At 46.3% G+C, this 55611-nt stretch carries 46 protein-coding genes and 2 pseudogenes; 26 read left to right on the top strand and 22 right to left on the bottom strand.

Annotated features, from left to right (window positions below):
* Nucleotides 1–129 precede the first annotated feature (129 nt).
* The 4 genes from QMA35_RS08545 to QMA35_RS08530 all read left to right on the top strand — a co-directional run bounded on the left by QMA35_RS08545 (nt 130) and on the right by QMA35_RS08530 (nt 4088).
* Nucleotides 130–378: a hypothetical protein gene (locus QMA35_RS08545; protein WP_281646726.1), complete on the top strand. Its 249-nt coding sequence runs from the start codon at nt 130–132 to the stop codon at nt 376–378.
* A 43-nt stretch (nt 379–421) separates the two neighbouring features.
* Nucleotides 422–547, top strand: coding sequence for a hypothetical protein (locus QMA35_RS08540; RefSeq protein ID WP_281646725.1), 126 nt, complete (start codon nt 422–424; stop codon nt 545–547).
* A gap of 213 nt (nt 548–760) precedes the next feature.
* Complete coding sequence (locus QMA35_RS08535; protein ID WP_281646724.1) at nt 761–2155, top strand: PP2C family protein-serine/threonine phosphatase; 1395 nt, start codon at nt 761–763, stop codon at nt 2153–2155.
* Nucleotides 2156–2627: 472 nt separating this feature from the next.
* Complete coding sequence (locus QMA35_RS08530; protein ID WP_281646723.1) at nt 2628–4088, top strand: hypothetical protein; 1461 nt, start codon at nt 2628–2630, stop codon at nt 4086–4088.
* 336 nt (nt 4089–4424) lie between these two features.
* Here QMA35_RS08530 and QMA35_RS08525 read toward each other — a convergent pair whose 3' ends face one another.
* Nucleotides 4425–5144: a DNA-3-methyladenine glycosylase I gene (locus QMA35_RS08525; protein ID WP_281646722.1), complete on the bottom strand. Its 720-nt coding sequence runs from the start codon at nt 5142–5144 to the stop codon at nt 4425–4427.
* Between the two features lie 215 nt (nt 5145–5359).
* Here QMA35_RS08525 and QMA35_RS08520 point away from each other — a divergent pair, with 215 nt between their 5' ends.
* Nucleotides 5360–7597 carry a protein kinase gene (locus QMA35_RS08520; protein ID WP_281646721.1) on the top strand — a complete coding sequence of 746 codons (2238 nt, stop codon included), beginning with the start codon at nt 5360–5362 and terminating at the stop codon, nt 7595–7597.
* Nucleotides 7598–7785: 188 nt separating this feature from the next.
* Here QMA35_RS08520 and rbsD read toward each other — a convergent pair whose 3' ends face one another.
* The gene (gene rbsD, locus QMA35_RS08515; RefSeq protein WP_281646720.1) at nt 7786–8187 is read right to left on the bottom strand and encodes a D-ribose pyranase; all 402 of its coding nucleotides are present in this window, start codon (nt 8185–8187) and stop codon (nt 7786–7788) included.
* Between the two features lie 374 nt (nt 8188–8561).
* Between rbsD and QMA35_RS08510 the strand changes: the two genes are divergently transcribed.
* On the top strand, nt 8562–10064 hold the full coding sequence (locus QMA35_RS08510) for an NAD(P)/FAD-dependent oxidoreductase (protein WP_281646719.1): 1503 nt from the start codon (nt 8562–8564) through the stop codon (nt 10062–10064).
* A gap of 27 nt (nt 10065–10091) precedes the next feature.
* Here the strand turns inward: QMA35_RS08510 and QMA35_RS08505 are convergent, their stop codons facing one another.
* Both QMA35_RS08505 and QMA35_RS08500 read right to left on the bottom strand, forming a co-directional pair.
* On the bottom strand, nt 10092–11096 hold the full coding sequence (locus tag QMA35_RS08505) for a hypothetical protein (protein ID WP_281646718.1): 1005 nt from the start codon (nt 11094–11096) through the stop codon (nt 10092–10094).
* A gap of 124 nt (nt 11097–11220) precedes the next feature.
* Nucleotides 11221–11385 (bottom strand): annotated as a pseudogene (locus QMA35_RS08500) (transposase domain-containing protein); the annotation flags it as partial.
* Between the two features lie 163 nt (nt 11386–11548).
* Here QMA35_RS08500 and QMA35_RS08495 point away from each other — a divergent pair.
* Together QMA35_RS08495 and QMA35_RS08490 are read left to right on the top strand one after the other, a co-directional pair.
* The gene (locus tag QMA35_RS08495) at nt 11549–12421 is read left to right on the top strand and encodes a crotonase/enoyl-CoA hydratase family protein (protein WP_281646717.1); all 873 of its coding nucleotides are present in this window, start codon (nt 11549–11551) and stop codon (nt 12419–12421) included.
* 123 nt (nt 12422–12544) lie between these two features.
* Nucleotides 12545–13885: a hypothetical protein gene (locus QMA35_RS08490; protein WP_281646716.1), complete on the top strand. Its 1341-nt coding sequence runs from the start codon at nt 12545–12547 to the stop codon at nt 13883–13885.
* Between the two features lie 9 nt (nt 13886–13894).
* Here QMA35_RS08490 and speB read toward each other — a convergent pair whose 3' ends face one another.
* The gene (speB, locus tag QMA35_RS08485) at nt 13895–14812 is read right to left on the bottom strand and encodes an agmatinase (protein WP_281646715.1); all 918 of its coding nucleotides are present in this window, start codon (nt 14810–14812) and stop codon (nt 13895–13897) included.
* A 272-nt stretch (nt 14813–15084) separates the two neighbouring features.
* Here speB and QMA35_RS08480 point away from each other — a divergent pair, with 272 nt between their 5' ends.
* On the top strand, nt 15085–16269 hold the full coding sequence (locus QMA35_RS08480) for a CaiB/BaiF CoA-transferase family protein (protein ID WP_281646714.1): 1185 nt from the start codon (nt 15085–15087) through the stop codon (nt 16267–16269).
* 63 nt (nt 16270–16332) lie between these two features.
* On the opposite strand, the gene QMA35_RS08475 is transcribed toward QMA35_RS08480, so the two are convergent.
* The gene (locus tag QMA35_RS08475; RefSeq protein WP_281646713.1) at nt 16333–17385 is read right to left on the bottom strand and encodes an NAD(P)-dependent alcohol dehydrogenase; all 1053 of its coding nucleotides are present in this window, start codon (nt 17383–17385) and stop codon (nt 16333–16335) included.
* A 137-nt stretch (nt 17386–17522) separates the two neighbouring features.
* On the opposite strand from QMA35_RS08475, the gene QMA35_RS08470 reads away from it, so the two are divergent.
* The 6 genes and pseudogenes from QMA35_RS08470 to QMA35_RS08445 all read left to right on the top strand — a co-directional run bounded on the left by QMA35_RS08470 (nt 17523) and on the right by QMA35_RS08445 (nt 21040).
* Entirely contained in the window at nt 17523–18677 is a 1155-nt protein-coding gene (locus tag QMA35_RS08470) for an acyl-CoA dehydrogenase family protein (protein WP_281646712.1), read from the top strand.
* Nucleotides 18678–18697: 20 nt separating this feature from the next.
* A complete protein-coding gene (locus QMA35_RS08465) occupies nt 18698–19474 on the top strand; it encodes an enoyl-CoA hydratase (RefSeq protein ID WP_281646711.1) in 777 nt (258 codons plus the stop codon).
* Between the two features lie 104 nt (nt 19475–19578).
* Nucleotides 19579–19908 (top strand): hypothetical protein, encoded by a 330-nt coding sequence (locus tag QMA35_RS08460; RefSeq protein ID WP_281646710.1) that lies wholly within the window; start codon nt 19579–19581, stop codon nt 19906–19908.
* 104 nt (nt 19909–20012) lie between these two features.
* The gene (locus tag QMA35_RS08455; protein ID WP_281646709.1) at nt 20013–20231 is read left to right on the top strand and encodes a RimK/LysX family protein; all 219 of its coding nucleotides are present in this window, start codon (nt 20013–20015) and stop codon (nt 20229–20231) included.
* A 7-nt stretch (nt 20232–20238) separates the two neighbouring features.
* Nucleotides 20239–20748, top strand: a pseudogene (locus QMA35_RS08450) (sugar-transfer associated ATP-grasp domain-containing protein); the annotation flags it as partial.
* Between the two features lie 88 nt (nt 20749–20836).
* Nucleotides 20837–21040, top strand: a complete 204-nt coding sequence (locus QMA35_RS08445; RefSeq protein WP_281646708.1) for a hypothetical protein — start codon at nt 20837–20839, stop codon at nt 21038–21040.
* A 252-nt stretch (nt 21041–21292) separates the two neighbouring features.
* On the opposite strand, the gene QMA35_RS08440 is transcribed toward QMA35_RS08445, so the two are convergent.
* Nucleotides 21293–21766 (bottom strand): Rap1a/Tai family immunity protein, encoded by a 474-nt coding sequence (locus QMA35_RS08440; RefSeq protein WP_281646707.1) that lies wholly within the window; start codon nt 21764–21766, stop codon nt 21293–21295.
* 267 nt (nt 21767–22033) lie between these two features.
* Between QMA35_RS08440 and glpX the strand changes: the two genes are divergently transcribed.
* A complete protein-coding gene (glpX, locus tag QMA35_RS08435) occupies nt 22034–23044 on the top strand; it encodes a class II fructose-bisphosphatase (protein ID WP_281646706.1) in 1011 nt (336 codons plus the stop codon).
* A gap of 59 nt (nt 23045–23103) precedes the next feature.
* The gene (locus QMA35_RS08430) at nt 23104–23475 is read left to right on the top strand and encodes a hypothetical protein (protein WP_281646705.1); all 372 of its coding nucleotides are present in this window, start codon (nt 23104–23106) and stop codon (nt 23473–23475) included.
* Nucleotides 23476–23623: 148 nt separating this feature from the next.
* Here the strand turns inward: QMA35_RS08430 and QMA35_RS08425 are convergent, their stop codons facing one another.
* Together QMA35_RS08425 and cls are read right to left on the bottom strand one after the other, a co-directional pair.
* Nucleotides 23624–23866: a hypothetical protein gene (locus QMA35_RS08425; protein WP_281646704.1), complete on the bottom strand. Its 243-nt coding sequence runs from the start codon at nt 23864–23866 to the stop codon at nt 23624–23626.
* A gap of 252 nt (nt 23867–24118) precedes the next feature.
* Nucleotides 24119–25612, bottom strand: coding sequence for a cardiolipin synthase (cls, locus tag QMA35_RS08420; protein WP_281646703.1), 1494 nt, complete (start codon nt 25610–25612; stop codon nt 24119–24121).
* Nucleotides 25613–25789: 177 nt separating this feature from the next.
* On the opposite strand from cls, the gene QMA35_RS08415 reads away from it, so the two are divergent.
* On the top strand, nt 25790–28189 hold the full coding sequence (locus QMA35_RS08415) for a hybrid sensor histidine kinase/response regulator (RefSeq protein ID WP_281646702.1): 2400 nt from the start codon (nt 25790–25792) through the stop codon (nt 28187–28189).
* 85 nt (nt 28190–28274) lie between these two features.
* Here the strand turns inward: QMA35_RS08415 and QMA35_RS08410 are convergent, their stop codons facing one another.
* Nucleotides 28275–29009, bottom strand: a complete 735-nt coding sequence (locus QMA35_RS08410; protein WP_281646701.1) for a sulfite exporter TauE/SafE family protein — start codon at nt 29007–29009, stop codon at nt 28275–28277.
* A gap of 113 nt (nt 29010–29122) precedes the next feature.
* On the opposite strand from QMA35_RS08410, the gene QMA35_RS08405 reads away from it, so the two are divergent.
* The gene (locus tag QMA35_RS08405; protein ID WP_281646700.1) at nt 29123–30160 is read left to right on the top strand and encodes a hypothetical protein; all 1038 of its coding nucleotides are present in this window, start codon (nt 29123–29125) and stop codon (nt 30158–30160) included.
* A 220-nt stretch (nt 30161–30380) separates the two neighbouring features.
* Here QMA35_RS08405 and QMA35_RS08400 read toward each other — a convergent pair whose 3' ends face one another.
* The 9 genes from QMA35_RS08400 to QMA35_RS08360 form a co-directional block, all read right to left on the bottom strand.
* The gene (locus QMA35_RS08400; RefSeq protein ID WP_281646699.1) at nt 30381–30677 is read right to left on the bottom strand and encodes a DUF2496 domain-containing protein; all 297 of its coding nucleotides are present in this window, start codon (nt 30675–30677) and stop codon (nt 30381–30383) included.
* A gap of 645 nt (nt 30678–31322) precedes the next feature.
* Complete coding sequence (locus QMA35_RS08395) at nt 31323–31526, bottom strand: cold-shock protein (RefSeq protein ID WP_281646698.1); 204 nt, start codon at nt 31524–31526, stop codon at nt 31323–31325.
* Between the two features lie 267 nt (nt 31527–31793).
* Entirely contained in the window at nt 31794–32981 is a 1188-nt protein-coding gene (locus QMA35_RS08390; RefSeq protein ID WP_281646697.1) for an acetate kinase, read from the bottom strand.
* Nucleotides 32982–33206: 225 nt separating this feature from the next.
* Nucleotides 33207–34094 carry an ABC transporter permease subunit gene (locus QMA35_RS08385; RefSeq protein ID WP_281646696.1) on the bottom strand — a complete coding sequence of 296 codons (888 nt, stop codon included), beginning with the start codon at nt 34092–34094 and terminating at the stop codon, nt 33207–33209.
* Between the two features lie 270 nt (nt 34095–34364).
* The gene (oppF, locus tag QMA35_RS08380) at nt 34365–35354 is read right to left on the bottom strand and encodes a murein tripeptide/oligopeptide ABC transporter ATP binding protein OppF (RefSeq protein ID WP_281646695.1); all 990 of its coding nucleotides are present in this window, start codon (nt 35352–35354) and stop codon (nt 34365–34367) included.
* Nucleotides 35354–36331: an ABC transporter ATP-binding protein gene (locus QMA35_RS08375; protein ID WP_281646694.1), complete on the bottom strand. Its 978-nt coding sequence runs from the start codon at nt 36329–36331 to the stop codon at nt 35354–35356. Before QMA35_RS08375 ends, oppF begins: the two co-directional genes overlap by 1 nt.
* A 28-nt stretch (nt 36332–36359) precedes the next feature.
* Nucleotides 36360–37289 (bottom strand): oligopeptide ABC transporter permease OppC, encoded by a 930-nt coding sequence (gene oppC, locus QMA35_RS08370; protein WP_281646693.1) that lies wholly within the window; start codon nt 37287–37289, stop codon nt 36360–36362.
* Nucleotides 37290–37301: 12 nt separating this feature from the next.
* The gene (gene oppB, locus QMA35_RS08365; protein ID WP_281646692.1) at nt 37302–38225 is read right to left on the bottom strand and encodes an oligopeptide ABC transporter permease OppB; all 924 of its coding nucleotides are present in this window, start codon (nt 38223–38225) and stop codon (nt 37302–37304) included.
* A gap of 84 nt (nt 38226–38309) precedes the next feature.
* Nucleotides 38310–39938, bottom strand: a complete 1629-nt coding sequence (locus tag QMA35_RS08360) for a peptide ABC transporter substrate-binding protein (protein ID WP_281646691.1) — start codon at nt 39936–39938, stop codon at nt 38310–38312.
* 426 nt (nt 39939–40364) lie between these two features.
* Here QMA35_RS08360 and QMA35_RS08355 point away from each other — a divergent pair, with 426 nt between their 5' ends.
* Nucleotides 40365–40949 carry a DNA-3-methyladenine glycosylase I gene (locus tag QMA35_RS08355; protein ID WP_281646690.1) on the top strand — a complete coding sequence of 195 codons (585 nt, stop codon included), beginning with the start codon at nt 40365–40367 and terminating at the stop codon, nt 40947–40949.
* Between the two features lie 248 nt (nt 40950–41197).
* Here the strand turns inward: QMA35_RS08355 and QMA35_RS08350 are convergent, their stop codons facing one another.
* Nucleotides 41198–41917, bottom strand: a complete 720-nt coding sequence (locus QMA35_RS08350; RefSeq protein ID WP_281646689.1) for a hypothetical protein — start codon at nt 41915–41917, stop codon at nt 41198–41200.
* Nucleotides 41918–42127: 210 nt separating this feature from the next.
* On the opposite strand from QMA35_RS08350, the gene QMA35_RS08345 reads away from it, so the two are divergent.
* The gene (locus QMA35_RS08345) at nt 42128–44950 is read left to right on the top strand and encodes an ATP-binding protein (RefSeq protein WP_281646688.1); all 2823 of its coding nucleotides are present in this window, start codon (nt 42128–42130) and stop codon (nt 44948–44950) included.
* Here QMA35_RS08345 and QMA35_RS08340 read toward each other — a convergent pair.
* The gene (locus tag QMA35_RS08340) at nt 44904–47327 is read right to left on the bottom strand and encodes a response regulator (RefSeq protein ID WP_281646687.1); all 2424 of its coding nucleotides are present in this window, start codon (nt 47325–47327) and stop codon (nt 44904–44906) included. The two genes, QMA35_RS08345 and QMA35_RS08340, sit on opposite strands and share 47 nt — an antisense overlap.
* The gene (locus QMA35_RS08335; protein WP_281646686.1) at nt 47302–48012 is read right to left on the bottom strand and encodes a response regulator transcription factor; all 711 of its coding nucleotides are present in this window, start codon (nt 48010–48012) and stop codon (nt 47302–47304) included. Before QMA35_RS08335 ends, QMA35_RS08340 begins: the two co-directional genes overlap by 26 nt.
* 359 nt (nt 48013–48371) lie before the next feature.
* Between QMA35_RS08335 and QMA35_RS08330 the strand changes: the two genes are divergently transcribed.
* The 5 genes from QMA35_RS08330 to QMA35_RS08310 all read left to right on the top strand — a co-directional run.
* Nucleotides 48372–48719: a hypothetical protein gene (locus QMA35_RS08330; protein ID WP_281646685.1), complete on the top strand. Its 348-nt coding sequence runs from the start codon at nt 48372–48374 to the stop codon at nt 48717–48719.
* Nucleotides 48720–48903: 184 nt separating this feature from the next.
* The gene (locus QMA35_RS08325) at nt 48904–49911 is read left to right on the top strand and encodes an AraC family transcriptional regulator (protein WP_281646684.1); all 1008 of its coding nucleotides are present in this window, start codon (nt 48904–48906) and stop codon (nt 49909–49911) included.
* A gap of 146 nt (nt 49912–50057) precedes the next feature.
* On the top strand, nt 50058–52217 hold the full coding sequence (locus QMA35_RS08320) for a type I secretion system permease/ATPase (protein ID WP_281646683.1): 2160 nt from the start codon (nt 50058–50060) through the stop codon (nt 52215–52217).
* Nucleotides 52218–52243: 26 nt separating this feature from the next.
* Nucleotides 52244–53584: an HlyD family type I secretion periplasmic adaptor subunit gene (locus QMA35_RS08315; RefSeq protein WP_281646682.1), complete on the top strand. Its 1341-nt coding sequence runs from the start codon at nt 52244–52246 to the stop codon at nt 53582–53584.
* A gap of 42 nt (nt 53585–53626) precedes the next feature.
* Nucleotides 53627–55611: DUF5801 repeats-in-toxin domain-containing protein (locus QMA35_RS08310; protein ID WP_281646681.1), on the top strand; the 1985-nt coding region annotated here is incomplete at its 3' end.

Here is a 55611-nt window from a genome sequence, read left to right as displayed (position 1 = left end):
CAAACGTTGGATTAATGGTTTTTTCAAAGGCGTAGCAACGAAATATTTATCGCGCTATCTGGGCTGGAAACGATTTTTAAAGACACATATCTTCTCGGAAGAGAGTTTGTTAGATCAGGAAGCATCCCATTGGCTCAACCCACATTTATTGTGAACAGAGCCCAAATTGGCAGTGTGACAACATTTTGCGGTGGGCTGATTGGTTTTATGGTGTTCCAGGAGCCATACACACTGCAGACTCTGCTGGCCTCTCTCCTGATTCTGGCTGGAGTTATGGTTTACAGCCGCATGAAGATGCACGCAGCACATTCTCATCACAACCAAACAAAAGCCGCGGTACAACCTGTATCACTGGCGGCTATCTCACCCACGAAATAACGTTGTTCCATAACCGCTGGTATCAACCAGAAAGGAAATCATCATGGATATCTTTACAGCCCTTGAATCACGGCGTGCAGTAAAGCACTTCGATACCAGTACAAAGCTGACTGATACCGAGTTTGAGAAAGCATCGAAAAGAAAATTAACTTTAATTTCTGAGGGTTGAATTCCCCGTAGCTTGCGGTGGGGCAGTTCATTGACTCCGAGCAGGTCTGCCTGGCATCCAAAATCAAATCATTAAGAATATGATCTGGAAGAAACACCTTATAGCAACTTTGGTCTAATAGATGAATTTTGAAACATTTTTTAATCTATATAACATCAACAAGCAAATAAATAAGGTGAAGGTTTAAATAACCATCTTCAGGGAAGGAATACGATGAGAAACTTATTATGTTGTGTTCGTCCCCGAACGCAAGAAGCCACGCGCCAATCAACTTCAGCCAGTCTTGCCAGTGCAGGTCTGGAATCAAATTTTTCTGGTTACACCGTAACAACTCGCGCCGTTTCGAAAGAATTTACCGTTAATTGTGATACGTCAGGATGCTCTGCACTCTTGCCAGGAAAGGCGCTCAGTGTTGTCAAGCGCGAAGATACTCTTGTGAGCCCTGATCGCACTGTTTCGAAAACCAAAGTGAGACACTTTTTGGCCAACGACAAACTCATCTGGAATAACTCTGAATGTCGGTGTACGGCAGATTACAGGCTTGAGCTGGACATGGGTACCATTAATACCTCACTCGAGAAGGAAAAGAAACGCGCCAAAGAGCAGCAAAAAGTTCACTTTGAAGCAATCAACCAAGGGGGTACGGCGCCTTCTTATATGGATTTAGGCGAGTACAAACATGTGAATAATATCATTAAAGAAGTAGATTTAGCTGGCTTACAATGGAATCAACAAGACGATAAATATCATTCTTACACACAAAATTCTTACCCAACAGATTCAACCCAAACAGGAGTGGTTACTGTCAAAATGAATGGAAAGGGGCATGATACCTCTTCATTCACTTCTGTGAAGATTGATGGCAAGGATAATCAAATCATTGGCGTATACGATGGGCATGGGCAGAATTATGGACTTGAGTATTCCGAAAAAATTGCCGAAAAGCTACCTCTGGAGCTTGAAAAAAGGCTTCAAGAGTTTTCCAAGACTATGAATCCCGTTGCAGCTAAGGTCAATGCTTTAAAAACAGGTTGTACCGCAGTGGACCAGGAAGCCGGTTATATGCTGGGGACCGGTACAACCGCATGCGTAGCCGTTGTTGAAGGCCAATCAGTTACACTTCTCAATGTGGGTGATTCACGCGCCGTTGCTATTCGTTGCAAGGGTTCAGGGTTCGAAGCTGAGCAGCTGACAACCGATCAAAAAATACTCGATAATCAGTTTTCAAAATCTACGGACAAACGCAGAGGCAAAGAAGTTATCAGTCAAGCGTATCGTACAAACAAAAGCGGCCTTGCTCGTAAATTTGGTGACCCTTGGACACCGGGCCTCTCTGCACGGCCCAAAGTGACGCAAACAGCCATGGGTACGGATGATTACCTGGTGATAGCCTGTGATGGAATATACGATTACTTACTGCCTGAACAAATGGCGGAACTCATTGCCCGTCTGAATGAAAGAGGTTGTACAGACCCCAATGATATTGCTGCGAAGATAGTGGCCTTTGTTCGCCAAGCACAAGACTCGTGTAAAAAAGCAGAGGTTCAGTATGGTCGTGATGATTTGACGGTGTCTGTTACTCAGATTAAGCCTCAAGAAGGTCGTTAAGAATCTTGAAATATAACCCAAAGTGAGATTTTTAGAGGAATGGCAGGCAAATTGAAAACAGGCAGCCACATCGGACGTAACCGCATGATTTTAAACGGTCATTATTCGATCATTTGAAGCAAGGAAGTAAAATAGCCATCACTGCTTTCTCTTCAGGCGTAAGTTCACCAATTCACGGCAGGTTAGATTTAGTCATTCATGGGTGAGGCTTTGTTCAGCTTCAAAGTTGAACAGAGCCTTACCAAGCGGGGGGATATAACTTCTTTATACATAATTATTGGGTCGCTTACTCCAGCCAGACCCATGGCTGTCTTTTGAGTTTTCGTGCTTAACTGAAAGGGATCTGTCTGCTCTCGTCAAGGAGGACGTGACCATGCACCCCCTCATGAAATTGCATAACCTTCTCTTTCTATTGTGTTTTTCTTTACTGTCTTTATCGAGTCAAGCCGCTCATTATCACGGTGAAGTGTCAATGTATCCACCCTGGCAGGGAGGAAAAAACCTTGGGCATCTCACATTTGATGTCACAACGAAAAACGCCAAAGCCCGTGAACACTTTATCACCGGCATGAAGCTTGTTCATACGTATGAATTCCCTGAGGCCACCTGGAGTTTTCGTGAGGCCCAAAAACTGGACCCCACATTCGCAATGGCGTATTGGGGAGAAATTATGGCCAGCCATATGTTTGTCTGGTATGCCAAAGAGCCAGAACAGGCCCGCGATGCTTACAACAGGATGATGAACAATATCAACCTGAGTAGTTTGAGCGGTATAGAACAAGGCCTGATCGCCGCTGCACGGATTCTGGTGGAAGGGAATGGGGTAGGGCTTATGCCCTATGAGAAAGGCTCCCGACTACAACAATTTCGTGATGTTCTTGGAGTCCTTCAGGGACAGTATCCAGACAGTCTTGAGCTTAAAGTCCTTTACGGTTATGCCATTTTGGGCTCTCGACGGGGTGTCAGGGATTTTGAAACCAACAGCCGAGCCAGAAGATATTTCAACATGGTGTTGAAAGAAAACCCCCAACATCCCGGAGCATTACATTATCTTATTCATGCTTCAGAGAATACTGTACAGGGAGATTGGGCACGTAAAGCGGCCGACTCCTTTGGAGATATAGCCTCAGCATCCATACATGCTCTCCATATGCCTTCCCATTACTATTACACCAAAGGGAACTGGCCGAAGGTTATCGAGATCAACCAAAATGCATGGGAAGCATCTAAACAAAGAGTCAAAGATACAGGTCTTAGCCAAGACAACCTGGAGTTCCACGGTTTCGGCTGGATTACTTATGGCATGCTGCAGCAAGGTCGTCACGGGGATGCTTATAAAGTCCTGAAAAGTTTGCAGCGGCTTTATACAGAAAGACCCACAGGAACCAAACTGAAATATCTGCAGTTTGCTCGAGCCGGCTTTCTTGTGGACTGCCCGGTTAATACAGCCGAGTTTCTGAAAGTCAGGGCAAATGACTTTCCTGGCACTGATGGAGATATGGGTGCACGGGCGGCCAATATCTTTGCCAACGTTTACAGCTCCTGGCGCAGTGGGGAGTATCAGGATATGGCAGGGCCGGCTGAGGAGTACCGTAATCTATTAACAGAAGATCCAAGCAGTATGGGGCCACCCTCCCGGGATGCAGTTAAAATCATGGGCCGACTGGTCGATGCTTTAATGGCTCTGGCGGATAAAGATCAAAACGCTGCAGAAGAACATCTGGTTGCTGCCAGCCAAATGGAAGACAGCATGGTCCATGAACACGGCATCCCATTAGTCGTTAAACCTGCCAATGAGATGTACGGTGACTTTTTACTCATGCAGGGCAGAGCTGATGATGCTGTTATTTATTACCGGCGATCATTGGAGTATCAGCCTGGCCGCCTGACATCTATGGAAGGGTTGAAAGAAGCAGGAGATACTGACTTGTAAGAGCGTTCATCTTCTACAGTTCATCTGAGAGAGGCAGGCCAGTTAAATCCCACCTCTCTCAGCTTTCCATTTCTTCTGCAGTCTGACGATAGAAACCTGGAGAGTGATCTGTCTATTTCCGAGAGTCTATGGTTCCGAGAGTCTCTATGGTTGCATTGCAGAATTTTGAAAGGCAACAAGTATTCCGGCAATGCTGCGTTCGATACCTCATTGAGAACGCCCCCTAATCTCTCACCATGTTTATCCGTTCTTTTGATGAGGCTCTGATGTAGAGCTAAGCGAGCTTCTGAAGGTCAGGACTTCTATTCAAGCCTGACCTGTAATAATCAATATTAACTATGCAGGTTCTGCTGATACGGTATTTTCCCCGGCGCTAAAAGCAATTAAACGACTTAACTCGCTCAGACTACGACCACTTTCCTGTTGAAGGTCATTAAAGAAGTTTTGAATGGCTTTCAGGCTGCGCTGGCTGGTCAGCCCGCCTTCAATAATTTCCCGTTCACGCAGGAACGCCTCAACATCACGACTGAGCAGGAAGGTATCTTTACCAAGAAAACGCAGAGCGTACGGTCCCACATTGCCGCCTAACCGTGAGCCATGCTTTTTCAGGAACTGCCACAGGCCAATAATATTTTCTTCCGGCCAATCTGCAATGAATTGTGGGAAACTGCCTTCACTATTTCTCACGTCCTGAATCATCATGGCATTCTCGCGAATGCTCCACACCTTTTTCAGGTTGCGGATAATAGCCGGATCGGTGGCTTTTCGTTCCAGCATTTCATCGGGCATCATCAGCAGCTTGTCGACATCAAATCCCCAGAATAGTTCTTCAAAGGCGGGCCACTTATTGTCCACAACCCGCCAGACAAAACCAGACTGAAAAACCTTGCGGGTGAACTCGGCAAGAAAGCGATCTTCTGGTACATCGGCAAGATTTGGATTGGGCCGGTGTGAGGCAATTAATGCTTCCAGATTGTCATCTCCTCCCTTACGGGTAGAAGCAAGCTGGAAAATATTGCGGTAGCTGACAGATGGGCTGGTGCTGACAGTTGGCATATTGTGCGTCTGAATTGCGGGGGACTTGAAGATAACTATATCTGAATCGGCAGTCGTGACCTATAGCTCGCGGTATTCTGCTGAGCCGGTTAACTCTGGTTCGAAGTAGCAGTTAAAGGCTCCTTCAGGTGGAAAAAGGCACGATAGCAGGAACTTTTCCCCTCATTCTCCCTCTAAATAGTTGCTCATTGATAAGGATTGTCAGGAGAAACGAGATGAGTTATTGGGGATTTTACTCAAGTGTAAGCTGGGCATACGACGAATTTTCTTCGAAAATTCAAGGGTTCGGCCGAACTTTGATGAAGCTACCTCTTTCTGCTTTTGGGCGAAAAGTCACTTCTTATATTCTACCTGATCAAAAAGTCGTATCGCGGCCTTCTCAACCTGCCCGTATGGGGAAAAGCTTGCCTGCTAAGTCCGTTGTTCGTGAGCAGCTTACCAGGCCAGCCCTCAGAAGATATGCTGTTGAACTCAAAACTGTGCCCTGGAAGACAAATGAGCCTTCGCCTGTCCGAACGGCCCCTAAGAGTCAGGGGTCTGTGTATTCCGGATCAGAACGCCCTTGTTTCCCAAAATCTGAAAGAAAGCGGAAAACTGATCTTCACGGGAAAGTGCGGGAGAACCTCCGGAAGGAGTCCGTGCTGGCTGGGCGCCCGCATTCGGCAAAAGATGCAAAAACGTTTATTGAAGTGAGGCGCAATTCTAAAGACTGCTCAGCCATATCCAAACCACGGGAAGAGTCTGTACTTTCCCGCCGAGTTCCAAATCACAAATTGACTGACTCAGTGGATAAAGAATCTGGGGAACATCAGCCTGAAGTCAGTTTATCTGCAGATTCGAAGCTGTTGGAAAATCCTAATCGTGCTTGCTTTTTGATGAGGCGAAAAGAAAAGAAGGGAATGTCTCTGTATGAAAAGACACACAACAATCTAAAAACAGATCTGGCGGCCGGGAGTTCTCAGCACCTGTCCCGAAGTGTGACCGATATTTATGCAGAAAGATGTACCAGAGTTCGAAGTGGAAAATACTCACGTGAAGGGATAAAACCGAGGCATGGGATTGTAGTGACTTTACCAGTTTGTACTACGCCAGCAGTCGATGAGGCGAAGAATAATAAGACTGTTGATTGTGTCGAGCCTCTGGAAATCGATAGAAGGGAACAATACATAAAACAGCGACGGGCTAAATCTCAATCACGCTCTGGTGAAAATAAACAGAGAGAGTCTAAAAAACCGTTTCTTTCATGCTCTGGCTCACGCATTCAAGCACGGAATGTAGAAGACATCATTGCTGAAAGAAAAAAAGAAGGTGGATTACGCCCTGCATTACCAATAAATTCCAGTATTTCCGCTGGAAGGGTTGGAACAATAGTTCCTGAAATAAATAAAGCGGTAAATCATTCGTGTGTTTCCCCCCCGTTAGAGAATTGCCCTTCAAATGTATTTACCCTTGAAAAAGGATTAGCACGTTCGGCCATCGGGAAAGTAGTGAAACACCCACGTCATTCGCGGGGTTCAGGTAAAAGCAAAGGGCAACCCTATTCTCTTTCTCATCGTCCAAAGCATTGTCTGATCAAACAAGCCTCAGACATCCCTGAAGATCTGGTACCAACCTCTTCAGAAAACGAGGTGTTTCCTAAGTCTGTTACAGCAGATAAGGAATTATTTTTTGAAGAGAAAGATGAACTTGGGTCTGGTGTTTTTGGTGCGGTCTATAAGGCTACACGAAGTGGAAAGAATTGCGCATTAAAGGTGTGTATAAGCAGCAAGGGCAAAAAAGTAGGCCGTACGAGTCAAAGAGGGAGACAGAAATGCTTGCAGAGGGAAGCCGATATTTATACCCGGCTGAAGCACAAGAGTATTATCGCCTGCCACAAGGTATATCATGACCCTGAAACAAAGCAATGCGATGGATTGCTTCTGGATCTGGCAGCCGGTGACCTGCAGAATAAACTAAACAGTCCATGTAATGTTGGAAGGAAGCAAGCTCTTAAGGGTGTTCTTGATCTTTTAACCGCTCTCTCGTACATGCATTCTCAGGGTGTTGTCCATTTTGACCTGCGCCCCGACAATATTCTTAGTATGCGAAATGGTGACTTAAAAGTATCTGATTTTGGTGCTGCTCAGGACTTGCCAGCGGAGAAAATGCGGCCTGTTCCAAATCTGATTGGAATGCATAAGTATACTGCTCCAGAGTTAAAAACACCGAAAGATTACGCATTGGAAGGCAAGGGTGGCGTACGAGGATATTATGATAATCGGGTTGATGTTTTTTCCTTTGGTATGATCGTTAAAAAAATGGCATTTTTCTTTTTCAATCTCACGAAAGAAGATAAAGAGCTGCTGAAAAAATTGATTCAAGATGCAACTGAAAACGATGCTAATAAACGCCCATATGCTGCTAATTTGTTAGAGCAGTATGGTCCAAAGTTAAGAGCTCGCCTGAGAGCTTAACAAGGCACGGGTAAGTGACTCTGCGATGTATTCAAACACCAACGATGCATCTGTTTTCAATTTGAGAAAATGCTGAAAAGCCACCCATGAACCAGGAGGCGTTCTCAATTAAGCATATGACTCAGTGGCGCTGAAAGCGCCCGCTGAGCTATCTAAAAAGCGCCCGCTGAGCTATCTAAAAAGTGTCGTTAAAAGACGACGCCAGACTTCAGAATAATATTGGCGTAAGGAGTGAATTCTCCTGTACGTACCACTGCACGGGATTCATCCGCCTGGCTTTTCAGAGCTTCATGGGATACTTCTGTTACCGGAATATCATAAGGTGCCAGAGCTTCCATTGTGGCCGCATGCATCTCCGGGCTGACTTGGGACATAGCGGAAGCAATGATCGCTTCTTCTACCTGCATTTCACTGAGAATAACTTTCAGGGTATCAATAAATCCGGGAATACCTTCCGTCAGAGCCAGATCAATGCGTTTGGCCTCGGCCGCAATGGGAAGGCCTGCGTCGCCAATGGTTAACATTTGGCCATGGCCGATTTCAGCAACAACTTTAGAAAGCTCTGGATTGAGAAGTCTGCCTTTTTTCATTGGGTGATCCTGAAATTTACGAAATCTTGATAATTACCAAGCACTGTACAGTTAACGCATTGGTGTTTATTTGACCGGTATCACATAGAGAGTTTATCCCTTGGCAGGGACAATGTGTTGAGAAATTGATTGGGAGTTGTACCCCGACAATGCTTTAAAGCATAGTTGAAGTTAGTCACACCCTGATCCAAGATGATGGGCTATAGCTTCGATTGGCAGTGTTTGTTCAAGCAGCTTTTCTGCCTGCTGCATTTTTGTTACACCACGTCTTTTCTTATTGTTGTGTCCGAAAATCACAAATTTAAGCCTGCTTCTCCTATAGATCAAATCTGCTTAAGGATTTAGTCTGTAGCCAGACTAAGCGGGACTCTGAAATGGTAGAAAATAATAATAAAAGAACGCCTTCGGTTGTGGTTATCGGTGCTGGGATGACCGGTATTCTTGCCACAATCAAGCTTCGGGAAGCGGGTATCACCGATATCACCATTCTGGAAAAGAAAGCCAAGGTGGGCGGTACCTGGCGAGAAAACACTTATCCGGGCGTAGCCTGTGATGTGCCTGCCCATATGTACACTTACTCTTTTGAACAGAATCCAAACTGGAGTAATTACTTTGCCCGTGGCCCTGAGATTCAAAAATACTTTGAGGGTATTGCAGATAAATACGCTGTGACCGGTAAAGTGCGTTTTAATGAAGCTGTTACTGGTGCCCGTTATGACAATGGCAAATGGACGGTGGAAACCAGTCAGGGGAATACCTTTATTGCAGACTTTGTTATTTCTGCCACCGGCATTCTCCACCATCCTTCAAAGCCTGATATTGAAGGGCTGGATAGCTTTCAGGGGGATATGTTTCATACTGCCGAGTGGGATCACAGTGTTGAAATCGGTAAAGGCAAACGTGTTGGTGTTATTGGAACAGGCTCTACTGCTGCGCAATTTATTCCTGAACTGGTGAAAACTGGAGCTGACGTTAGCGTGTTTATGCGAACGCCCCAGTGGTTGTTGCCAATGAGTGACTTCACTATCCCGGAGTGGGCTAAAGCCATGATGCGGCGGTTCCCGTTCATTCCCAATCTGTTTCGCAATACCGGCAAGTTCACTCTGGAACACTTTTTTACCAAAGCTGTGACCGGGCATAAACCCCCCAAGTTTATCCTGGAGACAGCCTGCAAATTGAATTTGCGCTTTAGTATTAAAGATTCGGTGTTACGGGAAAAGCTGCGACCCAATTATCAGGTCGGTTGTAAACGGGTTGTGATTAATACCACCTATTACAAAGCGATTCAGAAATCGAATTCTCATCTGATTACAGAAAGCATAGAGCGTATTACCGAGAAAGGTATTGTTACTCGTGATGGTAAACTTCATGAGCTGGATGTACTGGTTCTGTCTACAGGGTTCAAGCCTCTGAATTTTATGCGGCCCATGAACCTTGTTGGAAAGAATGGTTTGCACATTGATGATGCCTGGGGCGAAAAAATACAGGCCTATCGTTCTGTGCTTTTGCCGGACTTTCCCAACTTCTTCCTGATGCTTGGGCCTTATACGCCCATTGGTAACTTCTCAGTGATTGCCATGAGCGAAGTACAAATGAATTATGTGCTTAAGCTGATTGAACGTTGGCGCAACCGTGAGTTTGATGAGCTGGAACCCTGTCAGAAAGCTATTGAGCGATTTAATGGGTATGTGAAAGATGGTGTGAAGAACACCAGCTGGGTGGGAGGCTGTAACAGCTGGTATCTCGATGGAGATGGCGACCCGATTCTCTGGCCTTACACGTGGAAACAGTGGGTTAAAGAAATGGCTGAACCTGATATGAATGATCTTATGACACTGAAAACCCCTGAAAGTCAGCATTCTATTGAGGTAGCTTGAAGCGGTAGCGGGTGAGGGGAAGTCATCTCATGACAAAGCAGAGACGGCGTCAATCTTAGCCGCTACCAAATACCTTTTTTGGTCGATTAACAGTTCACACCACCAATCGTGGGTTTTTATCATTTCTTGCTCATCGCATTCGAATAGGGTTTTTCCTTCGTGGTCTTTTACTTTGAAATAGCCTTTTGGATTACCGCTGCTTCTGGGTGATTCAAGGTCAATAAAGGAACCTGGGAAGTTGTGCCCCTTTTGAAAAGCACTGCTCGGAAGCGAACGTTTCATGATTTCAAACATTTTGGGAAGAGGGACTGAAACAAGATATTTGTTCTCTGGCTTGATGTATTTCTGCATAACTCTGGCACTGAAACCATGTAATTTTAATGAAAGATGTGGATGTCTGTGGGTTGGGTGCTTGCACAAGTATTCAGGTAAACGGGATATACCGGCATTGATTTGTAGAGGAGCTTGAGCCGGGCTTCGAACACTCACTAGCATTTCAATATCTTTAGAGCGTGACAAGTGATCAGAGTTAATTGCACCTGTTTTGCAGGCATAGGCGATCCAGTGCTCACCAAGCTCACTGCTCTCTTTAAATGAACTAAGCGTATTTTCAAAGACGGTAATACTGTCTTTCAACTCAATAAGGAAATCTATTCCATAGTGGAAGCTTGGTGGTATTACGAGTTTTACACCTTCATCTTGGAAATAATAACTGCCCTTTCGTCTCTTGTGTTTTCTCATATAGTAAAGATTTTTTCTTATAAGCTCCTGCTTTTTCGCAATGTTCTTCCACTGCTCAATATTTTGGGTAGTGACTCTTTGCATAACTAGATGCAGATTGTCACTTTCTCTGGAAACGAAAAGATCTTGAGATATCTTCAATACTTCTTTCTCACAGCTATCCAACTGACAAACTTTTTTACTACGAAAATGGCAAGCGGATCTAAGGTTATAAGGAGTCGCCCTGTGGTTTTTACAGCTCGTAGGTTTGAGGGTTTGTTGTTGAACTGGCTGACAGCTTGAACAATCCATTGTTGCCCCCCCTAAACTGAAAAACAGGATGTTAAGCGATGCTCTCAAGTCTTCATATGACAGGTTTGTTACCTCTACTGACACTTGAAACATAAGTAACCGATCATTCCAGCCCGTTATCGCTTTAACGCTGCAGATCTGATCGTAAAGGCTCAGCAGCAAACTTTTCTTTCCACAGTCTTGGTGTCAGCTCTTCAACACGGTTGGCCGGGTGTTGGCTGACACGCTGAAGCACATTGATGAGCCAAGTGTAAGCGGGGACATCTTGTAAGCGACAGGTCATCAACAATCGGTTTACTGTGTTTGGCTCATCTTTCTCCATACAGGGGCCAGAACCAGGCTTGTTTCATTTTTCCTGATGATGACCGGCCTGCTTTTTGAAAAATGATGGCAAGGTAATTGAAGATAGCAGAGTATAAAGTTCTATCTTTTGACAACCTAATGAGCCTGTTATGGACTTTGAAACCCTGATTTATGAAGCCAGTGATCGTATTGCAACCATTACCCTTAACCGGCCCAAATGCTTCAATGCTATCAATGATCGTATGCCTACCGAGATTCGTCTTGCGGTAGAAAGGGCTGAAGCTGATCCCAATGTTCATGTGATTGTTCTGCAGGGCGCGGGCAAAGGCTTCTGTGGCGGTTATGATCTGGCTCATTATGCTGAGCGGGAGGGGGAAGTTTCCGGCAGTCAGGAAATGCCCTGGGACCCTACCGAAGATTACGCCTTAATGTCCCGTAATACTCAAGACTTTATGTCTCTCTGGCGTGCTCGTAAACCAACTATCTGTAAAGTGCACGGTGCAGCAGTAGCCGGTGGCAGTGATATAGCCCTGTGCTGTGATCTGATTGTGATGGAAGAAAATGCCCGTATTGGCTATCCGCCAGCTCGGGTTTGGGGTGTTCCTACAACCATGATGTGGGTCTACCGGTTGGGCATGGAGAAAGCCAAACGCATGCTGTTTACCGGTGATCTGGTGTCCGGCAAAGAAGCCGAAGATATGGGGTTGGTTTTAAAAGCTGTTCCTGCAGATAAGCTGGATGCGGAAGTACAGAAGCTGGCTGATCGTATGAAAGGTGTACCCCGCAATCAGCTGATGATGTGCAAGATGACAGTGAATCAGGCTTACGAAAGTATGGGGCTGAACCAGACTCAGATGTTTGCCAACCTGTTTGATGGCGTGGCCCGTCACTCTCCTGAAGGGCTGTGGTTTCGTCAGCGCACACAGGAGGTTGGTTTTAAGCAGGCTGTGGAAGAACGTGATTCCGGAGCGAATATTGCTGAAGGTGTGAGCAAACACTTGCCCTTTCCCGATATAGAGTAGACTTAGAGAATTCTCTATTTCTGGATAGTTCATGGAAGAACTATGATTTTAGCGACTTTACCAACAAGGCTGTTTTTCTTCTTTCTTTTTCTAACGAGTTGTTTGCCCCTCAAGGCCGCCTCTATGAGGGACTATTCTGCCAGCCAGAAAACAATTACAAATGTGTATCCTGGTTTGTTTGAGCTGATGACGCCAGAAACTGAAGAGGCGTTTGTACGTTTTATCGGTTACCTCGAAGGTATAGGAGATAAGGATCAGCTGGAGCAGGAATTTCTTGCAAGATTACTCGATCGGCTCAAACGACAATCTGAAACGGATTTACCCTGGTTTACTTCCCATAATGCGGGGCACAGTTTGCGGGTTTTGCAAAAAATGCAAAGGATTATGTTTGAAAGCCCGGATTTCCTGTCAAGAATTTACCAGCGATACGACCTGCAAAAGCACCCTAAAAAGCATGACATCGCTATGCTTTTGGGGAGTTTTGTCGCTTTGGTTCACGATATTGGATACAGCGAATTCGTTAATATAAAAAACACCCCGAAACATGTGCATGCACAGTTGGGGGCGGAGGTTGTTGATACACATTTTTTACAACCTTTAAAACAGCTTCTTCCCATGGCTCTTTCGACTGAGAAGCGTGTGCTTACTGCTGTTTTTGATGCGGTTTCCTATCACAATGCGGATGATTCAAGGTTCACAAGTCGCGGCTTTAAGAAACGCTTGATCTCATTGGTCAAGCGCCAGCGTGAATTCTATGGATTATCCAAAACCTACCACCCCGCTTCGATAAAAGAAGAGCCATTTCTGGTACTTCTGCGTTTTGCCGATAATCTGGATTTTTCCAGAAATCGCTTGTTTGCTCATCAGCAATCAGAGCTTTACCTCCACCTTCTCGATAGTCTCAGTGTTATTAAACATAATGTTTCGTACAGAGGGAGTGATGAGTGGGCTGCGTTCTTGCGGGAACACTATCTGGATCAGATGAAACAGCCAGTCATTGATCACAGGTTTTCGGAAAGTGAAGAATTTCGTATTTTGAAACACGACTTGGAGAGTGGAGAAGAGCCAGTGTATCCCGGTGGAAAACTATCACTGATGGCAACGGCTTTACTTTCCGCCTTGCCTGGAGATTTTTCCCATGTTTATTCAAATTATATTGTTGATGATGTTCGCTACCAGCGTAGAGCAGATGGTAATTATGTGGCGGTCAGGTTCGCCTCGGATTCGTTTGATGCCGCACCTTTGGTTAAAAATTACCAGTTAAAGCGCATGGCAGAATCATTAACATCATGCAGTATGGCTCCTTCCAGGCTGGTTGATCGTGTTTTTATAAATTCCATCTCTGAATCCGGGGAAAAAGAAACCTTCCCCCTATCGGCCTATACATGGATGCACAGGCCTGATGGAGGAAGTATTACCAAGGATCCATTCCTTACTGAGCGTTTGATTGGGCCTAAGTGGTAAAGTTCTTCATCAGGCCCTTTCAACGCTTGCCAGTAAATGCAGAATGTCCAACGCCAGAGTTGCGCCAGCCAGAGATGTAATATCGGCATGGTCATAAGCCGGGGCTACCTCCATCACATCGGCAGCAACAATATTCAAGCCTGACAATCCATGCAGGATCTGTAGAGCTGTTGAAGTACTTAACCCCCCAATAACCGGCGTGCCAGTTCCTGGCGCAAAAGCCGGATCGAGACAATCAATATCAAAACTCAGGTAAACCGGTTTGTCGCCAACCCGTTGTTTAATCTGGTGGATAATCTCATCTGGTGAATGGTTATTACACCATCTGGCATCCAGTACTTGCAGGTTGTGATTATCTACATCGTACTCAGTCCGGATTCCCACCTGGACACTGTGGCCGGGGTCATAAATACCTTCTTTGGCAGCGGTATAAAACATGCTGCCGTGATTGTATTTGGCATCGCTTTCTTCGGTATCGGTATGAGCGTCAAAGTGAATCAGGGCAACTTCACCGTGAGCCTGGTAAGCAGCTCTAAGCAATGGCAGAGTCAGGAAATGATCGCCGCCAAAGGTCAGCAGCTTTTTACCAGCAGAAAAAATCCGATTGGCTTCCTGAGAAACCTGCGCCAGCATTTTTTCGCTGTCACCCTCTTCATAAACAATATCGCCATAATCGATAATATTCAGATGATCACGGATGGTGAAACCCCAGGGCCAGCGCTGTTCTTCCCAGCGCAGTTGGCTGGACGCCTGACGTATGCCATTCGGTCCAAAACGTGCGCCGGAACGACCGGTGGTTGCCAGATCGTAGGGGATTCCCATAACCACAGCATCGACATCTTCATTTAAATCTCTGGAAAGGGGGAGGCCAAGGTAAGTAAATATATTGGCAAAAGCCGTGCTATCGGCCCCAAAAAGGTCAGACATAACGTTCCTATAAACCTTAAATACAACAGATTCAGGAATGCACCGTAGAATTCTTATTCGGGTGCTCTCGCGGCCAGATCCTGTACTGGCAACGGACGTCAGGTTTAACGTCGTGATGTTTGCGACTCAAATACCTTATCACAGCAACAGAACCTGTGGATGATTAACCGTACTGCCAATTGTGGTGGCAGATTACGTTATTACCCATATTCTGAAGCCAGCTTACACTGCTGCCATAGTTCTCAGTATTCACAATAATAAGGAGTCTGAATATGGCGCGCCCGTTGGATGGTTTAAAGGTTCTCGATTTTTCCACACTGTTGCCCGGGCCTTATGCCACTCAGTTGCTGGCAGATATGGGCGCCGAAGTTCTGCGTATTGAAGCGTTTGGTCGGGCAGACCTTGCACGCAATATGCCTCCGTTTGTGAAGAAGGGGGTCTCTGCTATTCACGCCACCCTGAACCGAAATAAGAAAAGTCTTGGGCTTAACCTTAAAAAGCCTGAAGCGGTGGCGATTGTTCGTCAGCTGGTGGAAGAGTATGACGTTGTTATTGAACAGTTCCGTCCAGGGGTTATGCAGCGTTTTGGCCTGGGTTATGAAGAACTCAAGCAAATTAATCCAAAACTGATTTACTGCTCAATTACCGGTTATGGGCAAACTGGTCCGTTGAAAGACAGAGCTGGCCACGATATTAACTATCTCGCTCTTTCCGGGCTGGCTTCTTACAGCGGCAGAAAAGAAACCGGCCCGGTACTGGCGGGAACTCAGTTAGCCGATATTGCTGGTGGTTCTCATCATGCGGTTATGGGAATTATGGCAGCGGTGATTCAACGGCAAGCAACAGGAGAGGGGCAGTTTATTGATATCAGTATGACTGATTGTGCTTTTGCCCTGAATGCAATGTCTGGTGCTGCAGGCCTGGCTTCATCATCTTCCCCTAAAGCCGGTGAAGAAATGCTCAATGGCGGAATCTTCTACGATTATTACCAGACCAGTGATAACCGCTGGCTTTCTGTTGGTAGCCTGGAACCTCAGTTTGCTATGGGGTTGTTCAAAGCTCTCGGCCATCCTGAGTGGGCTGCCCGTGCTATAGATATGTCTCCTGTTACGCAGGCGGAGTTAAAGCTTGATATCCAGAATGTTCTATCCACACGAACCCTTGCGGAATGGCAGGTTGTTTTCGATGAAATCGATGTGTGCGTAGAACCTGTCCTGGATCTGCAGGAAGCCGTTAACCATGCCCATGTAAGAGAGCGTGAACTGGTGGCGGAGGTTGCGGTTGGTAATGACCTGACTGTGCGCCAGATTGCTAATCCAATTAAATTTTCAGGCAGCGATGCTGAATATCGCCATGCCGGTGGCAAGGTTGGTGCGGACAATCGCTCTGTGCTGCAAAAGCTTGGTTACGGCGAAAGTGATATCGACAAACTGATTGCTGATGGTGCCTGTGGATAGAAACGCGCTGAATTTTTGAATACAGCCCGTTGGGAAAGTCTATTCCTGACGGGCTGTTTTTATTCAGTGACTGAGTACAACCCTGTACCGGGCTTTACCTTCTTTAAGATGCGCAATAGCTTCATTAACCTGATCAAACTTAAAATGTTCAACAACAGGTTCAATGTTATGGCGGGCAGCAAATTCCAGCATGGTTTTTATTGTTGCCGGGCTGCCAACAGGAGAGCCAGAAATAGAGCGCTGGCCACCTATCAGTGGGAATGCAGCAATATCCAGTGCTTCCAGAGTCGCGCCAACGAAATGCAAACGACCTTTGGGCGCGAGAGTATTGATATAAGCATTCCAGTCCAGCTTTACATTGACAGTCGAGATAATCAGATCAAAGTATCCCGCAGCTTCAGACAGAGCCTCTTTGCTTCTCGAGTTCAGGGTTTTGTGGGCTCCCATTTCCAGAGCTTCAGCCTGTTTAGCTTCACTGGATGTAAACGCTGTGACTTCACAACCCCAGGCATTCAGGAACTGCAAAGCCAAATGCCCCAATCCTCCAATACCAATGACAGCAACTTTGGCTGTAGATGGAATATCAAACTGAACCAGAGGATTGAAAACTGTAATCCCGCCACAAAATAATGGCCCGGCTGTTTTGGGGTTTAAACCTTCGGGCAGGGCAACAACAGCAGAGGCATCGGCACGCACTTTATCCGCAAATCCTCCGTGTCTGCCAGCAATGGTTGGTTGAGCTTTGCTGCATAGATTGTGATCACCAGACATGCAGGAATGGCAGATGTGGCAATAGTCGGAATGCCAGCCCAGGCCAACGTTTTGTCCGGTTTTCAGATCACTGACGTTCGCTCCGGTGGCTGTGATTTTTCCGATAACCTCATGGCCGGCAACAAAGGGGTATTGAGTTATCCCCCACTCGTTGTTCAACATGCTCAGGTCACTGTGGCAGATACCGCAGGACTCAACGGCAAGTTCAACTTCGCCGTCACCTAAGGGGCCAGGGTCATATTCAAAAGCTTCGAGTTTGCCGCCAGGCTGGCTGGCAGTGTAGGCTTTGATCACGGTTATTATTCCTGTGCTGTTCAGGATAGGCAGAGTTTGATCATCAATCATGGACCGTTTTCCGATGCAATCAAGCTCTTTTTCCTGCCAATAGAAATGATCCCTGCCAACATTGGATCATCAACATTCTTGACCTATGATGGGAAAGTCTTAACAGCCCCAATAACACTAAGAAGGTCAGGGTTGCCATGAACTTTGAATTAACCCCCGAACAAGTCGCCTTTCAGGACGCCGCCAGAGATTTTGCACGTCAGGAGCTGGCACCTAACGCAGCGCGCTGGGACTTGGAAAGCCACTTTCCTGTTGATGTGCTGAAGCGTGCCGGCAAGCTGGGCTTTCTTTCTATTTATACCCCGGAAAGCTCTGGAGGAATGGGTCTTGGTCGCCTTGATGCCAGTCTGATATTTGAAGAATTGTCTGCCGGTTGTACAACCACCGCCGCCTTTATGACTATCCATAATATGGCAACCTGGATGGTGGCATCTTTTGGCAGTGATGCGGTACGTGATGACTGGTGTCCACAACTGGTGACTGGCGAGAAGTTGGCATCTTATTGCTTAACAGAACCTGGTGCAGGTAGTGATGCAGCGTCCCTGAAAACCACAGCTGTTCGTGATGGCAGTGATTATGTTTTGAATGGCAGCAAATGTTTTATCTCCGGTGCGGGCAGCACTGATGTTCTTGTTGCTATGGTGCGTACCGGTGATTCTGGGCCAAAAGGAATTTCTGCATTGGTCATTCCCGCTGATCTTGAAGGTATCAGCTACGGCCGCAAAGAAGACAAGATGGGTTGGAATGCTCAGCCAACCCGTACCATTACTTTCGAGAATGTTCGCGTGCCGGTCGCCAACCGTTTAGGTGAAGAGGGAGAAGGTTTCCTCTTTGCCATGAAAGGGCTGGACGGTGGCCGTATCAATATTGCCACCTGTTCTTTGGGCACTGCCCGCGCAGCTCTGGAGCAGGCCAGAACTTATCTTGGTGAGCGCAGGCAGTTTGGTAAGGCAATTGGTGAGTTTCAGGCTCTGCAATTCAAGCTGGCGGATATGGCAACTAACCTTGTAGCTGCACGCCAGATGGTGCATCTGGCAGCAGCTAAACTGGATGCCAAAGACAATCAGGCAACAACTTACTGCGCTATGGCTAAACGCTTTGCTACAGATGCCTGTTTTGATGTTTGCAACGATGCTCTGCAACTTCATGGAGGTTATGGTTATATCAAGGAGTATCCGCTGGAGCGCCATGTGCGGGACAGCCGGGTTCACCAAATTCTGGAAGGCACTAACGAAATTATGCGGGTTATTATTGGCCGCCGCCTTCTGGCAGATGATGTTTTTCAGTTCTAATGGCTAAGGATAATAACAATATGAGTGATGCATTGATTCTGGAAAAGCGTGGTTCTTTGGCCACAGTTACGCTGAATAACCCTCCTGCAAACACCTGGACGATAGACAGCCTCAATCAGTTGGAAAAGATTGTTAATGATCTGAATGCCGACAGAGAAATTGTCAGCCTTGTTATTGTCAGTGACTCCCCGAAGTTTTTCTCTGCCGGTGCGGATTTGAAACAGTTTGCCGCTGGAGATAAAGACCAGGCCGCAGAAGTGGCTCAGGCTTTTGGTCGGGCTTTTGAAGCTCTTACTGATTTTCGCGGTGTTTCCATCGCAGCTATTAACGGCTATTCCATGGGTGGCGGTCTGGAAGTTGCTCTGGCCTGCGACCTGCGAATTGCCAGTGAACAGGCTGTGATGGCTTTGCCGGAAGCCTCAGTTGGTTTGCTGCCTTGTGCTGGTGGCACCCAGAATCTCACCCTTCTGGTGGGTGAAGGCTGGGCTAAACGCATGATTCTCTGCGGTGAGCGGGTGAATGCCGAGCAGGCGCTGAAAATTGGTTTGGTGGAAGAAGTTGTTGCTAGTGATGATTTGCGTGCCCGGGCTCTGGAGCTTGCAGAAATGGCAGGTAAGCAAAGTCCCGACAGTATTGCAGCCTGCAAACAGTTGGTACAGATGGGACGAAGTCTGCCGGTACGTCAGGTGCTGCCAGCTGAGCGGGAGCTGTTTCTGGCGCTTTTCGATGGCGGTAACCAAACAGAAGGTGTGAATGCTTTCCTCGAAAAAAGAAAACCCGAGTGGAATTATGAGTAACAGCTGTGAGTTGTCCTAACTCTTCTTGTGCCGGTCAGCTTCTCTGACCGGCTTTTGCTTTCATAACTATTCCTTCTCAAAAACTGACACCCGTTTCGGCTGCTATGCAGTTTTTTGTATCAGCAATCAGTGATGAAGATCTCAATGCTATTCGCAGGAAAGAAGCACCTATTAAAAAGGGAATACATTGGGAAGAAGTAAGGTCAGCATTCTGCGAGTGTCAGGTAGCTCTGCGCAGCCGTCAAAAAGATAGGGTTCTTCCTCTGGCTGTTTATGGTCGCTTGATTCTGGCGTTATACCGATATGACTGCGAGAAAAACAACGAAAATATCAAACGACTGTTTCCGTTTCATTGTATTGGTAATACCTGGTTTGTTGTTGATAACTTGTTTCACCCAGATAAGGGTTACTCTGGCCGAATACCTCAGCCGTAAAGGTGTGAGATGCCTGATTCAGAAGGATTCTCTGAATAGCACGGCTGAGTTTAAGCGAGATGAGTCAACTGTTCAGGTAAAAACGGAATCTGTACCGCAGGGTTTTGATTAAACGTAAACGTAAACGTAAACGTAAAGGTGAAGAGTCACAACGCAGACTGGTGGTTATGCTGACTGTGCAAACAGGGAAGCTCGAAAGAACCAGCGAGTTTACTCTGGCAGACCGAGAGAACTTCGAGTACCCGGCTCTTATTGGTAGAAATTTTCTGACCGATATGGCGCTTGTCGATGTCGGTTATGGACATCTGGCTACTGGCCCGTAATTCATCAGATATTCGTACCATCGTATTTCAGGGATATCCGGTTATGGCGATGATGCGCATGGCGACCCGTGCTTCAGATGGGAAAGCAAATCTTCACCAAGGGGCTGTTGGAGTTGGACTTGATCTTGCTACCGGGAAAAGTCTGAAAGCCGTTCAGTTTGATAAGCCAGTCACTAATCACCCTGATACTGGGCACTTTTTTAATTATTTGAAAGTGCCCCACTGGCGGCGCCTGTTGGAACTTTCTTCGGCCTGTTTTGATATAACCGGGTTGGGTTGTTTGGGGGTAGACATTGTTCTTGATCGTCTTCACGGGCCTCTGATTCTGGAGCTTAATGCACGACCGGGATTGGCTATTCAGATCGCCAACGGGCAAGGGCTTTTACCCCGACTAAAAACCATTGAAGGATTGCCGCACCCCCATGTTTCAGCTGTTGAGAGGGTTGACTACTCTCAGGCTACATTCAGCGAGTTTGAGCATATGCCAGAGGAAACAATGATTCCGGAACTGGCATAGACGGCTGATAGTTCACGGCAGTATGCTTGATTGGGAACGCCCCATAGGTCGTGAACTGCTTTCCAGGGTGGGAAAGATAAGAGCCACCATGAAAAGAATTAAAACATTACTTTTTCTCTCTATGAGTTTGTTTCTCTCTATGAGTTTGTTTCTCACTGGGTTTCTTGCAAGCTGCGCCACTCGGGACTTTGAAGTTTCTGATCTTGCAAAAAGTGATATTGATCTCGTTGCAGATGCCTTTATTACCGCGGAAGAGTCACTGCTGAAGTCATTAATGATCATGGTGGTTTAGCCGGGATGATTCGGCAATTCTGGAATGGCCAGAGAGAGTTTTTTCTTCCCGACTCATTGGATGAACAGAAGCTCTACAACAGCGCCAGGAATATTGAAATTGTTTTCTGGCGGTTACGTAGCAGGCTGCAGGCTGAAAGATAATGGAACGCCGTATCTTGTTGCCCATGGTTCTGGGGATGAGGTGAACTTCGCTTTCACCCGGATCTTCGCCAAGCTCACTGCCAATTTAGGTACGAACTGTGAACAGACCCTAACAGGGGTACCTGACAGCTAAAGCTTCAAGAACAATTTTGGCCGGGACTTCTTCTTTGGTTTCCGGGACTTTGTTTGCGTATTTCACTGTCACTTCAATCGCGTATTCTGTGCTGACATTTTTTGGTATACAAAACTGTTTCAGAGGTGTTGTACGCTCCATATCTCGCATGGCAGAAATAGTGGCCGAAGTATAAGCGTAACAACGCTGCCAGTTTTTGGAGAGTCTCTGCAGCATGTCGCTTTGATTAATACGCTGATAGTCACCACAGGCAACTATATAATCGCTGGTATCGACCAGAGGATTGAAATTCTGGTTCTCAACGCTTTTGGAGGCTTGTTGTACATCGCCGTAAGCTGGGGGCATAGCTGATGCTGATATTGTCCAGATAAATGATATTCCAACCAACAATGTATTTATCAACGTCAATGTATTTATCAACTTCAAGCCGAACCGGTTACGCAGGTTCATGGGTTTGACCACTCCTTAAGATGTTTTAGTTATATTGATGCCTTATATGCTCTCTTTTTCCCGTATACGTATCAATACGTATGCGAGGTGTGTATGTAAAGGTTTTGTATGATTTAACATTGCATCAGCTGCGATTTGTATAAATTGTTTGTTTTTTCGTCGTTGATAAAGTCAGCCAGACACTGGTTTGGTGTTCAATGGCTTTCTGAATTGGGTTCTTTGCTATACAGTCAGGCCGGATTTTTTACTCTGCTGATGGACCAAACCATGAAGCGTGAACTGGCGATCGAATTTTCCCGGGTAACAGAGGCAGCTGCACTGGCTGCTTACAAATGGCTGGGGCGCGGTGATAAAAACAAAGCTGATGAGGCCGCTGTGCATACCATGCGCACTTTGCTGAACCAGATAGAAATTGACGGTGAAATCGTTATAGGTGAAGGGGAGATTGATGATGCCCCCATGCTTTATATCGGTGAGAAGGTTGGCAAAAAGAGCGGTGTTGCCGTTGATATTGCCGTAGACCCTATTGAAGGCACTCGAATGACTGCCATGGGGCAACCTAATGCGATTGCTGTAATGGCTGTTGCCCGTAAGGGTGGTTTCCTGAAAGCTCCTGATATGTATATGGAAAAGCTGGTAGTTGGCCCTGAAGCCCGTGGGGTTATTGATATTGATCGCCCGTTGGAAGATAACCTGCGCGCTATTGCCGGAGCACTGGGAAAAGGCCTTGATAAGCTGACAGTGATCACTCTGGCTAAACCCCGTCACGATGATGTTATCAAGCAGATGCAGGATTTGGGTGTGCGTGTGTTTGCTATTCCTGATGGTGATGTAGCGGCTTCCATTCTTACCTGTATGCCCGACAGTGAAGTAGACGCCATGTACTGTATTGGGGGCGCTCCGGAAGGGGTTGTGTCTGCTGCTGTTATTCGTGCTTTGAACGGTGAGCTGCAGGGTCGTCTGGTACTCAGGAATGATGCCAAAGGTAATACCCCTGAGAATGTTGCAGCGGGTAAGCTGGAACTGGAGCGCTGCCGTGAAATGGGTATTGAACCTGGCATTAAGCTTCCTATGGAACGTCTTGTGTCTACTGATGAGGTGATTTTCTCGGCCACAGGAATCACCAAAGGTGACCTTCTTCATGGTGTATCTCGTCAGGGGAATATCGCGACAACAGAAACCCTGCTGATTCGTGGTAAGTCCCGCACTATTCGCCGTATTCAATCCACCCATTATCTGGAACGCAAAGATCCGGAAATCTGCGCTCATATTCTGTAACTGTGCAGTTTTTCTTTTGGTGACTAAAGTTCTCCCTCGATTCTGGGGAGAGCTTTTGCGTGAAACAGACGACAATAAGTCAGTGGAGTGAGATATACGCAGCCGAACGTCAGGCTTTAACTCCTGTTCCTTCTTCCCTTCGTAAGGGCCGTTTCTGGCCACTTTTTGCTGTGTTTTGTAACAGCATGATCAATCCTGCCACCCTTGTTACATCGGGTCTTATGCTGAATGCCGGGTTGTCTGTTCATTGTAATGGCAACAGTGTTGGCGTTTTTTCCAGATGTGGTGCACCGCTATGTAGATATTTTATCTGTATTCTACCACTGACTTTGCTTGCTCTCTGGATGCCTGCGCACTGGCTGGCAACTATCTGGGTCACTGTTCTAGCGTTCGTGATGTTTTGTCTGCTGGAGCGCCTAAGCTGTAAGTGATAATGGACGAACGGGGGTGGAAACATGGGACGTAAAGGAAGGTGGGCTATTGCGTTTATTGTGTCCTGCCTGTTTCTGATAGGTGTTCCTGCTCTGTTGATGTTGTCCTGGAGCTGGAAAATTAACGCGATGGATCAATGGCCGGAGCTTATCCGAATTGGACTGATGGTTTTGTGTCCGATTCTTCCTCTCGTGTTTTGGTATTCAAAGCAGTAAACCAGACTTTTCTCTGGTCTGGCACAATTTTACTTTCCAGCCCTGCTTTTCCTTCTGGCACGATAGAAAACTGAGGTGGTGTTGTCTTTTTATGTATCTTTAGATCGGATACCGCCGTTCTGTTTTTTTCGGCACCCATTGTATCATGACAATGGGTGATAACAGCAGCATCCATAGCAGAGTACCCAGCTGGCACTGGTTCATGAGCATGAAATAGATGGCAAGCCCGGTAAGACTCAGGGCGATAATCATCGACGATGGTTGGTGGCTGCGGGTCAGCAGGAAAATACAAATTTCTGTATCACTTATAAGTGATGCTGAGGAATATACCATGGGACAAAGATAGAGAGGTTGCCCAGCTATAAAAGTAGGCATGGTTGTTTGTGAAAATAACTGAGGTGTGCCCACTTTGCATGTTCGGACACACCTATAACAGAGGGCTGAAAAGTTGTGCGATATTCTCAGCCATCCTGGTAGTGAAAGGTCGCTTCTTCCAGCTTCTGGCATCGACGGAGTGAGAACGACTGATATAGTCCTCCATCAGCGTAGCAATATGCTGTCCAAAACTCTGGTCATAGATAATCAAAGTCAGTTCAAAATTTAACCATACACTACGCATATCAAGATTCACCGTACCAAAGAGAGCGGTTTCACGGTCTACAAGAACGCACTTGGTATGCAGCAATCCCGCTGTGAAGTGCATGATATTAACACCGGCGATCAGCAGGTCGTCATAATAAGAATGGCTGGCAAAATGTACCATTCTAGAGTCGTTCTTTTCAGGTACGACCAGAATCACTTTTACTCCCCTGATGGCAGCAGAACACAGGGCTGTAACCAAAGCTTCGTCGGGAACAAAGTACGGTGTTGTGATAATCAGCTCTTTCTGACTTTCATAAGCTGCGGCCAGAAGTACCTGATGAATCAGCTTCCTGTCTATACCTGGGCCGGAGGGCACAACATGCATGGATGCTTGATTATCAGGTATTTGTGAAGCTGTTGCCGCAGAGGGCTGGTACTGGAAAGGTTGCCGACATATTTGCAGATCTTCTCCAGTTTCCATGGCCCAGTCATAAAGAAATACTGCCCCTGTCGCATGAGCTGCAGGGCCCTGAATGCGAACCATCGCATCAATCCACTGTCCAACGCCGGCATTCTGTTTGAAGAGGGCAGGATCTGCCAGATTAAAGCTTCCAGTCCAGGCTATATCATCATCAATAATCATCATCTTGCGATGATTGCGAAGGTCAATGCGTTCCAGCAGCATACGCAATGGACCAACATGAAGAGACGAGCGAATTCTGATTCCTGCCGCTTTCAGGCGTAAGGCTTCTTCACTGCGCAGAAACTGACTGCTACCCACTGCATCCAGAAGGATTTTACAAGATACTCCCCGGTAAGCGGCATCTTCCAAAGCATCCAGAACGTCATCAATCTGTCCACCGGCTTCACAGATGTAAAATTCCAAGTGAATGGTTTCCTGAGCCTGCTGAATATCATGAATCAGAGCTTGAAAAATAGTATCGGTTTCGTGATAAAGAGACAGGCTGTTACCCGGCAGGGCTGGTATCCGGGTTGTGTGCTCAGTGAGGTTGTAGACTCTGTTGTGCTTTGGTTTTTCCAGAATATTTCGAGGTTCAGGGAAAAGCACCTGTTTCAGATGATTAAACCATTCGTTATAGGTTGGGGCATAAGTTTCAGCTCGACGTAAACGCTTGCTGCCAAGACGACGGGTGCCGAACATTAGGAAAAGAACAATACCAGCAACAGGAAGAACAAAAAGCAGCAATAACCAGGACAGAGAAACACCCACCGGACGGCGTTTCATTATGATCACAAGCACGAATACGGTGATCAGGACTATGTAACCAAAGCCAGCAAAACTGCTTAGCAATGCAAGTGAAGTTGGTTCTGAATTCATAAATAACTGGAGGTAGTTTTCCAGATTAACTGCGTGGCAAAGGTTACATGCAGGGCGAATGAAAAGACAGCTTTCAGGCAGAGCTGACAATTGCTTGCCAAGCTGGTTATCAGGTATTGCTCAAGGTTGGAGGATTGCCCACAATAGAGCCAATAAAAAACACCTGATAACACTAAAATGAAAACTGCTTTGGCACGAGTGTCTGGAAGTCTCTCAGTCTTATTACTGGTGCTGGGTTGCATACTATCCCCCCTGAGTTTTTCTGCTGTCTTTGAAGTTAGAGACAACCAGCCCTATGAAGCTCTTGGAACAAGTCTTGACATTTTCCGCACCAGCGATAGCACTCTTGGTATAGATGAAGTTTCCAGTCCTCACACAACGGCGTTTTCGAAAGTTCAGGTTGAACAAATAAACCTCGCTTATACCGATGAAACTATTTGGCTGCGGATACGATTGCATAACCGCGATAGTGAGAAAATTCGCTTGTTTCTTAAATCCGGATTCTCGCGCATCGACTCTATGACTCTGTATGCCCCGGATGGTTCCGGAGGCTGGAATATTTTAAAGGGAGGGGACCGGGTGCCCTGGAGTGAGTGGCCGGTACAGAGCCGGTTGTTAACTTTCCCCCTGAATATGGAGCCTCTGGAAGAAAAAACCTGGTATTTGAAGGTGAACAGCACCAGCACCATGCAGATTCTTTTGGGGGTAATTGGGGATACGGCCCTGGTGGAAAATACCGAACAGGTTTTTTTCTCAGATGGTGTTTTTTATGGTTTGTGCCTTGCGGTCATCTTTGTTTCATTGATGATGTCGCTGGTCTTCCGTGAAGGCCTGTATGTGTTCTTTTTAATACATGTTGTGGCTGGAACCCTTACAGTCATGTCTCTCGACGGTTCCGGGTTTCCTATATGGTCTCCATGGCTTGATTTTCAGGAATTTTCAGTCGTCTACTTTGAATGTCTGGATGCAGCATTTTTAACCCTTTTTGCCCGGCGTTATCTGCGTTTAAGAGAATTCCTTCCCAGGGTCGATGTTATTAACCGAGTCTTTATCGGTTATATGTTGGTGCTTATCCCTATCGCCTCCTTTTTACCCTACTACTTCAGTTCGTTTATGGCGGTGATTCCCATTTCTTTTATGATCCTTGGGATTTTCATGCAAAGCCTGTTTCGGGCCTTACAGGGGGACAGACCCGCAATTGTGTTCTCACTTGGTTGGTCGCTCTGCTTTACCATCTGCATATTTGTAGTGGTGTCGAATCTGGGGTTGACGCATAACTATGTGAACTCCGTTTACAGCTTGAAAATGGCATTCGTGACGGAATACTTTGTGCTGCTGGCCGGTTTGGGATTCAGGCTTTATTTACTTCGAAGAGGGCAAGAGCTAGGAGAAAGGCAAGCCCTCACTGAGCGGGCTGAAAATCAGGCTAAGGGCGAAATTCTGGCTCGTATCAGTCATGAAATCCGTACGCCGCTCAATGGCATTCTTGGTATTACTGATCTTTTAAAGCGTACTTCACTGGATCAGCAACAGACGCGTTATGTAGGAACTGTCTCAGAGGCAGGCAGGTCACTGTTGACCATGATTAATGATGTACTCGACCACGCTCGTATAGATTCCGGGCATATCAGCTTGGAACATATTCCCTTTTCATTGCCAGATCTTCTTGATCGTGTTGTAGATATGTTTCAGGTGGAAGCGGAACGCAAGGGGCTGCGTCTTCATTTCGAACTGGATTCTGACCTTCCGGATCAGGTCATTGGTGATCCAACACGGTTTCGGCAGGTTGTCGTGAATCTTCTCGGAAATGCCTGCAAGTTTACCGAACAGGGAGCTGTTTACTTTCGTATTCGTAAAGACTGGGCTGATGACAACTTCATCAGGTTGCGAGTCGAAGTAGAAGATACCGGGATAGGTATCAGCTCAGAGTTAAGAGGTGTGTTGTTCAATTCGTTTACCCAAGGCGCAGATGATATCAGTCGTAAATTTGGTGGCTCAGGCTTGGGGCTAACTATTTCCCGGCAACTGGTTGAATTGATGGGGGGAAGCATTGATTTCAAAAGCGTGCCGGGCAAGGGCAGCCGTTTCTGGTTTCAGATTTCGTTCATGCCTGTAAATTCTGTGTCAGATGAGGGTGATTTTAATTTTGATATCTCTGACTATCGATTCTACGGCAACAAAGTTCTGGTGGCAGAAGATAATGATACCAATTGGGTGGTCGTTTCCGCCTATCTTATGGACCTTGGTGTCGAACCTGTTCGCGCTGAAGATGGAGTGAAAGCTGTAGAGCTTTATCGGCGCGAGCATTTTGACCTTGTTTTTCTGGATTGTGCTATGCCAGGGCTCAGTGGTTTTGAAGTCGCTGCTGAAATGAAGGCGATCGAATCTGGAGAAGGGCGGGAGCTAATCCCCATTATCGCTCTGACTGCACATGTTTCAGAAACAGTCAGAACTCAGTGCTTAATGTCGGGAATGGATGACTACCTCGGAAAGCCATTCTCCAGGGAAGAAATCGCACTGGTTTTAAAACGTTATATTCTTCCTGTACCGGAAGATATAGGGGGCGTTCTCAATTAGGTCTCGAACTCAGCATTGCCGGAATGCTTGTTGCCTTTCAAAATGCTGCAACGCAGCCATAGAGGCTTTCAGCGCCACTGAGCCCCTAGAAACTGTTGAAAATAGCCATTGAGCCACTGACAAGACAAAGAATGAGGGCAAGAGGGCGAAGGGCGTCTGGGCGCATAATTTTGACTATATGTCGGGATACCCATAATCCGCATAATAATCCGGGCATCACCATTGCGGCCAGACTAACGTGGATAGCACTGAATCGCCCGTAAACGAAAAGAATTCCCAACGAGATCGCACTGCAGACTACGTTGACGCAAGAAAGGTTAGCTCTTACGGACGCGCCTTTTTCATTCTGCAGAACCAGTGCCATGGGAGGGCCACCGATTGATGCTGCTGTTGCTGTCACGCCAGAAGCAAAACCTGCCAGCAACATATTGACTTTGGTGGCCCTGATGGACAGTTTGGTTACGCTGAGGATGACACTGGTAATAACCATGGAACCCAGCATAAGGCTCAAGTTTTCCCGTGTCGCGATACCCAATAGCGCAGCCCCCAAAAACGTGCCGGGTATTCGTCCGATTATGAGTGAGGATATAATTGTTTTGCTTATGGCTGAACGTTCCTTTCTGATCATAAGAATGCCAAGGGGGATGAGCGTTATAATCAGTGGGGCAGGAATGAAATCAGGGGTGATCGTGTAGAGAAATGGCGCAGTGACAATTGCGAATCCAAAGCCCATGGTTCCCTGAATGATCGCGCCGGTAAAAGATAAAGCAAGAATAAGACAGATTGTTCCAACGTTGAAAATCTCGGGACTCCATTCCATGCAACAGTTGCTCTACATTTCTAACGTTGAAAACAACGGTCATTATATTGCTCTTCCGATTTTTATATTATTTCGCCTTTCCGAAGGCTGGCTGTTAAAAACAAGAGGTAGTGGTGAAAATAACAACAATAATGACAGTAGTGATGGTGGGACTTTTAACTGGATGTGCGACAAATAGCGATCATCTGCCATTAACAAAAAGAATTGTTGGCGAGGAAGCCGTTTCTTCTGGACCTGAAGAGGTCAGCGTACAGTTCCTTGGTGTGGGTGGTTTTTTGATGCGTTACCAGGATGTGTCAGTTCTCACCGGCCCATCATTTTCTAATCCCGGGTTTCTTGGTTTTCCTCCAGCGCCTTATCAGCCGATCTCTCCTGACGAAGCGCGTATAGACAAACTCATGCCTGATGCTTCAGATGCTTCCATGATGCTGATTGGTCATGCTCATTATGATCACCTGCTGGATGTTCCCCATGTGATGAATAACCAGGCGAAAAATGCGCGTGTTTATGGTTCTAAAACCATGAAGCATACAATTGTTTCGGAAGTTTCTGCAGATCGTATCGAGATCGTGAATGGTAAGGCTGCAACTGCTGGTGCTCATCCCGGTGAGTGGCTTTATGATGATGAAAATAAAGTGCGGGTTATGGCTATTGAGTCGGAACACTCACCGCATTTTATGGGAATAAAATTTTTGCAGGGAACTTATAACGAGGATCTTCCGGCTCTGCCTTGGGATGCTCACGCCTGGTTGGAAGGCCAGACCTATGCCTGGCTGGTGGATTTCCTGAATGATGATGGTCGCCCGGTTTATCGAGTGCATTTTCAGGATGCCGCCTGTAATGCCAGCATGGGAATACCTCCTCAGTTGAATGATGGCAAGCGGGTCGATTTGTCCCTCCAGACTGTAGGCGCTTATCAGGAAGTGGATGATTACCCAGAAGCATTAGTTGAAATTATGCAGCCAAGGGTCAGCGTATTGGGGCACTGGGAAGACTTCTTTGGCAATAATCCGGAAGGCCCTCACAAGCCAGTTATGTTTGCGGATATTGATGCTTATATTGAACGCTTGGAGTTGGCTCAACCTGATGATGCTACCTGGATTATGCCCGAGCCCTTAGCGGTTATGAATTTTCCGGTAAAAGATCTATAAGATAAGAAAGAAAACAAAAAGAGTTGGGAGGCCGAAGATACCAAGACCGTTTAGCCCCAAAAAGCCGGTAGTTGAGAATGATGATTGGAAAGACTGCTGGCAGTAGGGCTGGAACTATCAGGGCTGGCCATTGAAAACTTCTTCCGGGAACGGGGGCTCATTTAACCATGAGGCTGGATCGTATTTAATTCTATGGGTCAAGATAGGGAAGCCTGAGAAATCAGGCTTCCTGACGAAAGTTTTTTTTGGAACCCGGTGCGCTGAGGATACTACTCAGCCGGTTTCTCCAGAACAGGCGATCGTTGGATTCCAGCTTGTTCAGAGTATCCTGTATAACCAGCAAGCAGGCTTCCAGAACCGTTTCATTCGGAAAGTTCAGGTTCTCCATCTGACGAATCATATCAACAGCCAGTTTTACGTGCTCAGGAGCATCATCCATTGACATAGCGTTCTTCTCATATCCGTTGTTGGGCTGAGAGGGTATGTCGGCACCGTTCTGATCAGGCTTTAGATCCAATTTAAAGAAACTCCATTCATGGCCGCTAGAGTCTGTTGATTTCAACAGATTGAATGTACGTTTTATGCCCTGTCAAGAGCGACATTGTTGGTGAATCATCGTATATCGACAAAAAACAATAACTGTCATGATCAGGGAATATTTACTTTTCACATTACCACGGACGGTAGTGCTCAGATACTGTACATCACCCTATGAAAAATACTGAATCCGTTCAGAGCTAGCGACTGCTGGTGCTGGTTTTGGGCACTCTGACGTGCCTTGGCCCTCTGGCCATTGATTCGTATAGACATTAAGATGATTGGGTAATGACCCAAACGCGTTGATATTACATTCGGTTGATGAGCTATACAGAGCCTTACAAGGCTTTGTTGATTTGGACTGGGCTTTTTTTGTTGCAAAGCCTTTGGAAAAGGCTTCTCGTTAGGAGTGTGTCGAAATGGCTAGAGAGGCTGAATGTTGGATACTCTGTGGATTATTAAGCAAAACTTATTAAAGAATTAAACCCACAAAAGGCTTGTTGTTTTAAAATAAGTTCAGGAGAAATAGGAGAGGGTTGATGGCATTAAGAAAGAACTCCGGTAGAAGAATAACAACATCTTCCACCAGGTTCCGTTACAGCAGTAAATCAGAGAGGGGCAATTATTAGAGCGGAACTACGTTTGTTGCACATGGGCCTTTCTGGCCTTGGCCAATAGCGTATTCAACCTTCTGACCTTCATTCAGAGTCGCATAACCATCAACCTTAATTTCAGAGTGATGTACGAAAAGATCCTTGCCGCCATCGTCTGGAGTAATAAAACCATAGCCCTTGTCTGCATTGAACCACTTAACGGTACCTGTATTCACTTTCTGCTTTTCCTGATCAAAATGAACTTAGAGTATTCTGCTTTTCTGTAAAAAGAGCAAATCACAAGGTTGAATTTTTTTAAAGAATAAAGCAGTTTTATTTCTGTTTTGTTAAGAAGTCTTTGTTTTAAAAGGATTTTGTTAGTAATCGTTTTTTATAAAAAAGAGTGGAGAAATAGTCGTAACTGGTACAAAAAAGCCACGACTAAGGGCATAGTCGCGGCTTTGGGTGCTGTGTTTAAGAAACTATTGTTTAGATGTAGAAGTTTAGATCAGGGCAGCAGTGTCCTTAGCGATCATCAGCTCTTCGTTGGTAGAAACAACGATAGCAGTTGCTTTGGAAGAGTCTGTGGTGATCACGCCTTCGTTACCGAAGCGGCAATCCAGGTTCTTCTGGTCGTCCAGATCGAAGCCCAGGAAGGACAGAGCCTTCAGAACTTTGCCACGGATAGCGTCAGAGTTTTCGCCGATGCCGCCGGTGAAGGCCAGGGCGTCAACACCACCAGTAGCAACAGCCAAGCCAGCCAGCTGCTTAGCCAGAACGTAGCAGAAGACATCCAGAGCCAGTTGAGCCTGCTGGTTGCCCTCAGCGCAGGCTTCTTCAATTGCGCGGCAGTCGTTGGACAGCTCGGAAATACCCAGCAGACCGGACTTCTTGTTCAGAATGTCGGTGATCTCGTCCAGAGAGTAGCCGTAAGTCTTGCTCAGGAAGGAGAAGACGTTAGGGTCAACGTTACCGCAACGGGTACCCATAACCAGACCTTCCAGAGGAGTTAGACCCATAGTGGTGTCTACGCCTTCACCGTTCAGAACGGCTGCAGCAGAAGCGCCATTACCCAGGTGGGCGATGATCAGCTTGCTGTTCTCAACAGGCAGACCCAGAGCTTCACAGGCAGCCTTGGCTACGAAGCGGTAGCTAGTGCCGTGGAAACCGTACTTGCGCAGGCCGTGATCACGGTAGAATTCGTATGGCAGAGCGTAGGTGTACGCTTCAGCAGGCATGGTCTGGTGGAAAGATGTATCAAATACCACAGACATTGGCAGGCCTGGGAAATGCTTCCCGGCAGCCTTGATACCAATCAGGTTGGCGGGGTTGTGCAGAGGTGCCAGGTGAGAGCAATTTTCAACAGCCTGCAGCACTTCTTCGTTAACCAGGCAGGACTCTTTGAAAGTCTCGCCGCCGTGAACAACACGATGACCAACAGCGGCGATGTCGTCTTTCAGCCCTTTGTCTGCCAGCATGGTCAGCAGAGCGGCAACAGCTGCATCATGTGCGCCCCCATTCAGTTCTTCACGCTCTTTATTGCCTTCAAATTTCCAGCGGATGAAAGCTTCTGGGGAACCCAGACGCTCAGCAATGCCGTTGATGAATTCTTCACCGGATTTAGGGTTGATTACGGCGAACTTCAGGGAAGAGCTGCCGCAGTTAATAACGAGAATGTTTTCTTTGCTCATAGTCCGTATCAACGCTGATAACTGCCCGGGGGCTTGGGTGAATGTTGTACTGACAGGTCTAGTTGTGAATCAGGCGTTTTACCAGATTCTAAATTCAACTCAACAAGGTACGGTAAAAATCATTTGTAAATTATCAACACAAGTTGATCCGGACAATCCGTAGAAACTGCAATCTCGAGAATTTACTAACTACTGACCGTTTGCTTGCAGAAGGAATTTTTGCTTTCAGAAGCCATCATGGCTGTCTCTTCTGCCAACATTTATGGTTGCCCCGCTTTCTGGAATTAAAATATTTGGATAGTGAAGAGCCTTCTGCTTCAAGAACTCCCGTTGATCTTTTCTTATGTGGTACAGGCAAAAAATTATTGAGGGGTGCCATTGGCCAGCATCTGACTCTTTCAGGGCAAAGGTTTCTGTAAAGGCGAGAGATGCATTGGCAAGTAGTTGACTGGCATTGCCTGTGACCAGACCATCTCCGCTGTAGAACAACTGGGAATGCCCTTGAACCAGAATAGAATGATTGGTAACGCTGTGTCGTGTAGGGGCAAAACGGAGTTGAAACGGGTCACTTTGAAGAGGCTCTTTGCTGATTCCCCAGAAAGATATTCTTACCAGTTCCTGAAGCCGTTCCAGGCTGTCACGGTTGCAGATAATGGAAAGAGGTTTGGTTCGCTTACGATCTTTCAAACGAATCAGAAAGGGTCGAGGCCAAAGCCAAAGCCAAAGCCAAAGCCAAAGCCAAAGCCAAAGCCAAAGCCAAAGCCAAAGCCAAAGCAACGATCCGGATGCTTCACCACAACCCAATACTTTTATCTTCATGCCAGTACTCTCTGAAAAAAATGTTCCAGTAAATTCGTCCAGTGATTCCAGAAAAACAAAAATGCATCCAGCGAGAATTCCAGGCAGAGCTTGTGGCTGGCTGATAGTGAAAAAAGTCCTTAAAGGCGATGCTCCCAGATTGCGGGCTGCTTTTTCTAAATCTTCATCGACTCCGCTAAAGGCAGCCACTGTGATCCAGACTGAAAAAACCATGCCGTGAACAGCGTGAACCATAATCACTCCGGTGATAGTTCCATTTAAACCAAGTTCATAAAAAATCCGGCCAACGTTCATGTACACAGCCAGATGGGCCGAGGAGTGCAACAAACTCTCCCTGTTTAATATCACAGGAGATGTCTTTCAATACGGCAGAAGAGTCATAGCCAGCCGTTAAGCCGGAAACTGTCAGAGTTGGTTGCATAATCATCACATAAACTGTTTAAGAACATAATGTGATGTTCGTGTGGCATATTAGTAACAGGCTTGTTGAAGTTTCATGACATCCAAAAACAAACCCCATCAATATTTGATAGGGTTTGTTATCAACTCAGAACAGGTTGAGTGTCAGGGCATCATTACCGGGCAGGCAACCTTATGGTGATCTTCACCTTTCAGGCTAGGCCTTACTTCAGCACAGCTATCCTGAACTTTCGGGCAGCGTGTGCGGAACACACAACCAGAGGGTGGGTTGATAGGTGATGGCAGATCACCCTCAAGCAGTTGGATGGTTTTGGTACGCTCCAGCTCAGGATCTGGCACAGGAACCGCAGAAAGCAGTGCTTGTGTATAAGGATGAGTTGGATTGGCATACAGGGATTCTGATGTTGCCAGTTCTGCCTCATTGCCAAGGTACATCACCAATACACGATCACTGATGTGTTTCACAACAGACAGATCGTGGGCAATGAACACAAGTGCCAGCCCCATTTCATCCTGAAGCTCTTTCAGCAGGTTCACAACCTGAGCCTGAATAGAGACATCCAGTGCGCTTACCGGTTCATCGCAGATAATCAATTTTGGTTTGAGAATCAGTGCCCGGGCAATGCCGACGCGCTGGCATTGGCCACCAGAGAATTCATGAGGGTAACGGTTGATCACGTTAGGCAGAAGGCCAACACGATCCATAATTTGTCGTACCTTTGATTTAACCTCATCCTGACTCAGGTTCGGTTCGTAGTTACGCAGGGGCTCGGCAATAATATCACCGATAGTCATCCGGGGGTTCAAGGAAGCCAGAGGATCTTGGAAAATCATCTGCATATTACGACGCACGTCGTGGAAACTAGCGTCATCCATGCCAGCTAGATTTTTGCCATCCCACATGATGTCGCCGGAGGTGGCTTTTACCAGGCCGATCAGTGCACGTGCCAGTGTGGACTTACCACAGCCAGACTCACCGACAACACCAAGAGTTTCACCGGGCATCAGGTCAAAACTGACGCCATCCACAGCTTTCAGCTTGGGGATTGGCTGCCATGGCCAGTCACGGGCCGCAGGAATAGGGAAGTGCACACAAACATCACGAACCTGCAGGAGAGGTGTTTGATTACTCATTAAGCTTCTCCTGTCAGATTTTCAGGCTGCCATAGGCAGGAACGCTGGCGGCCATTGCCAAAATGAGTCAGTTCCGGCATTTGTTGACGGCAGCTGTCCATAACGTGGGTGCAGCGCTCTTGGAATGGGCAACCGACAGGCAGGTTCAACAGATTGGGTGGGTTGCCCTGAATGGTTGGCAAAATAGCGCCTTCGGTCTTCAGGGTTGGAATCGATTCCAACAGACCGATGGTGTACGGATGAGTTGGTTTGTAGAAAATCTCATCGGTAGTGCCATATTCCATAGTCTGGCCAGCATACATCACCAGAACCTTGTCGCAGATACCAGCCACCACCCCCAGGTCGTGGGTGATCATGATGATGGCAGTATTGAAATCCCGCTTCAGGTCGTTGAGCAGATCCATAATCTGCGCCTGAACAGTTACGTCCAGAGCGGTTGTTGGTTCATCGGCAATCAACAGTTTAGGGCGACATAGCAGAGCCATGGCGATCATGACCCGCTGGCGCATACCGCCGGAAAATTCATGGGGATACATGTCCATACGCTTGCGGGATTCCGGCATTTTCACCGCATCCAGCATACGTACAGATTCTTCAAAGGCTTCAGTCTTGCCCATACCCTTATGCAGCATCAGCACTTCCATCAGCTGGGTGCCGACTTTCATGTAAGGGTTCAGGGAGGTCATAGGATCCTGGAAGATCATGGAGATTTTTTCGGCACGGATTCTGTTCAGCTCGCGTTCTGGCAGGTTCAGAACCTGCTGACCTTCGAACAGGGCTTCACCACCGGTGCGGCCGTTTTTCGCCAGCAGACCCATGATGGAGAAGGCTGTCTGGCTTTTACCAGAACCGGATTCGCCAACAATCCCCAAGGTTTGTCCAGCTTCCAGGGAAAAGTTCAGGTTGTTGACTGCGGTCACGTCACCATCAGGGGTGGAGAAGTGAACCTGCAGATCTTTGACTTCTAATAAACTCATAAATCAGGCTTCCACGTTCCTTTAGGGGTTACCGGTCTTTGGGATCAAGTGCGTCGCGCAAACCATCACCCACGTAGTTGAAACAGAACAGGGTGATAACCAGGAAGGCGACCGGGAACGCCAGCTGCCAGATGGCAACTTCCATAGACTGAGCACCCTCGTTTACCAGGGCGCCCCAGCTGGTCATGGGTTCCTGTACACCCAGCCCCAGGAAACTCAGGAAGGACTCAAACAGAATCATGCTGGGAACCAGCAGGGATGCGTATACCACAACAATACCCAGAACATTGGGGACGATGTGACGCAGGATAATAGAGCGTGGCTGAGTGCCGCAGACCCGTGCTGCTTCAATGAACTCACGGCTCTTTAAACTGATGGTTTGTCCGCGCACGATACGAGCCATATCCAACCAGGATACCGCGCCTATGGCGAGGAATATCAACATGATTGAGCGGCCAAACATAGTGACCAGAAGAATAACCAGAAACATGAATGGGAAAGACTGGAGGATTTCCAGAATACGCATCATGGTGCTATCAATACGCCCACCAACATAGCCTGCAGTGGCGCCGTATAGAGTACCGATAAGCACGGCAACCAGGGCACCCATAATACCCACCATAAAGGAGATGCGGCCACCCATCAGGGTTCGAACGAACAGATCTCGTCCGAGGGAATCCGTGCCAAACCAGTGGCTGCTTGCCATGTCTGGTGCAGCAGCCATATAACCCCAGTCGATAGCATCAAACTCGTGGGGAGAGAGCATCGGACCAATGATCACCAGCACGCCTACGCAGGCAAGGATGATCAGACTGGTAACGGCAGCTTTGTTACGTAAAAAACGAGCTCGGGCATCAGCCCACAGGCTGCGCCCTTCAACATCCAAAGAGTGGTCAAGGTTGTCTGCGAAATTGCTGACGGCGGCTTTCTTATCCGCATCGGGGGTTAAAGTAGTCATCAAATTACTCCCTTACTGATAACGGATCTTAGGATCGATTACCGCATAAAGGATATCGACAATCGCAGTAAACAGAATGGTCAGGGCACCAATGATAATGGTCAGACCCAGTACCAGTGAGTAGTCACGGTTAAGGGCGCCGTTAACAAAGTGCTGTCCAATTCCTGGTAGGCCGAACACAGTTTCAACAACCACGGAACCGGTGATGATGCCGACAAATGCGGGGCCAAGATAGGAAACGACCGGGAGCATGGAAGGGCGCAGAGCGTGGCGGGTGATAATTACCTTCCAGGGCAAACCTTTAGCGCGTGCGGTACGGATGTAGTTACTATTCAGCACTTCGATCATGCTGCTTCGCTGGATACGGGCAATGGAAGCCATATACATAATGGCCATGGCCGTAACCGGTAGAACCATATATTCCCAGCTGCCGCCATTCCAGCCCCCAGCAGGAAGCCAATGCAGGGTAATGGAAAATATCAAAACAAGGAGCGGGGCGATAACAAACGACGGCAGCACCACCCCGGTCATTGCCAGCGCCATTATGATGTAGTCGAGAATCGTATTCTGTTTAAGCGCAGCTATCGTGCCTATGAATATTCCAATCACTACAGTGAACAGAAACGCCACAGAACCTATTTTCAGGGAGACAGGGAAGCTCTGCTCAAGAAGGTCGTTAACCGTATAGTCACGATATTTGAAAGAGGGGCCGAGGTCGCCTTTCGCCAGATTGCCAAGATAGAGGAAGTATTGCTGCCAGACGGGTTTGTCGAGGTTGTACTTGGCTTCGATGTTTTTGAGGATTTCTGGGGGGAGATTTCGCTCGCCTGTGAACGGACTGCCAGGAGCGGCCTGCATAAGAAAGAAGGATATTGTAATGAGTACCAGTAGAGTTGGCACTGCCACGGCAAGGCGTTTGATTATAAATTTCAGCATGAAGTCTTGAGTCCTGTAAGCCGCTACTGAGTGAGTTATACAGTAGCGGCTGTTAGACACATCAGCCCTTATTTAGGAAAGGTATTACTGCTTAATGATGTAAATGTCGCGGGAGAAGACATTGTCTTCAGGGTTGTTTGCAGGATAACCGCCTACGTAAGGTTTAACGAGGCGACTGGAAACATATTGATAGATTGGGGCTGCAGGCATTTCCTGAGCAAAAATCTGCTCAGCTTTTTCGTACACAAGGCCTCGCTTACCTTCATCTAAAGTTGTTTTAGCCTGCTCTAGAAGAGCGTCGTACTCTTCATTGGCCCATTTGGCATCGTTCAGGTCGCTGAAGCTGTTCCAGAGAGAAAGCATTGTGGATGCTTCATTGTAATCGCCCAGCCAGCCTGCGCGGGTTACATCGAAATCACCCTGAAGACGGGTATCCAGATATGTTTTCCACTCTTCATTGCGTAACGTCACTGTTACTCCAAGAGTTTGCTTCCACATTTGTGAGACAGCAATAGCGACTTTCTTATGGGACTCACTGGTGTTGTAAAGAAGTTCGATATTCAGAGGGTTGCTCTTATCAAATCCTGCTTCGACTAGTAAACGCTTGGCTTCTGTCTCGCGCTTTTTCTGAGATATTTTTTCCCAGTCCAGATCTGGTTTAACAAACCCGTTTACAGAGTCAGGAGTAAAGCTGAATGTTGGCTTTTCACCTTGGCCAACAACAAATTTGGCTATCGCTTCACGATTAATCGCGTAGGCCAGAGCTTTACGAACACGAGCATCGTTGAATGGTGCTTTTTGAGTGTTGAAGGTGTAATAGTAAGTACCGATCTGTGGTGTAATTCTTACTTCACTCGGTATGTTTTTCTGCAGGCTTTTGAAGTGATCCAGTGGAATTTCATTGGTCATGTCCACTTCACCCGCTTTGTAACGGTTCAGCTCAGCGGTTTGAGACACGATAGGCAGGTAGTGAACTTCATCAACAACAGTTTTTTCATTGTTCCAGTAGAACGGGTTGCGCTTGGATACGATGCGCTCATTAACAACCCACTTATCCATGGTATATGCACCGTTGGATACAATGTTTTCTGCTCGGGTCCACTGATCGCCGAACTCTTCAATTACCTTTTTAGGCGTTGGGAAAGTTGTGTAGTGAGCAAGAAGTTTAGGGAAGAAGGGCACAGGAGCCTTCAAGGTTACTTCAAAGGTTTTATCGTCCACAGCTTTAACACCGAGCTCTGATGGCTCAAGTTTGCCATCAATAATTGCATCAGCGTTTACGATACCTGGAATCTGCATATACCAGCCATACTTGGAGGCTGTAGCAGGATCTACTGCACGCTGGAAAGCAAAAACGAAATCGTCAGCAGTAACAGGGTCACCGTTGGACCAGTTTGCATTCTTGCGCAGGTCAAAGGTATAGACCAGACCATCGTCGGAAACGCTCCAGCTTTCTGCAGTGCCAGGAATGGTATTGCCATCGCCATCCTGGGTTACAAGTCCTTCAAACAGATCGCGAACGACAAAACCACCCGGGGTACCTTCAACCTTTTGAGGGTCAAGGGACGCAGGTTCAGACCCGATACCGCGACGGAACACTTGCTCTGCTGCTAGCTCAGTGCCTGCGGGGACATCTGCAGCCTGTACTGGAATGGCTGCACTTACGGCGGCTGCTGCCAGCGTGAGGCTGGCTAGTAGTTTTTTCGTTTTCATCCTGTGCCTTATAAGTAAATTTCTGATAATCACACATAGACAGCCAATAACTGCCGAAAAATCAGGTGTGAGATGTCTTTGGCTACAGCTGTAACAGCCCTGCTTTAACGCTACTGCCACTCTGTTTTATTGAGGTGAGCGATCCGTACTCAGCTGCACACAAACAATGCTTGCTTGAAATACAACCTAAGTGAAATACAACCTAAGGTATGGTCAGAAAAAACAAACAATTCTTTGCGTACGTATTAGTCACTATATCTGGAGTGGGGGGTATTCTTCAAGAGTGATATATTGATGGAAATCAAGGAGATAGAAGTTTTTAGGGTATTTTTTTGTAGGCGAACCTTTCGCTTTGTGAATCCACTTTTTGTAGTGGCATTATAAGTAAAACTTACTGTTGATAAGTGTTTTTGGGGTAAAGAAATTGTGAGTGAATGTACAAGTATTACAGACGAAAAAAGATGTTGGTGGTGTCACGGAGATGATCTGTATCGTGATTACCATGACAAAGAGTGGGGAGTCCCTTGCCGGGATGATGACATGCTGTTCGAGTTTCTGATTTTAGAGGGCGCTCAGGCAGGTTTGTCGTGGATTACAGTACTGAGAAAGCGTGAGCACTATAGAAAGGTGTTTGATAATTTTGATTCCCGCAAAGTCGCTGAGTATGGGCCGGAAAAAGTAGAAGAACTGTTGCAGGACGCAGGTATTATTCGTAACAAGCTGAAGGTAAACAGTGCAATTCGTAATGCAAAAGCGTTTCTAAAGGTGCAGGAAAAATACGGGTCTTTCTCAGAGTTTATTTGGTCATTTGTTGATGGCAAAACAGTTCAGAATAATTTTTCTTCTTCATCGGATGTGCCTGCGTCTACAGAAATTTCGGATCGCATGAGCAAAGCTCTGAAGAAAGAAGGGTTTAATTTTGTTGGTAGCACGATTTGTTATGCGTTTATGCAAGCTACAGGCATGGTTGATGATCACACGACAAACTGTCACAAGCACATGAAGTCTTAGCATAAGGCCGCCAATAGCCCCTGGTTTCGAAGGAGCTATTGGTTTTCGCCCGCCTTAATCCTGAAGATCTATCAGGCGACGCTTACCAGGCGGCCAGCCAATGTCTGATCCTGATGCTCGTCAAAACCCCATTTAAAAACTGTATCCGAAGAATATGGGGTGCATAGACACCCCACTATATAGATTATACGACGGCCTATTTCTTTGGCGATGTTGGAGGTGTGCTGAGGAGAACACCGATAGTGCTTCTACTTTACTCGGAAATATTGCGGTTTATAAAGTTTGATAGAGTTATTGAGATAAGTGTTAATTCTTTCCGTTTTGGCAAACACTCCAGGCCCAAACTGGTTTGCTGGAAAACTTTCCTTTAACCACCCTAATTTAAAATAGGTGTGAGCCAATAATTGTGAACAGAAAGCTGTTTTTAATCCGGTATTAATTCCTATTTGCCCAAGGATCCAATCATATAATAGTTGCTGTGGAGGGGCTGGAAAGGGAGTGGCAGTATAATTGTCAATTAGAGAAAAAAGTTCTTCCTCGTTTACCAAATTTGCCTTCATCTTAACGATCGCAAAGCGGTATTTCGTATCGTCTGGAGATTTGTAAAAATAATCAACATTAGAAAAATAATCTTCAAGTTTTAGCATGTGCGCACCGGAGAAACACTGCCCATTCAGCTTTTTTGAGTGGTTTTTCAGAATGGTGATTGAATCGGTTGTCCATATATAAAATTCACCATCTTTTTTTACAATCATTGAGGTATGACTAAAGTCGGTGCCTTGAAATCTTGCTATTAGGCGGCTAGTTCGTGCTGTACCACTACATAATAGAATTGATCCAGTAGTAATATCTTTTTTTATATCATCCCAGTATGGGATAGAGTTCTCTTTGTAACTTTTGGGAAGTGAATAAGTTTTCCATGCAATCCATGCCGCACCATGAAAAATTAAATCCGTAAATGTTCTCATGTTTTTATTGTTTTCTATGAAGATCGTCGTGTATTTTATACAATATTTATCTAATGGCAATTATTAAAAGTAATATATAGATGTAAGTTGGGAATGAACTTGTCAAAGCATATAAAATAATGTTGTTAACTCCTCTATAACCCATTTTAAGTAAGGTGCTTTTAACCTGGTGGTGGATTAACATTGTCTGATGATATGGAATTTTTTCCTATGATTGATGGAATGGGAAACTGGAAACGATCCACAGTAAATAACTGGGTTCTTATCGCTGTCACAGCATTTCTGTCCATACCAATGGTGATAGCTTTAGTGATCGGGCTTTCTCAGGAAAGAGATGCTGATTTCCAGGCTGAACGCGGTGAAATGATCATAACAGGTAGTGACTATCTACCTGTTCGATTAGGTGGAGAGTGGACTTTTTTCTGGCGAGAACTGTTACATCCTGACGAACTGTATGAAATAGAAAATTACTTCAATGTACCTTCTCGCTGGAATCGGGTGGGAAAAGGGCAGCAATCCTACCCTGGCAGAGGTCATGCGACCTTTGCATTAACTGTTTATTTACCTGAAGCCAGAGATGATCTCGGCTTGAAACTGCCAAGTCTCTATCGTTCAGCTTCTATATGGGTTAATGGTCAGCTCCGTGGGAATATGGGAACTCCCGGAGAAAACCTTGAAACTGAAGACCCCAGTGACAAAACAGTTTTCATTCCACTTCCAGAGTCGAAAAGAATCGATATAGTCATTCAGGTTTCGAGCTATCACCATATTGATGGTGGTATGGCCAAATACCCTGTGATTGACTTATGGGAAACACTGCTAAGTCAGGAACGGACGAAGTTTGGTGTCGGGCTGGCGCTTGTTTTATCAAGCTTGACCCTTGGCCTTTTCCTTCTGATGTTGCTGGTCAGCAGCGCTATGGACAGAAGTTTGTTTTTCCTCGCCATGACGTTTTTAGGAGCAGGTGCACGAATTTTCGCTATCGATAAAGTGATTTTGTACTGGTACCCCGATGCTTCAATGATGTGGTTGTTTAAGTTGGAATATATCGGGATGTTTATCACGGTCTCGGCCTATTTAATGTTTCTCCAGCAACTATTCCCAGAGCAGGTAAAGCATGAGCCAATGCTGTGGCATTGGCGCCTTGGGTTAGTGGGTTCACTTATTACACTATGTACCCCTGCACATATTTTTGCCTACATGCGAGACCCCTGGAGCATGATCACGATGATCTGTATTTGCTACCTGCTGGTGTGTATGGGAAAGGTTGTTTACAAGCGTGAGCAGGGGGCCATGCAGATTGGTATGCTTGGAATAGTCTTTGCGTTGATGATTGGTAATGAAGTGGCGTTCTATCAGCGCTGGACCGAGTTTCGGATGACCTATTGGGGTTACATTGTTATCTCTGTTACCAGCGTCTTCTTTATTGGGGCACGAATAAAAGCTCTGTTTGATGCTGCCACAATGCAAAGTGAAGAGTTGCAAAAAGCCGTAAACGATCGAACTCTGGAACTCAATAACAAGTTAAAAGAGCTTGAAGAGGCCAGAACTGTTGCGCAGGAAGCCTCTCTTAAAAAAAGTGAACTCATGGCAATAATGAGCCATGAAATTCGGACACCTCTTAGTGGGGTTATTGGTTCGGTGAAGATGCTGGAACAGGCAAACCTTTCCGTGATGGAAGAAAAACTGCGATACAACGCTCAGATGTCCGGGGAGTCTTTACTGGAGATTGTTAATGAATTGTTGGATTTCTCCAGATGGGAAACAGATGAGCAGGCGATAAAACCACAGCGCTTTGAGTTACGGAGGTGGGTTACTGCTATTGAAATGCTAATGGGGATTGCAGCAAAAGAAAAAGGGATAGCTTTCACCGCCAAATGCCACAATATTCCTGAAGATGATTTTTGGCTTTATGGTGATCAGCAAAAACTTCGTCAGGCTGTGATTAACCTTGTACATAACGCTATTAAATTTACCCAGAAAGGATGGGTTGATGTTGATGTACGTTATGGCGGTGGACAGTTGATGATCAGTGTTGAAGATAGTGGTATAGGAATTTCTGAAAAAAATAGAAAAAACATCTTTGAATCCTTTGTTCAATTGGATTCAGACACTGCCCCGGCATACCGTGGAGCGGGATTAGGGTTGGCCATAACCCGCCGTATTATCATGCGTATGATGGGAGCGATTTCACTGGAAAGTGAAGAAGGTTCAGGCAGCAAGTTTACTATTACTGTTCCCGTCAGTGTTGTTGACGCTCCCCTTATTCAGAAGCGTGAGTTGAAAAAAACTTCACCTTCTTCATTCAGTGTCCTTTTGGTTGAGGATGACCCTGCAAACAAGCTGTATGTGAGCGAGTTGATTAAGCGGTGCGGACATATTTGTGAAACTGCAGAATCCGGAGCTCAGGCATTGGATAAGGTGAAAGATCAGCAGTTTGATATTTACGTTCTTGATATCTCGCTACCTGATACTAATGGTGTAGATCTCCTTGAGAAAATAAAATCCTGCCAATTTAAACAAGAGGAATCGGGTTCAGTATTCATTGCATTAACTGGCAATGTTAATAGTCGTGAACTAGGTCACGGAAAATCAGAGAGGTTTCATCATATTCTTCAAAAACCCGTAAGCATTGAAACATTGCAGGAAGCATTTAAGTTGAAAACAGCAAGCATGGACGAAGAAATATCTCGAAAAAACAGTATGCTGGAAGACACTATCGAATTGATAGGGCGTCAGGGTGTTATGGCTTTACTTAACGCGTCAGAAGAATCTGCTGAGAAATCTTTTGGCATGTTTGAAGCCGCTATTATGCAAAATGACCGCGAAGGTATTTCTGCGGCTGCGCACAGGTTGCGTAGCGCAGCACTGACTATACGCCTTACAGAGGTTTCTGACTGGTCTTCAAAGATTGAAGGCCGTAAAACCTGTGATTCTGATGAATGTTCAAGGTTAAAATATGCTTGGGAACAAGGGCTTTCTCAGCTTAAGCAGGACTTTGAAGAGCGCTTTGCCGTTGAGGCAGAGAGTTAAGCATCTGAAATAAAGCAGGTTGGCTGGCAGGCTTTCTGATGATTCCATCAAAGAGAGCCTCGATCTCTTGAACCTGCTCAGGAATCAAGTTGGCAGTATAGGCATAAAGCGGTAACTGATTGAGATTATCTCGATTCAGAGCCCTGATGGATCGTAATAATTCTATGCCTGTCATTGGATACATCTGAATATCTATCAACACAATATCAATCTCAGGGGAAAGTAATTCCAATGCTTCTTCACCAGAACTGGCGCTGACAATCGTGCATTTATTTGGTGGAAGTAAAAGGTGAATAACCTGGTGATTTAGAGGGTCGTCGTCAACTACCAGGATGTGATAGTGCCTTGAAAGGGTGAGAGTGGTGCTGGAGTTTGGTGTTCCTTCAGGTAGTGTCAAGTTGATAGTAAAGTGATTGCCATAGCCTGGCTCACTACTCAGTTGGATTGAACCACCCATAGCCCTGATAATACTGTTGCAAATCCCAAGCCCTAATCCACTACTTGTATAGGTATCGAGGCCTTCTGTGCCTACATCGTGATAAGTTCTGAAAAGCTGACTCTTTTGCTTGCTGGATAATCCTTGGCTGGTGTCGAGTACCTGAAGTTTTAGTTTCCAGCGCTTACCAACAACAGACTGGCTTTGGGCGGACACAGAAACTTTGCCATGGTCTGTTGTGCGAATGCAGTAGTGGATAACGTGAAGTAAGACTAGCTGCAGGCGGTGATTGTCCCCTTCCAGACAAAGAGGGAAACCCTTTATTTCCAGATTAAGATCAAGCCTTTTGTTATCAGCAAAGGAGTGAAGCAAGCAAACCGTATTTTCCAGTAGGGTATTGGGATTAAAAGGGACTTTGTTGAAAGTCAGGCGGCCTTGCTCGATACGAGTCTGATCCAGCAGTTGTTCAATCAGCATGGTGATCATATCACTGGTGCTCTTCAGAGCACTGATCATCCGGTGTTGTTGAGGCTCAAGTTGGTGTTGGTGGAGAGCCTGAACCGTTGCCTGCATGCCGTTCAATGGCGTTCTGAGTTCGTGGCTCAACATGCTGATAAAGTGTGATTTGGCTTTGTTTTCTCTTGACAGTGTTGTTTGCGCTTTTTCGAGTTCATCAACTTTGTCACTAAGTTCTTTGTTTCTGTCAACGAGGAGAGAGTCGAGTTCACGAGAGCGTTCTGAGGCTAGCTTTAGCCCTTGATGCGTTCGATCACCGACTACAAAAGCAATAGCCATAACCCAAAGGTATACGGTGTATGGCGACAGCATAATGTCCATATCATCGGTGAGTATGGCCCAGGCATCATGAACTATGGAGCTAATAACAATAGTGTCGACAAGGAAAATCGGCAGGCTGCCTCTGTTGTTGTTTATAACTGCTTTGAAAAGGCCTATGTAAGTGTAAGCAGTTATGATCACACCCAATTGAATAAAAATGGTCATGAATGTTTTGCTTTGCAACAGGGTGTCACTGAATGTACATATGGCGAGAAAAATAGATGTGATAAATATGCCGCGTATAACATTCAAGTTGTAACTATTGGGGAACAGCTGTTTTAAAATGACGGGATAAAGCCCCGTATATAACCAAGCGCTACACCACTCAAGGATGCGAGGGAACGTAAAATAATTAAACGACTCTAGTAGTATGTTTCCCTCGATTTTATGAGCTACCAAACTGCGAACGACAATAACAAGAGAGAGACTTCCAAAACTTAACAGCAGAAAGTTCCGGCGATGAAGTAAAAACAGCAATAAAAAATAAAGACCAAAGAATAAGTACCCACCGGCTCCAAACGTCATAACCAGATATTGCAATTGATACTGCTTGGAAAGCTCTGCTTCTGTGCCCAGGTAAATTGGCCGCTTACTGCCTCCGGTGTAGTGCAGGTAATTGGAAAGCTGCCAGACCAGTTCAACTTGTTTTGTGTCGGGTAAGGAAAGAATTCTTTCTGTCCAAACCAGGTGTGTATCTCTTTCGCTTCGCCCGGGCTCTCCGACTGAGTCTGTTAGTTTCCCATTCACCCACAAGCGCCAGCTTGAGTTCTGGATAGGAATCTTGAGAGCTAGTGGAGGGCTATTCTCTGGCAAGTGAATAGTCAGCTTATAAGTGACGAACCCTTCAGTTGGTAAGCCAACGTCTTTCCAGGTTGAAGGGACCGGAAGATAGTGCCTTGGAAATTGCTCTCCAGGTTCTAATAACCTATTTGTCGCAGCTTGCCAACGACCATCGAGTGGGACAGTCGGGCTTTCGTCAGGGTTCCAGTTACGTAGATCCGCTACCCCTTCACTGACCGGTGCAGATGCGAGCACATGCAAAGATAACGGAAAAAGTACAAACAGGCTGAAAAGCAGGTTAACTATCAGACGCCGTGAAGACATAACCAACGCCATATTGTGTTTTTATCAACTGGTTGTCACCGGATATCTTGGTGAGTTTATTGCGCAGCTTACTCACCAGAACATCAATACCTCTGTCATCGGGGTGCCAATCAGTCCGTCCTAATGTTTTTCCGAGTTTTTCCCGGCTCAGAGGAGTGTTGGCATGCTGAATCATAAAATCCAGTATGCGGGTTTCGTTGCGAGTCAGATTAACATTTTCACCTCGTGTGTTTTTTATGAGCAATTCATCACGGCTAAAGTGCCAACTACCAAATCTGGGTTGGTGATTTGAAATAATTGATTGAGGTGTAGACCTCACCCGGTATGCGAGGTTTTTTGCACATGCCAGAATTTCTCTGAGAGGAAGAGGTTTAACGTAGTAAGCATCTGCGCCGTTCTCCAGTGCAATAATGCGCTCAACAGGGTCATCACAAGATGTTGTAAAAATAACGCCGCTGTTGCCCAGTGAGCGCAGCTTTTTGCAGAGTGTTTGCCCATCTATTCCCGGAAGGCGCAGGTCGAGGAAGATTATATCGACAGGCTCTTTTCTTATATGGTCAAGGATCTCTGAACCGTCCGACAACTCAGAAACCTCCCATCCATGGGTGCGCATATATTCTGCCAGTAGTGTTCTGGCTACGGGTTCATCTTCAACGATTAGAGCTTTGAGAATGACGGTGTCCATGGTGATAGATCCCCTGTGCGCAGGAATTATATCGAGCTCTTGTTTTTATTTTCTTCTTAATTGTAACGAAATTGTTGTCCATTTTAACTGACTATTACCAATATTTAACGATTTTATTTCGTTCACCTCACAAAGTTATCAGGTTTTCTGACCATTTGGATATAAAGTTTAAAAGGTGACGAAACAAGTAAAATATATTGAAGGAAGCGTTACATCTTTTTCTTGAAGGATAAGAGGATTGTTTGAACGTTTCAGGGAGTTGTATGCATGCTGTATTTCTCTGTTTTCACGGCTTTGGTTATTCATGCTGTTTTGATTTTAGCTATAGCCAGAGATTTTGAAGTTTCAGGTGAAAACCCATGAGCCGCGCTATTGAAATAATGCGTAATGGTGAGGTTGTGTCCAAGCACTATGTTGCTAGAAATAAAAAATGGATATCTCGTATTTTACCGAATGAAAAAACTCCTATTGACACTGATGGTATCGTGAATATCCCCTGTATGGTCATACATAGCTTTTTCAGGAAATCATCAGTCAATGTTATTTATCTTGGAAAAGGAGATAGGGTTTTAAAAACAGAGGTAAAGTTAAAACCGTGGCGGTTATCTATGAACTTACGCGCGCGAGCAGTTTTGGAACTGTATTGTGATAATAATTCAAATCGCCCAATTATTAAGGAAGGCGATGTCATATCATGGGTTGGTTAACAATAAATTAACATTCTCTCATCGTTATTAACGGTTTGTTTTCTTTGTGGTCACAATAGCGGAAGATCTATCGCGCTCAATTGTAATAAGCTTTATGGCAAGGCAGGAAGCCTGCTGAAGAACTCTGGACGTTAATGAAGTAGAGATTACTGAAACGACTGTCAGACAAACGAAGAAAAGAGATATGGATATCCTGATAAGTTCTGACCCTGCACGCAGGAAGTGCTCCTGTCAGAACTGGCGAATCCAGCTGTCAGGGCAAATGGTGAATATGGGGCTTACCTGCCCGGTTCATGAGAATGGCTGCTGGCAGCAATTTCATTGCTATCTTATGGACACTCTCCTGTTAGCCAATGTTGAATATTCTGGTGTATTAACTGGAGTCAACAGCGCGGGCGTTTATTTTAAAGCGAAAGATTTCTTCGTTGTTTATATCCCTGTCCAAGGAAGCATTTCTCTTCAGAATGAGAAGAAAGATTACATTATAAAGCCGGGAGATATCGGAGTGTTTCACACAGAGGCGTCATCTAATGCCATGATGGACAATGCTTTTTCAGGCGTTGTTATGGCAATTCCTGCAACGTTACTTCTTCAGGAGAATGTAGCTCAGGAAAGTCTTTCTTCAATGGTTATTAGTGCAGATTCAGGCGCGGCCCAACTGGTTGCTCAGATGGCCTGCAGTTTGCCAGCGGTTCTTCGATGTGAAGGTAGTATGTCTCGCAGGAGAGAGTTGTCCCAGCATCTTCTTGGGCTCCTCAGAATGTCACTGCAAACTGAATATGAATTAAGCAGTGATACAACACCCCGGCAAAAGGTTCACCTTGGAAGAATTTTTCAGGAGTTGAATGAGTGTCTGGGTGACCCCGATCTTGATTTGGAATCTTTAGCTAATAAGGTTCACTTGTCCGCGTCTTATGTCAGCCGTTTACTGGGCATTCATGGTTCCAGTTTTCGGGAAGAGCTGCGTTCCCGTCGATTGCAGAGAGTTGCTCAAGCCTTGAGCGATCCTTTCCAGAAAAATACCAGCGTAACACTTTTGGCAATGGAAAATGGTTTTTGCAACAGCAGTGCTTTCTCTCGGACATTTTTTAAGCAATATGGCCTATCGCCCAGGGATTATAGGAAACAACACGCAATAGCAGAAAACGTCTCTCGCAATCTTCACCATGAGCCTTTCTCCCCTCAAGCCTGACTGGTATTCCTTTTCCTGTTTTTTGTGACTCCCCTGCACATTAATTGTATGTCCTGTGCAAAGTGAAAAATCTGACAATGTGTACAATTTTTCTATCGTGGCAGGGATGGCTGCGAATGAAATGAAAATGTTCAGAGGACAAGTTTTTGAACACATCAGCCAAGGATACTGAAAAAGTAACAGGCGGAGCGCTCACCGGGTGTTTAATGGTGCTTTGCGGAATGTACGAGCGCAGTGAAAATGCTACGACTCTGTTGTCCGGGTTACCTTTAAGAGATGGAGAGCTTACTCCCTCTCTGTTCAGTCGTGCAGCGATTCGTGCGGGGTTAAAAGCCGATATTTGTGCAGTGAAAAGTTCAGATATACCTAATCATAACTGCCCGATTGTTCTTTTGTTTGAAAACAGTGCCGCTCTTCTTCTTCACCTTGATATCGACCATAACGAAGCACTGATTTGGGAGAATGGACATCAGCGAATGGAGCCAGTTGATCGGGTGATGTCTCGTTATACCGGCTATGCCATTCCTGTCTGTCTGGCGGAAGACACTGATTTGTACACAAGCCTTGAGAAGGAGTCAGAAAGCAAAGCGGAGCGAAGTCGTTACCAATGGTTTGCCGATGTTGTGAAATCTCATTGGAGAATTTATCGGGATGTTCTGGTTGCCAGTTTTTTGATTAACGTTTTTGCTCTGGCATCCCCGCTGTTTGTTATGAATGTTTATGACCGGGTGGTGCCCAATAATGCTACGGAAACCCTGTGGATGCTGGCGTTGGGGGTTTTGTTCGCTTTTGCCTTTGATTTTGTCTTAAAAGTGCAGCGTTCCTGGTTTATTGACCATGCCGGTAAAAGTATTGATCAGGCGCTTTCCTCGAAACTGTTTGAAAAAACACTTGGGTTAAGAATGGAATCCCGCCCGGCTTCAACGGGTAGTTTTGTAAATAATCTGAATGAGTTCGACAGTCTGCGCTCCTTTATAACCTCTGCCTGTATTACCACACTGGTAGATTTACCCTTCGTTGCGCTCTTTTTGGGTTTGATTATCTGGGTAGGAGGCGCACTGGCTTTTGTTCCACTAGTTAGTATTGTGATTTGCCTGATTGTTGCCTGGGCGCTCAATAAACCGTTACAGGAACGCATCCTTAAACAGCAGCAGATATCTTCATCTCGTCAGGCTCTAGTGACAGAAACCCTGCAAGGGTTGGAAGGAATTAAAACCAGTCGGGCAGAGTCGGCAATGCAGTTTCGCTGGGAGCGTATGGTGTCCTTTCTTGCCGGGAATGGTCTTCATATTCGCCGATTGCAGAATATGACCAGTCACAGCGCTATGTTCGTTCTGCAATTGAATACGGTTTTGCTGGTCATTGGCGGGGTGTATCTCATTGGTGCTGGAGACCTCTCAATGGGAGGGTTGATTGCCATCATAATGATTGCAGGTCGTTGTGCTGCTCCGGTTACCCAACTTATTGGTTTGCTGAATCAATATGAGAGGGCAAGGCAGGCTCTGGATCAAGGCGATCATATAGTTTCACTGCCTCAAGAGCGCGAATCCCACCGTCGCTATCTGCGCTTAAAAAAGCTTCGGGGCGCTTGGTTGAGCCAGGGGCTTACGTTTGCTTATTCCGAGCAGCCACCACTACTGTCTGGTCTTGATTTTAAAATTTCTTCCGGCGAAAAGATTGCGGTTCTTGGCCGCATGGGTTCCGGAAAAACTTCTCTGATCAAACTGATGATGGGCTTATATCAACCAACAGAAGGCAGCCTTTCGCTTGATGGTATTGATCTCCGCCAACTGGATCCTGCTTCTCTGCGCGAGCATGTCGGTTATGTACCTCAGAATGTCAGTCTTATCAGTGGTTCAATCGGTGAAAATATAGTGATGGGGCGCACCGGTGTTTCTGATGAAGAAATATTGCGGGTGGCGCGTCTCGCTGGCTTGGGCGAACTTATCAGCAATAGCGCCAGTGGTTTGGACTTTCAAGTCGGAGAGAATGGCCGCAACCTTTCCGGTGGGCAGGTTCAGGCTGTGGGGTTAGCAAGGGCTCTGATTGGTGATCCCCAGATACTGGTGATGGACGAACCCTGTAGCTCTATGGATAACCACACAACCGCACGAATCTGCGAAACCCTTCGTCATATCTGTGAAAAAAAAACCTTGATTGTGGTGACACATCAGCTCTCCATGTTGGCGTTGGTGGACAGAATCATGGTTCTGGAAAAAGGAAAAATTATTGCTGACGGCCCAGCGGAAATGCTGGCCAGTGTTTATGGCGAAGATAAAGCTCGGAAAAAAACTATTAAGGCTTAATTAAGGCGATTCACGGAAGAGTCAGAATGAAGAATATATTTACCGATGATCAGGCATTCCGTAATCCGGATGAGGAAATGTCATTCTCTGCGGATATGAAACAGGCCGCTGATCTTACTCTCCCAACGGGAGGGCGAGCCATTATCTGGGTGGCCCTGCTGGCGGTTGTGATATTTATTAGTTGGGCTACGTGGGTAGAGATGGATGAAATTACCCGCGGCGACGGCAAGGTAATTCCTTCCAGTCAGATACAGGATGTTCAAAACCTTGAAGGCGGAATTGTTTCTGAGCTGCTTGTGAAAGAAGGGGACATTGTTGAGAAGGGTCAGGTGCTTCTGGTTCTTGATGACACGCAATTTATGTCCAGCCTTGGTGGTCAGGAAGTCAATCGCCAGAGCCTGGATATAAAACGTATCCGTTTACAGGCAGAAATTGATGGAGATGAACCCTTTATACCTGATGTTGTGTGGCGTGAAGCACCAGATATGGCACAGCAAGAACTGAATCTTTATTACAGTCGCCTGGAGGAGTTGCAGGGCAGGAAAGACGTATTCCTGGAACAGATTCAGCAACAGAAAAGTCAGCAGGAAGAAGTTCGTGCCCAGAGAAAGCAATTGCAAAGGCGAATGACGTTGTTAAAGGAAGAGCTGGAGATTGCCAGTGGGCTGGCAAAGATTGGCGCTGTTTCCCGCATTGAGGTTATTCGTTTAGAGCGTCAGGTCAGCGATACAGAAGGTGAACTGGATGTTAATCGCAAGATGATTCAACGCTTGGGTTCTCAACAGCAGGAAACTCTGCAGCGTATCAATGAAGTTCAACTGACGTTCATTAGCGGAGCAAGAGCGGAATTAAACGAAACTGTTGCTCGACTAAAAGAACTGGAAGCAACAGGAGCTGCATTAAGCGACAGAGTTGACCGGGCACAGGTGCGATCTCCGGTGAAAGGTGTGGTAAAGCAGATTATTGCCAATACCGAAGGTGGAGTCGTACAGCCTGGAATGAAAATGATGGAGATTGTTCCGCTGGGCGACAAGCTACTGATTGAAACAAGAATTCGCCCACAGGATATCGGATTTCTTCACCCTGGGCAGAAGGCTGTTGTGAGATTTACCGCTTATGACTTCACCGTGTATGGAGGTTTAGATGGAAACCTTGTTCATCTCGGTGCTGACACGATTACAGATGAAAAGGGTGAAAGCTTTTACATCGCCCATATAGAAACAAACACGAACAGCATTGATGACAGCATGCCGGTTATCACTGGCATGGTAGCTAACGTGGATATTCTCACAGGTAAAAAAAGCCTGATGTCGTATTTAATGAAGCCAGTTCTTAGAGCTAAACAACTGGCTTTCAGCGAGAGATAAAGAATTACAACAAACTAATCAGGGTATTTGGGGAGAACAGCAATGGAAGCAGTTATCGCAAAACAGTTGGGAACAGTTCAGCAAACATCCGGCAAACTTATAGCGAAGAAATCTGACAGCAGTGAAAAGGTTTTGCTGGCCGGTGATCCAATCCATCAAGGTGATGTACTAGTAGCCGAAGGTGGCTCTGTATTGCTGAATCTTTCTAACGGGCGAATTGCTGAAATTGTTGCCGGGCAGACACTGGATTTGGGTAGTCAACTGACTCTGGCAGGGCTTGGCTTTAATGGAGAAAAGAGTGCGCTGGCACATGCCGGACTTCTTGAAGAAATAGACACACTGCCTGCACCAACCGCAGGTGTGGAGACAGTGGAAGATATTGAAGAACTTCCACCGACAGAGTCTGGTGTTATTCCGGGGCCGGCACCAGCTGCTGGAAATGCTCAGAACACGGGTATAGCACCGGGTGCGAGCACAGCATTTGGCTCTGATGAAGTTATTGTTCAGTTCGGCTTCGATACGAATGCACTGTCATTTTTGCAAACTCCAACAGCAGATAACATCATTCTCCCCTTTTCTCAGGTTGATAGCTCCCCCGAATCAGAGCTTGAAGCTGGTGTAATCAATCTTGAGGATCAGGTTCGCTCGGAAGGCAGTAGTGGACAGACTTCATCAATTAATTTCACTATTACCAGCCCTGACGGTGTATCCAGTGTTGTATTCAGTGCTTTGAGTCTTACTCAGCTGAATGGGGCGGGGTATACATCTGGTGGTGAAGATATAGTTTTTACTTTAAGTGCTGATGGACAGAGCCTCACCGGCTCTACAGCTGCGGCAACAATCATTACCTTCTCCCTTAACTCTTCTGCAGATCTAACTTCAGGAATAATCTCAGCCACGATTTTCGGACAATTCGATCATGGAAATGGCAGTGATGCTCTGGTGTTATCGGAATTAGCTCTCCAGGTTACTGATGGGGACTTGCTCAATACTCCTGATGTAGTAACCGCCCCATTTAGCGTACAGGTTGCTGATGCTTTGCCATCTTTAGGGGAAGCTGACCAGATTTCGTTGAGCGAAAATGCCAATCCATCCAATGGTTCCCCTACGAACCAATTTGTACCCAGTATTGCCTCAGGAAGTTTGGGGGTTAACTGGGGAGCTGACAATACAAACGAAGACGGTTCTTTAAATGATCGTAGTGTTGTATTTGATCCAGCGCTCGATGGCCAGATTGCGCCTTTGACATCTGATGGCAAGGGTGTTGTGTACTCTCTTGAACAGGGAGGCACAGTGTTGGTAGCACGAACACTTGATGGTAATAACCAGCAAACTGTTTTCACTATAAACCTGAGTGATCTCAATAACGGTGACTATACCGTTGAGATGTTAAGAGCAATTGATCACTCGGATCCTTCAGACCCTAATGCTGATACAGATGTTGAAACACTGGCATTTGGGTTTACTGCAACTGATGCTGATGGAGACACCGCTAATGGTAGTTTCTCAATAAGTATAGAAGACGATACTCCATTAATTGGTGAAAACAGCGTCGTGCGTCTGGATGATGAGAATTTGTCCGGCGGGATTGCCGGGGGCACGGATGATGATGCCACCGCACCGCGGAATGTGACCGGCACCCTGAACCACAACTACGGCGCCGATGGTGCGGGTAGTGTGTCCTGGATTCAGCCAGCTAACGACAACAACTTCAGCTACAGCGTCACCGGCAATATTCTGAACGTGAGCCAGAACGGTGTATTGGTGGTGACCGCGACCATCACCAATGCGACAACCGGCGCCTATGCAGTGGAACAACACGCCGCGATTGATCACGGTGCCGTTCAAAACGAAAACGACCTGCAACTGAACCTGACCTATATCGCCACCGACGGCGATGGGGATCAGAGTGCTGAGGGCACACTGACCGTCAACCTGGATGACGATATGCCCACGGTGAGTCAAAACGACACCGTGCGTCTGGATGATGAGAATTTGTCCGGCGGGATTGCCGGGGGCACGGATGA

This window comes from Parendozoicomonas sp. Alg238-R29, from assembly GCF_947331445.1.
Lineage (GTDB): Bacteria > Pseudomonadota > Gammaproteobacteria > Pseudomonadales > Endozoicomonadaceae > Sansalvadorimonas.
The sequence above is the reverse complement of the archived record's forward strand: the minus strand, read 5'-3'. Positions and strand labels throughout refer to the sequence as shown.

Coding starts and splice junctions, on each gene's coding strand:
- QMA35_RS08510 (WP_281646719.1), top strand. CDS start 8,562: ATGGTAGAAAATAATAATAAAAGAACGCCTTCGGTTGTGGTTATCGGT.
- oppC (WP_281646693.1), bottom strand. CDS start 37,289: ATGACTACTTTAACCCCCGATGCGGATAAGAAAGCCGCCGTCAGCAAT.
- cls (WP_281646703.1), bottom strand. CDS start 25,612: ATGAATTCAGAACCAACTTCACTTGCATTGCTAAGCAGTTTTGCTGGC.
- QMA35_RS08525 (WP_281646722.1), bottom strand. CDS start 5,144: ATGCCAACTGTCAGCACCAGCCCATCTGTCAGCTACCGCAATATTTTC.
- QMA35_RS08460 (WP_281646710.1), top strand. CDS start 19,579: ATGCAGTTTTTTGTATCAGCAATCAGTGATGAAGATCTCAATGCTATT.
- QMA35_RS08350 (WP_281646689.1), bottom strand. CDS start 41,917: ATGAGAACATTTACGGATTTAATTTTTCATGGTGCGGCATGGATTGCA.
- QMA35_RS08465 (WP_281646711.1), top strand. CDS start 18,698: ATGAGTGATGCATTGATTCTGGAAAAGCGTGGTTCTTTGGCCACAGTT.
- rbsD (WP_281646720.1), bottom strand. CDS start 8,187: ATGAAAAAAGGCAGACTTCTCAATCCAGAGCTTTCTAAAGTTGTTGCT.
- QMA35_RS08520 (WP_281646721.1), top strand. CDS start 5,360: ATGAGTTATTGGGGATTTTACTCAAGTGTAAGCTGGGCATACGACGAA.
- QMA35_RS08360 (WP_281646691.1), bottom strand. CDS start 39,938: ATGAAAACGAAAAAACTACTAGCCAGCCTCACGCTGGCAGCAGCCGCC.
- QMA35_RS08535 (WP_281646724.1), top strand. CDS start 761: ATGAGAAACTTATTATGTTGTGTTCGTCCCCGAACGCAAGAAGCCACG.
- QMA35_RS08470 (WP_281646712.1), top strand. CDS start 17,523: ATGAACTTTGAATTAACCCCCGAACAAGTCGCCTTTCAGGACGCCGCC.
- glpX (WP_281646706.1), top strand. CDS start 22,034: ATGAAGCGTGAACTGGCGATCGAATTTTCCCGGGTAACAGAGGCAGCT.
- QMA35_RS08480 (WP_281646714.1), top strand. CDS start 15,085: ATGGCGCGCCCGTTGGATGGTTTAAAGGTTCTCGATTTTTCCACACTG.
- QMA35_RS08345 (WP_281646688.1), top strand. CDS start 42,128: ATGATTGATGGAATGGGAAACTGGAAACGATCCACAGTAAATAACTGG.
- oppB (WP_281646692.1), bottom strand. CDS start 38,225: ATGCTGAAATTTATAATCAAACGCCTTGCCGTGGCAGTGCCAACTCTA.
- QMA35_RS08495 (WP_281646717.1), top strand. CDS start 11,549: ATGGACTTTGAAACCCTGATTTATGAAGCCAGTGATCGTATTGCAACC.
- QMA35_RS08415 (WP_281646702.1), top strand. CDS start 25,790: ATGAAAACTGCTTTGGCACGAGTGTCTGGAAGTCTCTCAGTCTTATTA.
- QMA35_RS08425 (WP_281646704.1), bottom strand. CDS start 23,866: ATGGATGCTGCTGTTATCACCCATTGTCATGATACAATGGGTGCCGAA.
- speB (WP_281646715.1), bottom strand. CDS start 14,812: ATGTCTGACCTTTTTGGGGCCGATAGCACGGCTTTTGCCAATATATTT.
- QMA35_RS08445 (WP_281646708.1), top strand. CDS start 20,837: ATGAAAAGAATTAAAACATTACTTTTTCTCTCTATGAGTTTGTTTCTC.
- QMA35_RS08490 (WP_281646716.1), top strand. CDS start 12,545: ATGAGGGACTATTCTGCCAGCCAGAAAACAATTACAAATGTGTATCCT.
- QMA35_RS08315 (WP_281646682.1), top strand. CDS start 52,244: ATGAAGAATATATTTACCGATGATCAGGCATTCCGTAATCCGGATGAG.
- QMA35_RS08540 (WP_281646725.1), top strand. CDS start 422: ATGGATATCTTTACAGCCCTTGAATCACGGCGTGCAGTAAAGCACTTC.
- QMA35_RS08505 (WP_281646718.1), bottom strand. CDS start 11,096: ATGGATTGTTCAAGCTGTCAGCCAGTTCAACAACAAACCCTCAAACCT.
- QMA35_RS08325 (WP_281646684.1), top strand. CDS start 48,904: ATGGATATCCTGATAAGTTCTGACCCTGCACGCAGGAAGTGCTCCTGT.
- oppF (WP_281646695.1), bottom strand. CDS start 35,354: ATGAGTAATCAAACACCTCTCCTGCAGGTTCGTGATGTTTGTGTGCAC.
- QMA35_RS08530 (WP_281646723.1), top strand. CDS start 2,628: ATGTATCCACCCTGGCAGGGAGGAAAAAACCTTGGGCATCTCACATTT.
- QMA35_RS08440 (WP_281646707.1), bottom strand. CDS start 21,766: ATGAACCTGCGTAACCGGTTCGGCTTGAAGTTGATAAATACATTGACG.
- QMA35_RS08410 (WP_281646701.1), bottom strand. CDS start 29,009: ATGGAATGGAGTCCCGAGATTTTCAACGTTGGAACAATCTGTCTTATT.
- QMA35_RS08385 (WP_281646696.1), bottom strand. CDS start 34,094: ATGAACGTTGGCCGGATTTTTTATGAACTTGGTTTAAATGGAACTATC.
- QMA35_RS08475 (WP_281646713.1), bottom strand. CDS start 17,385: ATGATTGATGATCAAACTCTGCCTATCCTGAACAGCACAGGAATAATA.
- QMA35_RS08335 (WP_281646686.1), bottom strand. CDS start 48,012: ATGGACACCGTCATTCTCAAAGCTCTAATCGTTGAAGATGAACCCGTA.
- QMA35_RS08340 (WP_281646687.1), bottom strand. CDS start 47,327: ATGTCTTCACGGCGTCTGATAGTTAACCTGCTTTTCAGCCTGTTTGTA.
- QMA35_RS08390 (WP_281646697.1), bottom strand. CDS start 32,981: ATGAGCAAAGAAAACATTCTCGTTATTAACTGCGGCAGCTCTTCCCTG.
- QMA35_RS08375 (WP_281646694.1), bottom strand. CDS start 36,331: ATGAGTTTATTAGAAGTCAAAGATCTGCAGGTTCACTTCTCCACCCCT.
- QMA35_RS08330 (WP_281646685.1), top strand. CDS start 48,372: ATGAGCCGCGCTATTGAAATAATGCGTAATGGTGAGGTTGTGTCCAAG.